The sequence below is a fragment of the Dyadobacter sp. CY351 genome (genome assembly GCF_021502625.1).
Lineage (GTDB): Bacteria > Bacteroidota > Bacteroidia > Cytophagales > Spirosomataceae > Dyadobacter > Dyadobacter chenhuakuii.
The window spans coordinates 1-57,671 of sequence record NZ_JAKFFU010000012.1; the positions used below are offsets into that span (position 1 = coordinate 1).

The following is a 57,671-nucleotide window of genomic DNA, read 5'->3' on the forward strand; positions in this document are numbered from 1 at the left end:
GAATACATCACCTACTACAACAAAGAGAGGATCAGACTTAATTTAAACGGAATGAGCCCGGCACAATACCGAGCTCATCACACTAATCGTTAATCTTTAAACCGTCCAACTTTTGGGGTTCAGTCCATTATCGTAGCAGCCGGTTTTCTTTTTGTATTAATCCAAAAATCTTAAAGCATGAATTTCAGCTTTACCACTTCTTTTTCACTTAAAAATCTCCATTTACCACGCGGAAGGTCTTTCTTGTTCAATCCTGCGAATACCGTGCGGTCGAGCTTTTGAACTTCGTAACCCAAATGTTCGAACATCCGGCGAACGATCCGGTTCCGGCCGCTGTGAATTTCCAAGCCAACCACCATCGCGTCTGGCGTTACAATGCCAACTTCATCAGGCCGAATGAAACCGTCTTCCAATTCAAGGCCGTGTTGGAGCTTTTCAAAATCTTCCGTTGTAATCGGCTTATCCAATTCCGCCTGATAGATTTTCTTGATCCCGCCGGATGGATGCGTCAGCTTTACAGCCAATTCTCCATCATTGGTCAAAAGCAATAAACCGGTTGTATTCCTATCCAAGCGACCCACCGGGTAAACACGCTCGGCACATGCACCTTGAATGAGGTCAAGCACGGTTTTGCGCTCTTCCGGATCGTCGGTTGTGGTAATGTAATCTTTTGGCTTATTGATTAGGATATAAACCATTTTCTCCGGGTTCAATGCCTTTTTGCCATATTTCACAACGTCGGTAGGCAATACTTTGTAACCCATCTCTGTAATCGTTTTACCATTTACAGAAATCTGGCCCGAAGCGATCAGGTCATCCGCCTCGCGACGCGAGCAAATGCCAGCATTTGAAATGTATCTGTTCAAACGAATGAGTGCAGATTCTTCCTTTTCCTTCCGTTTCGGTGCATTTTTCTTTTCGTAGCTTGACAAATTGTAGCGTGGAGCACTTTCAAATTTGCCCACTCTTCTGTCTAATCCGCTGCGATCTTCTGCCTGCTCTGCGTTTTCATTACGGGCAGACTTTTCGAAATCACGCTCTACATGCGCGGTCTCATCTTTTTTTTTAAATTCTGGCTTGCCGTCTCTGCTGGGACGGCCAAAAGAACGCTCAGCTGATGGCCGTGAATCACGTCTTTCGCCCTCGCGCGCAGGTCTTTCAGCACGAGGCTTGAATTCTCTGTCGCCGGTGGGTCGGTCACCTTCACGTCTTTCAAAACGTGGTTTGAATTCCCTTTCTCCGGAAGGTCTTTCTCTTGGTCCTGATTCTTCTCTTGAACGGAATGGGCGGGACTCTCCGGATTGGGCAGGACGGTCATCGCCTCTTCTCTCAAAGCGCGGCCTGTCGCCTTCGCGAGCCGGTCTTTCAAAGCGTGGTTTAAATTCTCTGTCTCCGGATGATCGTTCTCTTTGTCCAAAATCCTTTTTATCAACGGGGCTGCGGAAGCCACCTTCCTTTTTAGGAAAGCTTGGTCTGTCATTTCCAGGCTTATCAAAGCGAGGTTTGTCAAAACTAGATTTGAATGAAGGCTTGTCGAAGCGAGGCTTATCAAACCTTGGCTTATCGAAGCCCGGCTTGTCGAAGCCCGGCTTGCCGAAGCTCGGCTTATCGAAGCCCGATCTGTCGCTTGATCCTTTTTCGTGATCGAAGCTGGGACGTGCTTTTTGTCCTGCGTTATCTCCGTTCGAGGATGCAGTGCGTAAGCTTGACTTTTTGATGCTTGGTTTACTAAAACGGCTTTCTGCCTCAGGGCGAGCCTTTTTGAATGGATGGCCTGCGCCGTCACTGGATTTGCGGAAGGATTTCTGTCCGCTGGTCGAAGGCTGCGAAGCTTTTGGCGCCTTCGAGGGTGTTGATGTTCTTTTTCTCATTAGGAATGCAGTATCACTACTGGAATTTGTTTCCTCTTACTATTTGCCGTGTACTGACAGCGGTTTTTTGATCTGTATTTCAAAGATGCCACTAAAACCCGCTAATCAACGCATCTGATGATCAGAGTACTAAGTGTTTTAATTAAGTCTGCAAAGATACAGGAAATTTTTAAGTAAATATTTTCACTTCGGTTTATGCCATTTTTGGTAACCAAACGTTTATTAGTACTATTGGTTCAATGCACTGAAAAGCGCGTTTTTCCATAACCTAACCTTCACCTATAAAGATGTAAATATGCCTACTGATGTCCTGCCTCAACCGCTATGGAAACCAGGGAGAACGCTTCTGGAGCAATCCAATCTCAAAAAATACATGGATTGGCTTTTTGTCAAAAGAGGCCTTTATTTCCGCTCCTACCATGATCTTTGGGATTGGTCGGTGACGGATCTGGAAGATTTCTGGGAGAGTTTGTGGCTTTACTTCAATATAAAATCCCATGACCTTTACCTGGAAGTGTTGCAAAGGCCAAAGCATGGGATGATCGGCACAAAATGGTTTACGCGTTCCAAGCTGAACTATGCCGAGCATGTTTTCAGAAATAAAACAAAGGACCGGCCTGCCATTCTTTTTCAGTCAGAACAATCTCCTTTAACGGAAATTTCCTGGGAGACGCTTGAAATGGAAGTTGCCGCTGTGGCTGCCTGGCTCAAACAGCGCGGCGTGCGTCCGGGTGACCGGGTGGCAGCTATTTTGCCAAACATTCCGCAGGCCGTTGTGGCTTTTCTCGCGACCAATGCTGTGGGCGCTGTGTGGTCGTCCTGCTCACCTGATTTTGGTAAAACAGCCATTACAGATCGTTTTTCGCAGATTGAGCCCAAAGTGCTTTTCGTGGCGGATGGTTATGTTTATAATGGCAAAACTTACGACCTTACAGCATTCGCACAAGAGCTATCCTTCACATTACCAAGTGTTAAGGATACGGTTTTAGTGAATAACATCAATGCAGAGAACCGCCCGGAAAGATTAACTTCCTGGGAAGACATTCTGCATCTTGAAAATTTCGGGCTTGATTTCGAGCCGCTTCCCTTTGATCACCCGATCTGGATCCTTTATTCTTCGGGCACCACGGCTAAGCCAAAAGCCATCACGCATAGCGTAGGCGGCTGCCTTATCGAACATCATAAGGCATTGATCTTACATCAGAATGTAAAACCGGGCGATCGCTATTTCTGGTATTCGACCACGGGCTGGATGATGTGGAATTATGCATTAGGATCGCTGCTTTGTGGCGCAACGCTTGTGCTATATGACGGAGCGCCTGCATTTCCATCGTCACAAGTGCTCTGGACATTGGCCGAAAAAGCGAAGATCACGCATTTCGGAAGCGGCGCAGCTTACTTCAATGCGTCCATGAAAGCGGGTGTGAGCATTACTTCGGAAAGTCTTAATGCATTGGAAACCATCGGTTCCACCGGCTCGCCATTGCCGCCGGAGGCATACGAATGGATTTATAAATATGTAAAAAAAGATGTCTGGCTCATTTCGCTAAGCGGTGGAACGGACGTTTGCAGTGCATTCGTGGGCGGTTGCCCGATTTTGCCCGTTTATCCCGGAGAAATCCAGTGCCGCATGCTCGGCTGCCGGATCGAGGCTTATAGTGAGGATGGCAAACCGCTGACCGGCGAGCTGGGTGAAATGGTGATTACGCAGCCCATGCCCTCCATGCCCATTTACTTTTGGAATGATGAGGATGACGAGAAATATATCAGCAGCTATTTTGAAATGTATCCCAATATCTGGCGCCACGGCGACTGGATAAAGGTTACCGACCGCAATTCTGTCATCATCTACGGCCGCTCGGATGCAACGTTGAACCGGGGTGGGGTAAGGATCGGAACTGCCGAAATTTATCGCGCCGTCGAGAGCATTCCGGACGTGAAAGACAGTTTGGCGGTGTATCTTGAAAAGGCGAACGGTGACGGGACAATTTCGTTGTTTGTAGTTTTAAGCAAAGACAAAACTTTGACCGACGAGCTGAAACAACGCATAAAGGACGTTTTAAGAAATGAATACAGTCCACGCCACGTTCCGGATACAATAGAGCAGGTTAGCGACATTCCCTATACGATTAACGGGAAGAAAATGGAGGCGCCAATGAAGCGGATTCTGATGGGACAGGATCCTGCCAAATGCATCAATCCGGAGACAATGCGTAATCCGGAGTCTTTAAAGGCATTTGTTTGAGGGCAGAAGTTGGACTAATATCTTATAAATCACCTCTGATACACTTGCTTTAGGCAACCAAAATCGCTTACTTCACGTTAGAGAAATGTGCCTACTGCAACAGGCATGTATACAACGCTTTCAAATATTTTATTGGCATGAATCAACAAAAATCTCCTAACCCGATTCATAATTCCCGTTCAGTGGTTCGCCTGCCTATCATTATAGCCATTACACTGGCTGCTGGTGTGCTGTTGGGAAGCACTTTTTTTAGCGGGGGCCGCAAGCTTTCGGACGTAGCGAAGGGTTATGCCAAATATCGCGAAGTGCTCATGCTTGTTGAGAATAATTATGTAGATTCTGTTAATACTGAGGAGCTTGTAGATTTTTCTATCTCAAAAATGCTGGAAAAATTAGATCCCCACACAGCTTACTTCAACACGGAAGAAGCCACTGCGGCCCGTTCGCAGCTGGAATCCGGATTTGACGGCATTGGTGTGGAGTTCAACATATATAATGACACGGTTTACGTGGTGACGCCATTAAGCGGCGGTCCTTCGGAAGCGGCCGGAATTCAGAGCGGCGACCGCATTATTTCAGTTAATAAGGAGAATTTATCTGGTCCTGGCGTTACTAATGCGCAGGTTTACAAGCTGTTGCGTGGAAAAAGAGGCACTAAGGTTGATCTGGCCATTGAAAGGGTTGGTTTAGATGAAAAAATGAACTTTGCAGTGGTCCGTGACCGCATTCCGACTTACTCTGTTGACGCATCGTATATGGTAGATCAGGAGATTGGCTATATTAAGGTGAGCCGTTTCTCGGAAACCACTTACGACGAATTCAAATCAGCATTAAAAACACTGAAAGCCAGTGGCTTGAAAAACCTGATCCTTGATTTGAGAGGAAATCCGGGCGGTTATATGGAGCGTGCCACAAGCATGGCCGACGAATTCATTGCTGGCGATAAACTGTTGGTTTACACAGAAGGCAAGGATAGCCGGTTTGACAGAAAAACGCGTTCACACGTGGACGGAATGTTCGAACAAGGGCCGTTGATCGTATTGGTGGACGAAGGAAGTGCGTCTGCATCCGAAATCCTGGCGGGAGCGTTGCAGGATCACGACCGTGCATTGGTCGTTGGAAGGCGTTCTTACGGAAAGGGTTTGGTTCAAATGCCGATCAAGCTTTCGGACGCATCCGAACTTCGCCTTACTATTTCAAGATATTTTACACCAAGCGGCCGGAGCATTCAAAAACCTTATGAGCTGGGCAAAGGTGAAGATTATAGCCAGGATCTTTCGCATCGTTACGAGAGCGGCGAATTGTTCAGTGCGGACAGCATTAAATTTGATAAAACCAAAATTTACAAAACAGACGGAGGCCGCATCGTTTATGGCGGCGGCGGGATTACACCCGATATTTTTGTTCCAAAAGATACGCTGCTGAACAGCAAGTATTTATTTGAATTGTATTCCAAAAACATCATCAGAGAATACGCGCTTCGCTACGCGAATGACAATCAGAAAAAGCTTGAAAAACAGTCATTTAATGACTTCTTGACGTCGTTCCAGATATCTGACGCGATGATTGCAGAAATGGTGAAGGATGCTTCGAAGGCTGGAATTAAACCAAATGAAAAAGAGTTAACACTTTCTAAACCCATTATTGCTTCGCAAACCAAGGCGATCATCGGACGATATGTCTGGGGCAGGAAGCAGAAAAACGGGCTTAATAATGAGATTTTTCAGGTGCTGAATCCGACGGATAATGTTTATCAGCAAGCGGTCCAGCTATTCAGCCAGGCTGCGCAGCTGGAAAAAGGGAAGTTCAGCAGTTTGAACATTCCTAAAAATAAAAAGTAAGCATCCCAGGAAGCGCACATCTTTTGACGAATTTGATTTTATAATGTCTCGAATTGCATTGATTACCGGAGCCACATCCGGAATTGGAAAGGCCACTGCGGAGTTATTTGCAGGTGCCGGAATTGATCTTATCCTCTGCGGCCGCCGCCAGGAACGATTGGATGAAGTTTCTGCTGAATTATCTTCAAAAGTTAATGTTACCACGCTTGTTTTTGATGTGCGTGACAAAGGCGCGGTGATCGCTATGATCGGTTCCTTGCCAGATGATTGGAAAAACATTGATATCCTGGTTAATAATGCTGGTAATGCACACGGAATGGGTTCATTGGCCGAGGGTGATACGGAGGATTGGGATGCAATGATCGATGGAAATGTGAAAGGCTTGCTATATGTTTCGAAAGCGGTAATTCCGCTGATGCTTGAAAATGGAGCGGGGCACATTGTCAATATCAGTTCCATAGCAGGAAAGCAGACTTACGTGAATGGTGCCGTTTATTGTGCTTCCAAGGCTGCAGTCGAGGTTTTGAGTGAAGGAATGCGTCTCGATCTGACGCAGCATGGCATTAAGGTGACCAATGTCGCGCCCGGCGCAGTGGAAACAGAATTTTCGCTGGTTCGTTTCAAAGGAGATGAAAGCCGTGCCGAAAAAGTGTATCAGGGATTTGATCCTTTGCAGGCTGTTGATATTGCCGATGCCATTCTTTACGCAGTGAATGCACCTAGCAGGGTTACAATCGCTGACATTACCATTTTAGCTGCTGCGCAATCTGCCGCAACGACGATTCACAGGAAGTAAGCATGAAATCTACTGAACAAAAGCCCATTGCTGTTGACTCACCGACAGCAATAAATACTTCGCAAACAGTTTTCCCCATTTTGCTTGCGTTAAGCTTCTGTCATTTGCTGAATGACACGATGCAGTCCTTAATCCCTTCCATTTACCCGATGGTTAAGGAATCTTTTCAATTGAATTTTACCCAGATAGGGCTGATCACATTCACATTTCAAGTGAGCGCTTCTGTACTGCAACCTGTGGTAGGCGCGTACACGGACAAGCGTCCGCAACCCTTTGCATTGGCTGTGGGAATGTGCTTTACATTGCTGGGACTCATTTCATTATCTCTTGCGAACAGCTTTAATCTTGTTTTGCTTTCAGTTGGGTTGATCGGCGTTGGTTCAGCGGTTTTTCACCCTGAGGCTTCCCGCGTGGCGCGTATGGCTTCGGGCGGTAAGCATGGCATGGCGCAGTCGCTGTTTCAGGTGGGCGGTAATGCGGGGAGTTCGCTGGGGCCTTTGCTGGCAGCATTGATTCTGTTGCCTTATGGACGTTTTCAGGTGATTTGGTTTTCGCTGGTTGCGCTTCTGGCGATTGTTATTTTATCCTGGGTAGGCGGCTGGTATAAGCAAAGTCTAAGCCATGTTGCTGCGAAAAAAGTCGAAAAAGCACATCAGGAATCGCATTTGTCAAAAGGGAAAATCGTGTTTGCGATCGGTATTTTGCTGCTGCTAATCTTTTCGAAATACATTTACATGGCCAGTATTTCGAGCTATTTCACTTTTTACCTGATTGATAAATTCGGCGTCTCCATCCAGAATTCACAGATATATCTTTTCGCATTTCTATTCGCCGTTGCAGCGGGAACATTCATCGGAGGACCGGTTGGCGATAGGATTGGCCGGAAATACGTGATATGGATATCGATATTAGGTGCAGCCCCGTTCGCTTTGCTGCTTCCTTACGTCAATCTGTTCTGGACGGGCGTATTAAGCTGCATTATCGGGCTCATTCTTTCCTCAGCCTTTTCCGCGATCCTGGTCTATGCACAAGAGCTTATTCCCGGAAAGGTCGGGATGATTGCAGGGCTGTTCTTCGGCTTCGCTTTCGGCATTGCAGGAATCGGATCGGCCATTCTGGGAAGCGTCGCCGACAAAACCAGCATTGAATATGTCTTCTGGATCTGCTCCTTTTTACCGCTTATCGGGCTGCTGACAGGGTTTCTGCCGAACTTGGAGCGGAGTAAGGGTTAGTCGTTTTCGCTTAGATTATAATTTTAGAGCTAAAAACTCCTTTAAATTATAAACGGGCAATGATGGTTCTGAAAACTTCTGCAACTGTTTGTCGCGACTCACAAAATATTGAAGCTTGTGTTGAATTGCAGTATGATATTGAAGCGCGTCTTCGACGTCGTCAATTAGAGAATTTAAAGCTTTTAAGGTGGTAATATGGTTACAGTCAATAACCGTTATATCTGCCAGTAACAGAACAATTAGCTCTTTTGCTTTCGTTTTTCGGTATGCTTTGCTTACCCAATATGCTGTTATGTGAACAATTGCAGGTGTTACAAAGCCTTGGATCTGTTTATGAACGATTCTTTCGATCAGTTGTCTGGCATCTTGATAGTCATCTCGTTTAAGTAAGAAATCCAATAAAATAATGGCGTCAAGAAATACCTTAGAAGCCATATTTTGCAGATTGATCTTCGTAAAAAGCCTTCTTTAAATCTTGTTTGGTATCTATATGCGAAGGAACTTCAAGGCTATCTACTAAATCTAAAATACTTTCTTTCTTTTCAGATTTAGCGGCGATGGTTCTTAAATAGTCCTCAACAATTCGCGAAATGCTGATATGTTTTGATGCAGCATAAGCCTTAACCTGGGACAATACATTGTCCTCAATAGTGATATTTAGTCTAGCTTTCATAACATGAATATGCGCATAATTTTTTAATCGTGCGCATAAATAATTCAAAAGTTTGCCGCTATCCTCAAAATCAAATTTGGATCAGGACAGAGATTTAAATAATGTTCTCTGTCCTGAATGCTGCTTACGCCGGGGAAGTCTCCTTGATAGTTGCCCATGTCTTTGATAATCTGAAAATGCAGATGCGGTGGCCAGTCGCCGTTTTCGGGATAGGGGCCTATGGCTGCGAATTTTTCGTTGGCTAAAATATTTTTGCCGACATATAATCTTTCCAGTGAATCCAGTGACAGATGTCCGTAAAGTGTGTAGAATACGACATCGTTTAATACGTGGGCAAGAATAATTGTTGGGCCGTAATCGCCATAATGGTCGTTGAAGGCAAAACTGTGGACGGTTGCGTCTAGCGGTGCATAAATGGGTTCTCCGGCATTTGCCCAAATGTCCGTGCCGAGATGAATGCTCCTTGGTTGGTTGTCTGCGTTATTGAAATGTTTTTGCTGCCGATAGATAATGCGATTCTCTGCGTAGCCGCCAATCCCTGTGAAAGCATTATTTTCAAGCATTTCATCAAATACAAATTGAGAGAAAACCGAAGTTTCGGATAAATCCCTTTGCACAAGCGCTTCATTGGATTCAGAAAAATCCAGCTTTTTAAACGGCTTCGCGCTATGAATGACAGGCGCAAAGCCATTTTGCTTTCCCAGAATGTCTTGAAGTGTAAGCATTAATTGGCATTTTATAACTGCTAAGCCCGGACAACCTTGTTTGCGGGCTTAGCAGAGTTGGATTTATTTCGGATCCAGCGCCATCTTGATCCGTTGCAAAACATCCTGCAAATGATACTTCGTAATTTTATCCGTCGATTTCGTGATAGCAGGTTGTAATGTTGCTTTCAGGCTTTCCAAATGTGCCCTCGCAACGGAAGGCAAATCCGTTTTTTCAAGTTCAACAACCCGCGTTGAAAAACCATAAGTGATCCCAACCGGAACGGATTGCACATTGGCTTTGCCAGGTTTCAGCAGATCAACCAATTTCTCGATATACACTTTTTGAAGATTTCTGCGGTGCAGGTCAATGCTTTTGCCCGTTTTCGTTTCTGACCAAATGCCGCTTTCCAGGTCTGTAAACATATCGTCCAGCGTATAATTCTTGCTTGAAATTCCGGTTTCCATCAGCCTGACCGCCCTGTCGCCTGCGAAGAGCGTCGTTAATGCATATTCCTGCAATGCTTTGATCGCTTCGACACCGGTTTCAGGTTTGATTTTGCTTAAAATATTCTGGTCTAATAACCAGGTCGGCGTTTTGAACAACTGATTGTTAAGGAATACAACTGCTTCTTTCTGAGTCGATTTTGGCACAGTTTCAAAAGTCGATCCCTCCATGTCATATGTGGTAGGGTTATCGTAAATCCCGCCCACATTCTTCATCACGTGGCCAAGATAGCGACGATATTGCTGTATAACATTGTTGTAAATTTCATCCAGCTCCTTATAACTTTCACCGTCCTCGCGGCTCCATTCGATCAGGTTGGGAAGAATTCTTTTTAAATTTTTAATGCCATACTCAGAAGCTTTCATCGCATTATCGCTCAGATCTTCGGTTTGATAACGCGGGTCATACGGGCTGATCTCCGTTCCGAAATGCAGTCTGGAATCTTTGTAAGCCTCTTTGGTCATTTCATTCAAAAGCATTTTTTCAGTCTTCGCATCCTTGGCGTCCAAGAAGTTGCTGTAACCCCACTGAATTGCCCATTTGTCGTAATCTCCGATTCTCGGGAACAGATTGGTAATGCTGTCCTCGGGCTGGGCCACGTAATTGAAGCGGGCATAATCCATGATAGAAGCCGTATGGCCATGCTTTTCAATCCATTCTTTGTCACGCAATTTCTCGACAGGTGTAGCCGAACTCGCGCCCATATTATGCCTTAATCCCAATGTATGCCCGATCTCATGCGAAGAAACAAAGCGCACAAGCTGGCCCATAAGCTCATCATCGAACTTCTTGGTGCGGGCTTTTGGATCCACCGCGCCAGCCTGGATAATGTACCAGTTGCGCAGCAAACGCATGACATTGTGATACCAGCCAATGTGGCTTTCCAGAATCTCACCGCTTCTCGGATCATGCACATTGGGCCCGTAAGCATTCTGAATATCGGCAGCGAAGTAGCGGATCACGGAATAACGTGCATCTTCCAGGCTCATAGTCGTGTCGTTTTCGGGCCAGTATTCGCCGCGGATCGCATTTTTCCAGCCTGCTTTTTCAAATGCTTCCTGCCAGTCGTCGACGCCTGCTTTCAGATATTTGCGCCATTTTTCAGGTGTGGCAGGATCAATGTAATAAACGATTGGTTTTTTAGGCTCAATCAATTCGCCGTCGCGCTGCTTTTTAGCATCTTCTGCATTTTTAGGCTCTAAACGCCATCTTACCGCAAAAACTTCTGTATCAGAGCGCTGCGATTCTTCTCCGAAAATGGCATATTGATTTGCAAAATAACCCACCCGACTATCAAAGATCCTTTTCCGCATCGGCTTTTCAGGCAGCAGGATCAGCGAAGTGTTCATTTCCATAGTCACAACGCCGGCATCGAGCCCGGACGGTAAATACTGACCGATGGACGGGGTAGGAGAAGTAGAGAGCAGCTGCGGCGTTACAGAAAATGTTTTAACGGTCCGGATTTCTGTATTAATGGGAAACGCCCGGATTTTCTCAATGTAGGAAGCTTCCTTTTTAAATGATGTCAGTTTTAAAAGCTGCTTGCTAACCGAGCTTAGTGAAAAAACCTGATTATCAGCATTAAAGAAGTCCGTCACATCAATGACAGACGACTTTGCACCAGGCTCTTTTTTAACGGCTTTTATTTCAAAAACCCCAATAATAGGATCTGAGTTTGAGTTTTTAACAGCCTGGAAAATTGGCTTGGTGCTGTCGGGACTCGCAACGACCACTGTTACGGAACGCAATAATAGATTATGGTCCATCCCTTTTTCCCAGCGGATCATTTGCCGGTTGACCTCTTCTCCTCCAAAAATCCCCCCGCCGGCAGCTGTTTTGGCATAGCGCGTTACAGCCATAATGTCTTTGTCCAGCAGTGAATCAGGGATTTCGAAATACCATTTCTCGTCCATTTTGTGAACAGAAATCATGCCTTTCTGGCTCACCGCGCTGGTGTCAATGAGGTCTTTAAAAGCCTTGGGGCCCTTCTTTTTGTCGTCTTTGAGTTTCTCTTTTACTGCGGTGGCCACGGCGTCCACGGCTTTTTCGATCTTGACGTCTTCCTGCTTTTCTTTCTTTTTCTTCTTTTGTGCGTAGGTGGTTGTGGTAAACAGAAATGTGATTCCTACAAAGAGGAAATAACGAATTAATCTCATAGAGTTGGTTTATGTTTTTGCTTGCTTACAAAAATATAAGTTTGCCGGATAGGACGTGCAAATAATTCAGGGGAGGTTACAAAAATATTAAGCTGTCTTTTCGGCCAGCACTTCGGCAAGAACGCCTTCTTTTAATGCATAGCTTGAAACTTGTATCTTCTTGATTCCGTAGCTTTTGAGTACATAGTCTATCAGGCAAACTGCAACCACGATCATGTCCACACGCAGTTCGATCATGCCCGGGATCTGCATTCTTTCGTCATGATTTCCGGTGAGAATGAGTGCATATGCACGGTAAAATTCTTCCAGTGCCAATGAGAAATCAGTTTGGTTTTTCGGAGGCCTTTCATTGGTGCGGAAATGGAAATCAATGTCCACCAACGTGTCGAATGTCCCGGAAGACCCCACCAGCTTATCCGGGGAATACTGGTGGACGGCATTGGCAAGCGGGATCAGTTTTTCTTCAAAATAATTGTAAAGATTTTTGCTGTCACCCTGCGAAAGCGGATCATTGCGCATGAATCTTTCCATCAGTCGCTGCCCGCCAATCTCGAAACTTTGCTTCCAGAAAATCTGCGACCTGTTGCCGATGATGAACTCTACGCTTCCACCGCCAATATCCATGATCAGTGAAGGTGAATCGCCAAGGTCTGCACCGCGTCGGACTCCTTTATAAATGTATTCGGCTTCGCGGTTGCCGTCGATCACAGTGATCGTAATGCCTGTTTTGGAAAGGATTTCAGCACAAAAGTCCTGCTGATTCTCTGCATTCCGGATGGCACTGGTGCCGAAAGCGAAAGTTTTCTCATCGGGAACATTGAACTCGTCCAGCTTTTGCCGGAAATAAGTCAGGACGGTCAGTGCACGCTGCAAGGCTTCCTCCGTAATGATCTTTTTGTTGATTCCTCCCAATCCGATCCTTGCCGGTCTGCTATCATGAAATATATTGGTGACAGCATCTCCGTTTTTATCGACAATGAGCAGGTGAAAAGTGTTTGTTCCTAAGTCAATAATTCCCAGTCGCGAGCTCATATAGGGCATTTAATCTGTTAAAAGCTTTTTCCTCAATGCAATGATCACAAAAATAACCTAATAATAATGACTTATTTCTTGATTTTCTGTTTGATAAAGCTTTTCTTTGCAGTCCGATTTCAGAAACCAATTCAAAGAACATTACAATTTATAAGCATGCTTATTATAAACATTAAAGACAACGAATCGATTGACCGCGCTCTTAAGCGTTACAAGAAGAAATTTGAAAGAACTGGTACTATGCGCCAGCTTCGTGCTCGTACTGCTTTCGAAAAACCATCTGTAAGACGTCGTTTCGAAGTTTTGCGTGCCGTATACAAAGAAAAAACTTACGGTCATTTAGAAGACTAGTTCCCAGGAATGGTGTTCTGAAAGATTTCGACAGGATTATTATATCCATATCATAAGGAGAAGGGCTGCTTGTTAAAGGCGGCCCTTTTTTGTATGTTGCTGATATGATAACCTCATTTATTGATTTTCTGAAATTTGAAAAACGCGCCAGTGTTCATACTGTAAAGTCTTATCAGACGGATTTGGACCAGTTTCAGAAATATCTTTTATTTCAATACGAGCTGGATAAGCCGGAAGAGGCAAAGGCACCCATGCTGCGGTCCTGGATAGTGAGTTTGATGGAAGAAGGCATGAATCCATCTTCTATTAATCGCAAAATTGCGTCACTCAGAACATTTTATGGATTTTTGAAACGTAAAAAGGCGGTTTCCCAAGATCCCACTAAAATTCTCTCAGCGCTGAAAACGCGCAAAAAACTGCCTGCTTTTGTTGAAGAAAAATCCATGGAAACGCTTTTCATGCCGGATACTTTTACTGACGACTTTGAGGGAGTCCGCGACCGCGCCATTATGGAGCTGTTATATGGAAGCGGGATCCGGCTTTCGGAACTGGTTTCGCTTGAAATAAAAGATCTGAATCTTCCCGCCAGGACGATCCGAGTGTTTGGGAAAAGGTCAAAGGAGCGTGTCGTTCCTATTTCTACATCTCTGGCAAATTTACTTTTTCAATATCTGACATTGCGTGCGCCTGAGGAGGATACGGAATGCTTGATATTAACCAATTCAGGCAAAGCAGTTTATCCCGTCTTTATACAGCGAACGGTTGAAAAATATTTGTCGGCCGTCACCACATTGTCGCAAAAAAGCCCGCACGTATTGCGTCATACCTATGCCACACATTTGCTCAATCGGGGCGCGGATCTTAATGCAATTAAGGAGCTTCTGGGTCATGCTAACCTGGCTGCGACGCAGATTTACACGCATAACTCTATCGAAAAGCTCAAAAAAACGCATCAGCAAGCCCATCCAAAAGCCTGAAACCCATTTTTTAGAAGTATATTTGCCTTAATTGCAGTTTCCAGAATATAATTTTGTCACTCCAGTATGAATAACAGTTTCCAGGACGCGGTTGTAACGAAGTACAATATATTTAATAGTCTTTTTCTGAGTTTGCCCTATCGTGGTATTTTTCAGACGGGATCATTGCTCCCCATACTAACGCAGCAGAGTGAGATCGGATTTCAGGAGGGAAAGACGCCACGGGAGATCATAGAGCACTTTTTTTCAGAATTACTGGAAACTGCTACACCAAAAGAAAGGACAGATCTGCTCTTTGCTTTTATCCAATATATAGAAAGGCAAGTTGTACTTTTCGACTCTGTGGAGGATGCTGCATTTGACCAGACCCACGATCTGACCGGCAAAGGATCGGTTAATTATCTGACAGATCGCCTGGATAATGATGAGCTCAAAAAGAAGCTGCTTACCAAGCTCGAAGATTTCAGTGTGCGGATTGTCCTTACTGCGCACCCGACACAGTTTTATTCGGGTAAAGTGCTGGGAATCATTAATGATCTCGAAGATGCAATCAAGGAAAACGACTTTACGGAAGTAAACCAGCTGCTCCTGCAATTGGGTAAAACCGCATTCATTAACCACGAAAAACCCACGCCTTTTGATGAAGCGGTGAGCCTTTGCTGGTTTTTGGAAAATGTATATTACGACGCCATTCCATCGATTCTTGAAAAACTGATCAATGGCCTGGGAATGAGCGTCCACGACTGGCCTTACCCGAATGTTTATCGGCTAGGCTTCTGGCCGGGCGGTGACCGGGATGGTAACCCGTTCGTGAATCCGGAAATTACGCTGCAAGTTGCGGCAAGATTGCGGGAAACGCTTTTGAGAGGTTATTATCGTGATTTGAGACAATTGAAGCGCCGCCTGACTTTCAAAGGTGTGGACGAAGCGATCAGTCTGGCAGAACGCAAGATGAACAGCACCATTTTCGGGCCGTTTGAAGAGGGTTATGCCAATGCGCAGGAATTAATTGATGAATTTCTGAAAGCCCGTGAGGTTTTGGTTTCCAAACATCAGGGGCTGTTTGTGGAATTGCTAGACAACTTCATCCTTAAACTAAACATTTTTGGGTTCTTCTTTGCTAGCCTGGACGTGCGCCAGGACAGTCGTAAACATGCAAAAGCGTGGGAAGATATCCTTAAAAGGCTGGAAAAGAAGATCCCGTTGCTGAAATACAGTGACTATGAAGGCTGGGATGAGGCGAAGAAAATAGACCTTTTGCTTTCTCTGAACATTCCGTTGCGGGATGAAGATTATGAAGACGAGCTGACCAAGGACATTCTGGGTTCTATCCGCGCTATCAAAACGATTCAGGCACAGAATGGTGAAAAAGGCGCTCACCGTTATGTGATCAGCAACAACACCTCTGCATTGAATGTAATGCAGGTCGTTGCGCTTGCTAAAAACCTGATTGCGGATGAAAGCGGAAGGCTTGCGCTGGACGTGGTTCCGCTTTTTGAAACCGTTGATGACCTTGCGAATGCACCAGAGATCATGCGGACATTGTATCAAAACGAGTTTTACCGCAACCATTTGCAAAACCGCGAAAACCACCAAACTATAATGGTAGGGTTTTCTGATGGAACAAAAGATGGCGGTTACTTGCGGGCAAACTGGTCAATTTACCGCGCAAAAGAAGAATTAACGAAAGTATCGCGTGAATTTGGAATCAAGGTTACATTCTTTGATGGCCGCGGAGGTCCTCCTGCGCGCGGTGGTGGCAACAACCATAATTTTTACTCTTCGCTCGGAACAGACATTGAGGATAAAGAAATCCAGCTTACTGTTCAGGGACAGACGATCAGCTCAAATTACGGAACAGTAACGACGGCTATGTACAATTTGGAAAGATTGTTCACGGCAGGGCTTGAAAACCACTTGTTTAGAGGAAATCGTGTTGAAGACGAGCTGAATGAAGAGGATAAAGTCCTTATTGAAGAGATGGCGGCATTAGCCTATGACTCCTATCTGGATCTGAAAAATCATCCGATGTTTGTCAAATATCTGGACAAAAAGACGCCGTTGCGCTTTTATGGACAAACCAACATTGGCAGTCGCCCTACAAAGCGTGGGAACGATGATGAAGGTCTGAAATTTGAAGATTTACGTGCTATCCCGTTCGTGGGATCCTGGGCGCAGATGAAGCAGAATGTACCAGGCTTTTACGGATTCGGAACAGCGATCGAACAGATGTCGAAAGACGGTAAGAAGGAGACTATTTCGCAATTGTATAAAAAATCATTGTTTTTCAGGACATTGATCGAGAATTCGATGCAGTCATTGTCCAAAGCATTTTTCCCGGCAACCAAATATCTGCGCGATGAGCCTGATTATAAGGAGTTCTGGGATAAAATGTACGATGAGTTCTTACTGACAAGAGACCAACTGCTTGAAGTTTCCGGGCAAAAAGAACTTCTGGATAGCAACAATGTCACTAAGGTTTCCATTAAAACCCGTGAGCGGATCGTTTTACCATTGATCACAATCCAGCAGTATGCATTGCAAATGCTGGCAGAAGATCCCAAGAATCTTCCGGTGGACGTGGAAACATACAACCAGCTCATTATGCGGGCCATGTTTGGTATCATCAACGCGGCGAGGAATTCGGCGTAGTAAGTTTCTAAATATTTAGATCTCCTGAACATGCTCGAATGTTCAGGAGATTTTTTTTGCTATCAACATTATATTTTCGCGATTTATTGGACATAGACGAATTAGAGTTGTCGGTTTCTTTTCCTTCGCTCCAATATTTTAGTATGGAATCTACCATTTGTAAAACACAGCGTGTCGGACAGCGAGCTATCGTCTTTTATTCCATACACCACCATTGTAAACTTAAACTCTCCAGAAATTTCGCCAGTGGTCATATTTAACGAATTGATTTGCAAATAGCTATCACTTTTAGGAAGTATTCTGAAAGAGTCCCCAGGCTGATCGTCGTAAATTTGAGAATAGAGCAGGGCACGTACATGATCATTGTCTATGCAGTATTTATTTTCTTCCGATGTCAGCAAAAATCTTCCTTTTCGAAGTGGAATCTGGTCAAAATATAAAACCTGCTGTCTAAATCCATTTGAATCGAATGAATTCGAAAACATATATGCGCTTTTAATGGAACATAGCGAATCCGTATTTTCCGAGATTCCCGCGTAGACAGACTGGTAAGCATTATCATATAATTTACTCCATTCCGTTCCACTCATATCCGCTTCAAAATATCCCCATGATATTCCCGCGTTTCTGTACGGAGTATAAATCTCACAAGCACTGCTTCCGATCATTAGAATAAAGAAAGTTAAACTTTTGAATGGTTTCATGAGGCAATTATCTTAATATAAGCACTCGCTTTGTTTCAATATTTTTGCCCACCATCAGCCTGATGAAATAAATCCCGGCTGGAAACTTCCTCGCGTCCCACTTTCTACTGGTAACCCCATTTGGTTTGCGCGTTAAATAGCTATCAGAAAGTGTTTGGATTACGGAGCCGGATTGATCCAATATGTCAAGTTTGATCTCGGCATCTGATGTTGTTTTGTAATTTATGCGAACCTCATCTGAGGCTGGATTTGGAGTTGCTTCAAGATGTAAAAGACTTTGAGAAAGAGAATCCGTTTCAACCACGCCAGTCTTGTAGGGATTGGGCATCTGTGATGTAACAGCAATAAATGCAGAAACAGATTTACCATTTCCCGTAACCGTTATTTTAAACCATACTTTCTGAGTCTGATAGAAATTCCATGTAAAAATGTCCGTGGTAGTATTGGAAGTGAGATAATTAATCCCATCATAGCTATAATGCCAGACAATCGAATATGGCGCAGATCCACAACTATATGTCACCTCATAGTTTTTGCCACCGGGTGCTGTTACAAAAGTTGGCCCGTCAACGTAAGCAACGAAAGGCGGATTGGGATTAGGTCTGAAAGCGCTTACAACCGAATGGGATTGGGTGACTCGCAGCGCGTTGTTTTCATTATTTGTTCCGGAAGGCTTACCTCCTACATTTATATTAGGATTGGAAAAATTTAAAAGTCGATTTTTGGCTTGTTGATCAGATATTGCTTTGCCAACCATCACTGTTCGGTCCGTAACTATCCCAAGGCCATTTTTGATACAATATGCTTGTGCATATGCAGGTGACCCGGCCGTATCTTCGTGTCGACAGCCATATAAGTGGCCAACCTCATGTGCAAATGTTTTTCTTGATGTACATGACCAGATTTCTACAATTGCATATGATCGGTCGTTTTGAAGAGTAACTGTGCCCGCGCCGCCTCGCGTATTACCGTTTGAATAAACTGCATCCGAGAACAATACGACTATGTCCGCCTGATATTGATTTCGGAGGTTTTGAGCAACAGGATTTATGATTAGCTTTTCGAGATCATCATTTAAATTTTGGCTTTCATTAACGTCTAATGGTGCTACACCGGCCAAGGTTAGCACAGCATTACTTGTTATTCCACTATTGTATATTGTACTATTAAATTGAGCGACTGACAAATCTGCCCAATTAACTATTGCAGCAGCACTACCCACCAACGCCAGCGCCTTCGGTGTGTACAACACAAGCACCCGGGGGCTAATCAGCGGCTGACAGGGATTCATCTTTGCATTTGAATGGACCGGCGGGGCATGCTCGGGCTGTTGCGTGCTTATTCTTTCGGTGGAGTGATGCTCATCGGGTGCGATACAGCCGACGTCGTCGCCTTTTGACGTGTCAACTTCCTGCAAGCAATACAAACCGCCTGGCGCCGGGAAAATTTCGTAGATGCCGTCGGGCGTGGAGAAATGCGCGGAAACTCTTCCTGCTTTGGACAGAATGATGATGGTTCCGCGGTTCTCATCTGTTTTGCCTATCCATTCATAATCAGCACTTGAATAATACCTGACCTCGCTTGCTTCGGCAATTTTGGGCTTGGCTTTTCCCGGAATTTCTAATGTGAGAATGCCTTCTTTCTGAGTAGTGGCAATCGGGTTGAGATGGATGAAGTGGTGATTTGAAATGTTTGGGTTCTTTTTTAAGCGGGTAATGTAAGCACTCATTTCTGGATTGTCCGGGATGGCATTACCGGGGATTACTTCAATAAATTTTTGCGACTGGCCCAGTGCCGGATCGCAGCATAAAAATGAGATCAGAAAGTACGTTAGAGAGCTCCTTATCAGTAGGATAAATAATTTATGCATAGTGTATGGGATTAGTTTGGACAACTGAACCGCCGAATGTTGGTTTATTTTCAGGTATAACAAAGTATTTCTAGCCATGACTTTCCCAGTAGCAGGGTTGAATTATTTGCCGGTCATTTTGGGCATTGAGATAAAATCGAATAATTTCCCTGCAATTATTAGTAGACGAATAGTTGAAGGGACTTATAATTGGGATACTCAATTGCCCAAAGCTTCAACGTGACCAATCATGACGCATCATTCTGATCAGCGTGCCTATTTTTTTAAAATAGATACGACTATCAAAAAAATCCGAAATGCTTTACAAAAACAGCTGACGGAGGCCGGTTTTGACCTTACAGTGGATCAGTGGGTGCTAATAGATCATATTTTCAGACGGCAGGGAATCAGTCAGAACGAGCTTGCTGAGCTTACGTTTAAAGATCCGCCAACGGTCACACGCATCATTGATCTGCTGGAAAAAAAGGGGTTGGTGGAACGCGGACCGGCTGCCGGGGACAGAAGAAAATTCAATTTGTTCCTGACCAAAACAGGCGAATCAACCTATAATGAGGCTTTTCCTATTGTTGCAGACATTCGCCGAAAGGGTTGGGGAAGTTTGAATGATTCCGATTATCAGCACTTTGTCCGAATTATGGACTCGATTTATCAGAATTTTACCTGAAAAGGCAGAAAAATAAAATTTTTTTAGTGGTAAGTGGGAGAATAACAGCTGATTGCGTTATGCTCCCATTTTTGTTTTAAACCTTTGGCAAATCATTGCATCTAAACTACGTTGACGGCAATAATTCCGACGCATTACAACGTTAAGCCTGCCGACTGCATCTGTATTTTATATTCAATATTTACTAATGAAAGCCATGAAAAAAATTGTTTTGAGTTCCCTGCTTGCTATGACCGCTTTGTTCCCTGCTTTTTCGCAAATCAAATATGAACAACAGGTCGTTGCACCTAAGATTGAAGTAGCAGGTTTTGCCGAATTGGAAATTGTGCCGGACGAAATTTACTTCAATATTTCACTGCAGGAATATTTTGAAGATGAAAAAAACCAAAAGAACAAGGTCATCATCAGCACTTTGGAAAAACAGCTTTTGAAAGCAGTTGAAGAGGCCGGGTTGCCCAAAGATGCGCTTTCTATCAGTGGATTAGGGGGTTATCAAAATTACACAGATAAGAAAAAGAAGCCTGCTACATTCCTTGAGAGCAAGCAGTATGAGCTGAAAGTGAGCAGTCCTGAGAAGTTGGACGGCATTTTGTCAAAAGTTGAAAGCCGCGGTGTGCAGTATGCGAATGTGAGCCGGGTGGACCATTCAAAAAGAGAAGAATTAAAGAAGCAGGTTAAAATCGACGCATTGAAAGCAGCCAAAGTAAAAGCGGAATATCTGGTTGCTTCGCTGGACGAAAAGCTTGGTAAAGTGCTTGAAATTAAAGAACTGGACGAAAACCTGTACTTTCCTCAGCCTGTTTTTGCGAAGGCCAATATGAGAACATTGGCGCAAGCAGAATCAGCAGATATGGTGGCGGATAGCCAGGTTCAATATCAGAAAATCAAGATAAGCTATCGTATGCAGGCCGCATTTGAGATTAAGTAAGCAGGTGATAGTAAATGTGGGCACAGTTTTTTGTGCAAATGTTCGGTGACTTTAAGTATTCCTTTTGTACAAGACATAATTTCATAAATTTAATCTTAAACTAAGTAACTGGAAATCATGAGCATAAACTCAAAACACCTTGCCACATTTATTCTTGGAGCAGCCGCCGGCGTGGCCGCACATAAGTATCTTCAAAGCGAAGAGGGCGAAAAGCTTTTGGAAGACCTGAAAACGAAGGCTAATAATTTGAAAGCCGAAGCAGAAGGTGCAATCGATAAAGCTCCGGAGTATTTTGATGAGCTCAAAACGAAAGGTGCAGATACGCTTAAAAGCAGCTTCCCGGATGCTGAGAGCTTCTTCAAAGATCTTTATGAGAAATTCGTAGGCGGAAAGAGCAGCCCCGAAACGGCGACACCTCAAAACACGCCTACGCCTGATCCCATATCATAGCTAATAGAAAATAAATTTAAATGGCCGAAGAGAGTTGATTTGACTCTGTTTGGCCATTTTTTGTGACTAATTGGGTGAGTTGCGCATGTTGCAGCAGCATAATGGTTTTGGCATCCTTAATTTCCCCGGACTTAACCATATCCAGCGCTTTTCCGAATGGTAATTCCAGCACCTCAATGTTCTCCTGTTCCTGCGCGCTGCCGCCTCCATCACTCACTTTCATATCCTCGCTATATTCTGCCACAAAAAAGTAGAGGATCTCGGTAACCGACCCAGGTGACATATAAGCTTCAAATATTTTCTCAACAGAATTGATTTTATAGCCCGTTTCTTCTTCCGTTTCCCGCCTGATGCAATCTTCTGGATTATCACGATCCAGCAGTCCGGCGCAAGCCTCTATCAGCATGCCGGTGTCATTTCCATTGACATAAGTTGGGATTCTGAATTGCCGGGTTAAGAGAATCGTTTGCTTTTCGCCGTTATAAAGCAGGATAACGGCGCCATTGCCACGGTCGTAGGCTTCTCTGGATTGCTTTTCCCATTGCCCGTCAGCGCGCTGATAGTCGAATGTGTATTTTTTTAATGTATACCAATTGTTTGACAGCACCTCGTCAGATGTGATACGAACCCGGTCATTTTTCATATTGACTAATATTGATCGTTTATGATTAATTATGATCAAAATTAAGCAAATGATTGAATATGCCAAAACCTGGATTGTATTTTGAAGAATAAAAAGCCTGAGTTCCGGCGTGATTTATTAAATGGGCATGCTAAATTGTCTGCATGATAGAAAACCTGAAACCAGCGCATTATTGGATTGAGAAATATGCATTAAGTCCCCATCCTGAGGGCGGTTATTATACGGAGACTTACCGGGCAGCAGAAAGCATTCCCAGGGAAGCATTACCTGAACGATTCAATGGCGACAGGGCATTTTCAACCGGCATCTATTTTTTGCTGGAAAGCCATAATTTCTCAGCATTCCACAGGATTCAGGCCGATGAAATGTGGCATTTCTATGCGGGCGAAGCGTTGGATGTTTTTGTAATCGATGAGAAAAAAAGGGAAATGCAGGTGATCAGGCTAGGCAATAACCCCGACAACGGAGAAACATTTCAGGCAGTGGTGCCCGCAGGAGCGTGGTTTGCTTCGCGACCTGCAAAAGGAAGTGCCTATGCACTGGTTGGGTGCACGGTTGCTCCGGGATTTGATTTTGCAGATTTTGAAATGGCCGAAAGAGCTGCATTACAAATGCAGTTTCCTGAACTTAAACAAACTATCCAGGAACTGACAAGAGTTTAAAGCTTGCTGAAACGATTAATTGACGCGTAGTTTCGCCCAATATGGCTTGCTAACGGTCTTATCCGGAAACACAGCATAGACTTCATACTGACCGGCTGCAAGGTTCGCAGGAACAACATATCGGCCAACCGGATAACTCACACCGGCAGTGGCCCAGTTCACAACCGCCAGGGCAGGTTTCAGATCCACCGTTGTTGCACCGCTTTTCAAACGCAATGCGGGCAATTTGGCAACGTCAAAGCTTGTATTTGATGAGCCGTATTCCACCGGCGACGGTTTTGCATAAAATGTGTCCCCTTTTTTGAATGTCAATGGTTCCACATTTCTCGTAAGCGCTAATGTAAGGTCTCCCTTCCAGATCGATTCTATGCCTTTGGTTGTGGCCACATTGGAAACGTAGATGGCACCTTTGCCAATCTGCTTCTCTCCTTCATGAAAGGTAAGCAGGTAAGAACCGTCAGGTATATTGGCCGGGAATTTTTCCAGATTCAGGTTTGTGGCGCTTACATATTTCAATGCTGCTGTTGCAGGCGTCTTCACGAAATCGTTGGTGAATTTGACCGTATATTTGGTCGACGGAAGGAAATATCCACCGCTTATAAACACCGAATCTTTGGTAGAGTAAACAAATTTAGAGTCAGAGATCCTGGAAATAGGCTCGCCACGCGTAAACGTAACACCTTCGAATTTGATCGGATTTTTATCCGCAAAAAGGACTTCCATCGTAACAGGGTCCGGGCCCACAAGCTTATCTATCGATTCAAAAACGATATTATCCTGATTCTGGTTATAAGTTGTTTGGTCGGTGAAGCCGGTTTTGGGATTGGTCAGCTTAATGATCGGTGCGGCCTGCCCGGGACGCGCAGGAATGGTCCCAACGCCGGACACAAATTTGAATGGTGTCTTGAAGCCGTTTGTATTGACAGTAATAGTCTTCGTCAGCAGCTCAACCTTAGGTTCGCCGCCGATTTCGAAATACACTGTGAATGTACCGGCAAACTTGTCTTCCTTATCACGTAATGTAAATGACAGCGGCGGGTTTCCTTTAAAATTATAGGTAATTGTGCTGTCTGTTGTGGCTTTTCCGAGGCTGTCTATCAGCACCACATTTTTGTTTAAAGACATTTTTAACTCTGCCGAATTGCTCTGATATGATTCGGGCATGCTGATCTGATAGTTCTTCGTTACCGAATCAAATGTGACTTTTTCAGAGTCAGTAACGTCAAATGATCTTAAAAACTGTATCGGTGCGAATGGCTTGCCGGTATCCGGATCCGGCCCGAGTTCGTTTGAATCTTTTTTACAGTTTGATAAGCAGGCAGCAGATATAAATAGTAACAGGAATGTAAGTTTTTTCATAACAGGATAAAGCAATGCTTAAGAGTAACGCTCAAAAGCGCTGAAATATTAGTATCCCAAACTCGTGTCATCACCCCTCGGATCCGAGCCTCCTTCAAGCGAACCATCCGGGCGTACCAGTATACAATCCATACGCCCTATTGTATTGCGTTGCTGTTCAAGGTTATAACCTTTGTTCTGCAACCTTTTTATAGTGTTTTCCGAAAATGCATTTGATTCAAAAGTGGTTATGTCTGGTAACCATTGATGGTGAAATTTTAATGCGTTAACCGACTGCTGCATGGTCATACCGTGTTCCAGGACGTTCAGGATGGTTTGGTAAACGGATGTAATAATGGTCGATCCGCCCGGTGTTCCAACGACCATCAAGAGCTTTCCGTCCTTTTCTATAATGGTTGGCGTCATGGACGAAAGCATTCTTTTACCCGGCGCAATGGCATTTGCCTTGTTACCGATCAGCCCGTACATGTTAGGCGCGCCAGCCTTTATACTGAAATCGTCCATTTCATTATTCATCAGAAATCCGCCGCCTTTGATCACAACCCGGCTTCCATATCCGCCATTCAGCGTTGTAGTGAGGGAAACAGCATTGCCTTCTTTGTCAACGATAGAAAAATGTGTTGTTTCAAGACTTTCATAACCTGGGAAAACGCCGCCGCTGATGTCCTTGCTATCCCTTGCTTTATCCCAATTGAAGTCATTCCACCGCTTACTCAGGTAATTTTTACTGATCAATGTTTCTACAGGCACATTAACGAAGTCAGGATCGCCCAGGAACTTGGCACGGTCAGCATAAACCCTGCGTTCCGCTTCGATCATCACCTGAATGGTGGAATCGCTGTGCCAGCCCCATTTCCGCAATGGATGCTGCTCGGTCAGGCGCATGAGTTGCAGCAATGCCACGCCACCGCTGGAAGGAGGCGCCATGGTGATCACCTTATATTCTTTATAGCTTTCTGTAATCGTTTCCCGCCATTGGGCTTTGTAATCGGCAAGGTCTTTTTTACTAATAATCCCTTCTTTATTTTTATTAATATCCTTTACCAAAAGCCTCGCGGTCTTGCCCTTATAGAACCCATCGTGGCCCTTTTTCTGAATGCGGCGTAAAACTTTTCCCAGATCTTTCTGCACCAGCACATCGCCGGCGACCCAGTCATTCCCGGTTGGATTAATAAAATATTTTGTGCCCGGATTCAATGATAGCAAGTCTTTTTTGATTGCATTAAGCCCGCGTGCTTCTCTTTCTGTTTGTATTACGCCATTCTCCGCAAGGTCGATAGCCGGCTGAATAAGTTGTTTCCAGGGCAGTTTTCCATGTTTTGCATGTGCTTCGGCCATGCCAGCCACTGAGCCGGGAACACCCGACGCAAGTCTGCCAAGAATGCTGGATTGGGGGATAACATTGCCGTCTTTATCGAGATACATGTCTGCATGACCTTTTGCAGGCGCTTTTTCGCGGAAATCAATGCTATAACTCTTGCCGGTCTTATCTCTCAACACCAAAAATCCGCCACCGCCCAGATTCCCCGCAGACGGATGCACAACAGCCAAGGCAAATTGCACCGCAACCGCCGCGTCAACCGCATTGCCTCCTGCCTTTAATATCTCGACTCCTACTTTTGAGGCTTCCGGATGGGCAGAGGCAACCATGCCATTTTTCGAAATTACCCCCGGCCTGTCGCTGAAAAATGGTTTCTGATTCGGGTCGTCAGAAAGAAACTGATAGAATCCGGTGGACTCCTTAACTGGTGCTTGCGCAATAAGAAATCCCGGGAAAATACAGCAAGCAAGTGCAAGAGTGTAGCGTAATGTCATTGTCAGCGCGTTATTATTCAGTTTGTAATTTATTAAATCAATCACTTTATCTTGCCTTTTGTAACAATTTATTTCTGCTCCTGCTACTTTACAGTTAACTTTTGGTTTGAAAGGATTTTGAAAAAAACTTTATATCCGACGGCGCTATGAAATTTTTACGGCAGGTTTTAGAAAGTTTCCGTTTTGCCTGGCAGGCGCTCAAATCCAACATTACCCGGACCATTTTATCATTGCTGGGCGTAACGGTGGGCATTTTTGCAATTGTAGCCGTTTTTACCATTGTCGATTCCCTCGAACGCAGCATTAAGGACAGCATGAGCTTCATCGGCGATAAGGTTATATATGTTCAAAAATGGCCCTGGGGTTTCGGAGGAGAATATCAATGGTGGAAATACTTTCAATGGCCAGAGCCTACTTTCGCTGAATATAAATTTCTTTACGACAACCTGGAAAGTGCCAGCGCCGTGGCAGTTATGGATTTCCGGGGCAGCACTACATTGAAGAACGGCTCCAACAGCATTGTAGCGCAGATTCAAGGTGTTTCCTATGAATACAATCAGATTTCAGATATTCCCATTCAGGACGGGCGCTATTTTATCCCGCTTGAAACAAATAATGCACGAAATGTGGCCATAGTAGGCGCAGACATAGCCGCCGCGCTTTTTCCCGGGCAAGATGCGGTCGGGAAGGCATTTAAACTGGCCGGAAATAAGTTTACAATCGTCGGCGTTCAGGTCCGGAAGGGCGAAAGCCTTGTGGATTTCGGCGGAAGTCCTGATAAAAACTGTATAATTCCGTTTGCCTCATTTTCAAAGCTTTTTCAATCGGGGCGCCGCAGTGCTGACATTGTTGTAAAAGGTTTTCCCGAAGATGAAGGAATGAAGGAAGTGGAAGCCGAAATTACGGGCTTAATGCGAACCAAAAGGGGCATTAAGCCGCGGGATGGCAGTAATTTTTCCCTGAACCGTCCCGAAGCCGCTGCGGAAGCAATTGGTCAGCTCTTTGCCGTGCTAACCATTGCCGGCTGGGTAATCGGAAGCTTTTCGATCTTGGTAGGAGGCTTTGGGATCGCCAACATTATGTTTGTTTCTGTTAAAGAACGAACGAACCTCATAGGCATTCAGAAATCCCTGGGCGCTAAAAACTATTCGATCCTGTTCCAATTTCTATTCGAAGCGGTTATGTTGAGTTTAGTGGGCGGACTGGTTGGCATATTTTTGGTATTTCTTCTATCGTTCATGCCAATGGGCTCATTGCAGATCCTGCTTACGCCGGGTAACATTATACTCGGGCTCGGCGTTTCAAGTATCATTGGTGTGTTGTCGGGAATTGTGCCCGCAATGCTCGCCGCGCGCATGGACCCGGTTATTGCCATTCGGGCAAAATAATAACTAGGAATAGTCAAACCGTTTTGCGAAGTTCGCTTATATCAATAAACTCAGAAAATTACTATTATGCGTAAATGGGTCATATTTGCCATATTTCTGGCCGTCATTTTTGGAATCCTCTATTACCTGACATTCGGCTATTACAGCGAAGGAAAACGCGGAGGTTTCATTACCAAGCTGAGCAACAAAGGATATTTATTTAAAACATACGAAGGCGAGCTGAGAATGGGCGGCCTGTACGAAGGCGACGGCACCATGAATTCTTCGGAATGGGTGTTTTCTGTAAGCGCAAAAAATAAAGACGCGATCGCTAAGCTTGAAGAGGCTATCAAAAACGGGCAGCGCGTTTCACTTACCTACGAAGAAAAGTTCTTTACACTGCCCTGGAATGGTGATACCAAATATTTCGTAACCAATGTGGAAGTGCTGGAAAATGTGCGCTCAAACCAGTTGCCGCAGCCACCCCCATCCAATTTGCCTGCTCCCACGGAGATAGACACGAATAAGGTTCTTTAGCCCCTAAATCCCCTAAAGGGGACTTTACATACGAGATGAGAAAGTCCCCTTCAGGGGATTGAGGGGTCACCCTCCCGCTTTCTTAGCTTTATAACCCTTCCCAACCAGCCAGTTGATCACCTTATCGCGGTGATCGCCCTGGATCTGGACTTCCTGGTCTTTGACAGTTCCGCCGCTTCCGCAAAGGGCTTTTAGTTGTTTGCCCAAGGCTTCCATGTCGGCATTGGTGCCGATGAATCCTTTTATAATCGTAATTACTTTTCCGCCGCCTTTGCGATCCAGCCAGATCCTCAGGTCCTGCTGTGCAGCGGGTAATGTATCCGGTTCGTCGGCTCCGGAATCATTGTATTCGAAGTCAGGGTTTGTGGAATATATGACTCCTGTGCGGTTCTTTTTTGACATCAGACAATTACTCGCAGGCTCTGCGGTTTAATTTTAACTTCAATTCTCGTTGTATCAAGCTGAAACGGCTCTCCGTCGTAATGTATCATTGGCGGCACATCCGTCTCTACCACAGCCTCAGTCATATGTGCGTAATCAATGTAACGCGAAGCCTTCATTTGTTTGGTAAAAAGCTGATATGCCAGGGATGTACCATACCATTTCGGGAATGGCTTAATGGTGCAAATGTCGAGTAAACCGTCCTGCAAACTGGCCTGAGGAGCGACCCAGGCATTATTTCCAAACTGACCTGCATTGGCAAATGACAGGGAAAAAGCATGGGTCTCCACACCATTCAACCGGAAACTCTGGGGCTTATAACTCCAATACGACTGAAACGAAACATTAATGTATGTAGACAGTCCACGCTGGTGCTGCTGGCTGAACAAATGTCCTACATAAGCGTCAAAACCCATTCCGGCGGTGCAGAAAAAGGGAATTTGATTAATTTGCGCACTGTCGATGGTGATTATTTTATTCTCAAAAAGTCTTTTAAGAGAAGCTTCCAATGTAAGCGGAATGCCCAGGTGACGCGCGAGGCCATTGCCCGAGCCAAGTGGAATGATACCGATCGGCTGCTCCGTATGCACAAGCGGCTGCGCAATTTCATTCACAGTCCCATCGCCTCCTACGGCAACAATGGCGTTCCAGGGCTGTAAACCCAGGTTTTCTTTTACTAATGTTGTTGCATGCGCCCTTTCTTCTGTAAAAAGTATTTTAGCCTCCGCTCCGTTTTTTTGCGCAAAAGTTTCAATAGCCCGTTTCACCTCACCGGCGTTCTTGCCAATCGAAGTGCCGGAGTTGGGATTCAGAATAAACAGATAGGAAGGCTTGTTCACAGGTCAGGCGAAGAATAGGAACAAAATGAGCAGAAAAACGACAATGAATAAGTAATAAAGCCCATCGATAAACGGATATTTCTGACGGTCAAGCTTTTTAAATATATCGTCAAACTTACTCATTCTGATATTTCTGATTTGGATTTTTTGTCTTGCAAACGCTTCCCTTGTTTCTTTCGTGTATATTTAAAATCAGGAAACGATTTACAAAAATCCGCAAAAATTATGAGAAACCGGCTCTTCACCCTCATCCTGATCACGATTTCAATGTTTGCAAAAGCACAGACTTCGAAAGACAAGGAAACCATTTACGGAACCATGAACCGCCAGATGGCCGACTGGAACCGCGGCGACATTGATTCGTTCATGAACGGTTACTGGGAATCGGACTCGCTGATGTTCGTTGGAAAGGCCGGCATAACTTATGGCTACAAAGCCACGCACGAAGGTTATTTGAAGCGCTACCCGGATCGTGCGACGATGGGAACATTAAAATTTACTTACCTGAACCTCACATTTCCAGGCAAGGACGTGGCATTTCTGGTTGGGAAGTTCCACCTAACCCGGCCCGAAAAAGGCGACATCGAAGGACATTACACATTACTCTGGAAAAAGATCAATGGCAAATGGCTTGTAGTATGCGACCACACCAGCGGATAAAAAAATTGCCCTGGCTTTTAAGCCAGGGCAATAGTAAGAATTGGAATGATATTAAAGTCTTTTGAAGATCAGCAGCGCATTAACAGCCGGCTTGGTTGCATCTGACTGCGTGTTAACGACAACTGTAAGGTTCGTAGCCGTTTGTGTGATCTTAAATTCCTGGCTGGTTGTGCCTCTGCTTAATGTTAGTTTGTCACCGGCTACTTTCCATTTAGCATCAGTTCCAACGGGAACAAAAGGATCAATTGCAGAAACGGCCGTAGGGCAATCTGCGGCGGTGACAGTGTTATTGGGATTAAAAGTCAGTTTCAATTCCAGGAAACAAGGGGCAGCAGTTTGGATAAATGCCAATGCCGGAATCGTCGTTCCGGGAGTTTCAGGTGTTACAGCTGTTAATTGCCATCTTCCCACTATCGGATTTGTATCTTCCACTGGATCTGGCTCTTTTTCATCGTCTTTGCAGGCTGTCATAACAAAAGCCATTAGCAGGAATGTCAGGAGGGTTAATTTGCTTAATGCGGTGTAGATCTTCATAATCGGGAAGTAATGGTTGGTTTAGTTTAGTAACGCTAAGATTAACGTCCAAACATACTTTAAAAATGCTTTTGCGTAAAGTTTTTATGATTTAACGTTCCTGAATGTCCTGAGCAGATCTTCCGCGGCTGAATCCGGCAGTTCCCTTCCATCACGAACGGCCTCTTCCAATGATGTCAGCTTTGCTTTTACAGCGGCATCACTGAAAAACTGATTTTCCAATGATTGCCTGATAAGGTCGTGCATCCAATTCAGATTTTGGTTTTGTCTGTTTTGGTCAAAAAAACCATTGGCCCTCGTCGTTTTCTCAAATTCCCGGATCAGTTTCCAGATCGCTTCCATTCCATTTTCCTGTAATGCAGAGCATGTGAGCACTTCTGTGGGAAAACCGGAATCCGCTTTTGGGAACAAATGCAATGCATTCTGATAAGCCGAAACCGCCAGAGCCGCCGCTTGCGCATTATCCCCATCCGCCTTGTTGATGGCGATCGCATCTGCCATTTCCATGATCCCTTTTTTGATTCCCTGCAATTCATCACCCGCACCAGCCAGCATAAGGAGCAGGAAAAAGTCCGTTATGCCTTTGACCAATGTTTCAGATTGCCCAACGCCCACGGTTTCGATCAGAATAATATCATGACCCGCCGCTTCACAAAGCAGCATAATCTCGCGCGTGCTCCGGGCGATTCCCCCCAGAAACAAGCCCGTTGCCGAAGGGCGAATGTAGGCCAGAGGATTATGAGAGAGCCTTTCCATGCGCGTTTTGTCGCCCAGAATGCTGCCCCGGGACTTCTGGCTGCTGGGATCAACTGCCAAAACGGCCACCCGCTTTCCTAAGGAGGTCAGATAGGTGCCGAAAGATTCGATAAATGTGCTTTTCCCAACGCCCGGAACGCCCGTTATCCCGATCCGAAATGCATTGCCGGAATGTGGCAGCGTCTCTTTCAGAATAGCAGCAGCAAGTTCCTTGTCTGCCGGTAACCTGCTTTCCGTGACCGTAATGGCCTGGCTCAGCATGATCCGATCTCCGGCGAGGATTCCGGCTGTGTAGTCTTCAACGGAGAGACGCTTGCGCATGGCCTTTTTTACGATGTAACCGGTAATATTTCAAAGTAACTACCGGTTAGCAAAAATGAAACTTTTTATATTAAAAAAGGCGAAAAGCCGTATATTGCTCGTTTACAAACACATATTTTTCAAATTTTATCAATAGAATGAAAATATCCATATTTCGTCTGAGCTTGTTCTTGATGGCAGGTCTTGGATTTTTTAACGCCCACGCACAAGAGCAGGAAAAAGTGAAATACGATTCACACGTGCTTTTTCACCCCTTATTTAATTTTCAGCCTGGTAATGAATACCGGACGGGCAGCGGCTCTCCCGGTCCGAAATACTGGCAAAACCGTGCCGATTACAAGATCAATGTTGCGCTTGACGAGGCAAAGGGAATGGTTAGCGGCGATGTTGAGCTTACTTATAAGAACAATAGCCCGGAATCACTTGAATTCATCTGGCTTCAACTGGACCAGAATGCATTCAATGATCAATCGCGAGGGGGAAAAACGACTCCCGTAACCGGGGGCAGGTTTGGTAACACCGGTTTCAGCGGAGGAGATTCGATTAGAGCCGTTACTATTCAGCAGGGGAAAGGCGGTTTTGTGGAAGCCACTTATAAAATCACCGATACCCGCATGCAGATCAGGCTGGCAACGCCTGTAAAGCCGAATGGTGATGTGATCAAAATCAAGATCGCTTATTCTTTCAAAATCCCTGAGTACGGCTCAGACCGGATGGGAACATTGGAGACGAAAAACGGGATTGTTTATGAAATGGCGCAGTGGTATCCACGCGTGGCGGTGTTTGACGACATTGAAGGCTGGAATTTGCTTCCCTACCTGGGCGCAGGCGAGTTTTACCTGGAATATGGTGATTTTGAATACAATGTTACTGTGCCCTGGGACCACATTGTGGTTGGATCAGGCGAATTGCTGAACCCGAATGATGTGCTTACAGCAGAACAACGGAAAAGACTGGCTGATGCGGCAAAAAGCGATCAGACTGTTATGATCCGCAGCGCAGAAGAAGTTACCAACCCTGCGTCAAGGCCGAGACAGTCGGGAACCCTTACCTGGCGTTTCCGTTGCTTGCAGGCGCGTGATATTGCCTGGGCAACTTCCAAAGCATTTGTTTGGGATGCAGCAAAAATGAACTTGCCAAAAGGTAAAACAGCCCTTGCACAGTCGGTCTATCCGGCAGAAGACGGCGGATTGGACGGCTGGGGCCGCTCGACGGAATACGTGAAAGGCTGCATTGAATTTTACTCAGGTTATGTGCATGAATACACTTACCCGGTTGCAACCAATGTGGCGGGGATTGTAGGCGGAATGGAGTATCCGGGAATTGTCTTTTGCAGCAGCAAAAGCCGTAAGGACGATCTTTGGGGCGTAACGGACCACGAGTTTGGCCATAACTGGTTCCCGATGATCGTGGGTAACAATGAGCGTAAATATGCGTGGATGGATGAAGGATTTAACACATTTATCAACTTCCTGTCCGCGGACAATTTTAATAATGGTGAGTATAAAAGCGCGCAGATGAATGATATGCAGCGTCTAGCGCCTATCATTTTCCGCCAGAAAGCCGACCCGATCATGACGATCCCGGATGTAGTGCAGGCGGTGAACCTGGGTTGGGAAGCTTATTACAAACCTGCCCTTGGTCTGAAAATGTTGCGTGAGCAGGTTTTGGGCAAAGAGCGCTTCGATTATGCATTCAAAGTATATGTGCAGCGCTGGGCTTTCAAGCATCCGACTCCCTACGATTTCTTCCGTACGATGGAAGATGCAGCCGGTGAGGATCTGGGCTGGTTCTGGAAAGGATGGTTCTTTGAAAATTATAAGCTCGACCAAGGTGTCAAAGGCGTAACTTATGTTGAGCAAAACCCGCAAAAAGGTTCTTTCATCACCATTGAAAACCTGGATCAATGGGCAATGCCGGCTAAAATCGACATTGAAGAAATAAGCGGTAAAAAAACGCGCATCGAATTGCCGGTTGAGATCTGGCAGCGCGGAGGAAGCTGGACGTTTAAGGCAGCTACACAGCAGCCGATCCGGTCAGTTACTATTGACCCTGAGCACAGTCTTCCTGACATTAATCCTGAAAACAATGTCTGGAAGCCAGCCATGTTCTCGGAACCGGAAGTGAATTAAGGATTTGAATAAACACGAAAAATGCCCGCATCTCATCAATGCGGGCATTTTTTTGTTTTAATAAATATCAGACTGTAATCAGCATGGCCCCGTAAGAATAGCCACCGCCGAAAACGGTAATCACAATGTTATCGCCTTTTTTAAATTTATCCTTATTCTCCGACAATGCTATCGCACAACCCGCGCAGCCTGTGTTTCCTAAATATTGAATGTTGGAAATCAGCTTCTCCACGGGAATGCCTAATGTATTGATCACATTAAGGCTGATGCGGTGGTTTGCCTGATGCGGAATCAGGTAATCCAGGTCGTCGATCGTTAGTCCGCAAGCCTGTAAAACCTGCTGACTGACCTTTGGCATATACTGGCAGGCATTCTGGAATACGTCCCGACCGTAAGGCATGATCACACCGCGATCATTAGGCCGCAAAACAACTGCTTCAATCGCTTTTCCGCTCGTAGCAGCGCCACCAGTGATCAGTTTCTTGATCTCCATGTCGGAATCCGTCTGGCGTTCTTTTGAAATCAGCAGGGCCGAAGCGCCGTCTCCCCACAAATGCCCTGAAACCGTGTCCATTTCATTATAGTAAGCCGTGTTGTGATCAGACACCACCACCACTGCTTTGGAAGCTTTGCCTAATGCAAAATAGCCTTCTACGATCTCGATCGCATTCAATAACGACGAACATGCAGAAGAGATGCTGACAACCGGGATGTCGGGGATTTGAAGCTGATGCTGGACCGCATGCGCTAATGTAACGATGGTGTCATATGGCGTATAAGTAGCGCCTATAATCAGGTCAATTTCGTTTTTGCTGTAAGGGATATTTTCAAGTAAGGCCTCAACCGCTTTCATAGCCATTGTGGAAGTATTTTCTTCCGGAGAACACTTACGTCTTTCAGAAATTCCTGTGCGTTCTACAATCCACTCGTGGGACAGATTGTTGATATTTGTAAAATATTCATTACCAATAACTTCGCTTGGTAAATAATGACTAACTGTATTAATATACATGATTGAGAAGTTGACTTCGCAAGCTACGATTCTTTTTAATTCCGAAAGTTAAATATTTCGTAGAAATCGTAGTACTTAATATTTGAACAATTCAATAATAAGTTTATAAAATTATACTAAATGGTAAACGCTGAAGAATAAATGCTGGTTTCTATGCAAAGCGCTGTAAAATGTCAGCAATGTACTTTCTTCCGATGCCCAGTTATACATTCTTTCCACCGATTTGCGACCGTTACTTCCCATTTGCCTGCCTTGATCCGGATTTTCAATAAACCACTGCAGCTTTTCACACAACAGCAGGGCGTTATATGGTGAAATACAAAAACCGCATCCCGATTGTTCGACGACATCCTGGTATAACGGAAAATCGGACGTAATTACCGGCAATTTTAAAGACATATATTCAAACAGCTTTGTCGTGTAAGAATCCGGGTAATCCGCAACAGGCTTCAACAATGCAATTCCGGCCACCGCCCGGCGTGCATATGGAAACATTGTCTTCTGATCGGCATATCCGTGAAAAATAAGATTGTCTGCAATCTCCCTATAGCCTGGCAGTTTTTCAATTTCGTTTTGAGAAATCCGAATGCTGCCGAATAAATGCATTTTGAAGTCAGGATAAACTTTCTTCAATGCTGCCAAAGCTGTTACAATTATATCAAAAGATCGTTCCAGCGAAATGACACCCATGTAAATGATCTCCGGACCTTTGCTTTCAACAAATGCTTCGGTTGCGTATTGATCTGTAAATGAGAGTAATGCGTAATTGCGGACTATGGCTGCGGGATAAGTCAGTTTGTCATATTCGTTCAAATAGGCGTCTTCGGTCAGGACAAGGGCAAAATGCTTTCGGGCATAATGATCGAAGTTTCGAAATAGCTTTTGGAACAGGAAGCTGTTGTTGAAGGTTTTGATGCTAAACTTTTTGTAAAGATTTTCCTGCACCTCATAAATGACATTGGCCCCCAGCCATTTGAATAACACCGCAACCGGGATCAGTTCCGGAACGAAAATATGCACGAGCTGCGGCCGCAGACGCAGGCATTTCCATAAAAGTAATGTGTGCGAGAAAAGCAGCCGCATGTAAAGACGCTGAAATGCAGGAAGCCACAGCATGGTGATGGCGTCACCGGCAACATTTGGCAGGGCATGCGGCAGCGCGCAAAACACCTCGTATTCTTTTGCAAGCGAAGGCGCGATCTTATATACAATCCTGGGATCTGTGGCCGGATGGACGGTGCTTAACAACAAAACGCGTCGCCTCGTCATGCGCTTACAATGGCAATACCCGATGAGGTTCCGATACGTTCGGCTCCGGCTTCAATCATGGCAATGGCCTGCCCTTTTGTCTTTATCCCGCCGGAAGCCTTGATTTTGACATGTGCAGGAAGGATTGAACGCATTTTTTTAACCACTTCCACATCAGCACCTTGCGCGGCAAAACCGCTTGATGTTTTTACGAAATCAGCATTGGCTTCGGCACATATTTCACAAGCCGTGTAAAGATCAAAGGAATCCAGGTAAGCCGTTTCAATGATTACTTTAATGATAGTATTTTGCGCGTGTGCAATTTCCGCAATCTGGGTGAGTTCCTCCCGCACACTGAGATACGCCATGGATTTGAACTGTGAAATGTTCATCACCACATCCAGCTCCGTAGCGCCGTTTTGCAAGGCATTGGTTGCTTCAAAAACTTTGGTCGCCGTTGTTGAATAGCCGAAAGGAAACCCGATCACCGTGGCTATCTCTATTTTAACAGGACAAAATTCCAGCATTTCCGTTGTATAGGCCACATAAGCAGGAGCCACGCAAACGGCCTTAAACTGATGTATCCACGCCTCCTCACACAATTTCCGAATGTCCGTCTCACTTGCATTGGCAGTGAGCAAAGTATGGTCAATGTAAGCAGAAAGCGATGTCATAAGGTGGGCCGGCGGTAATGTAAAAAGTAAAAACCCCGTCGGATCGACAGGGTTCAAACAATGATTTATACAACGAAATTATTTTTTGCTTTTCTTTTCCTGCTCAGGAGCGTCTTCCGCAACCACTTCCGAAGTTTCTTCTACCTGCGCTTCTTCGCCAGGTTCCTCAGTGGAAGCAACGAACAGTTCAGGTGTATATTTTGACAATAAATTATACCATGAAATGATTTTCTTAATGTCTGAAACATAAACTTTTGACCGGTCAAAATCAGGAAGGATTTTGTTCAAAAATTCGATCAGTTCTTTGTCAGATGCAGTTTTAGGCTGCAATGTCACTTCTTCGCCATGCTCTTCACGGATTTTCAAAAAAACGTCTGCCAATGGAGCTGATTCTTCTTCACCGTCCGTAAAAATAGAAACGTCTTTCAAAACAGAAACACGTGCAGTTGGCCCGATCAGCGTTTTTTCACGCTTCTCATCCAAGCTTTCCACGATCACACCTGCACGGCTAGGCTTAAGAATACGGAACAATCCGCCTTTTCCTGAAACATTTGCTATTTCTTTCAACAAATCCATTCCTGTTGACTCTACTTTTTCACTCATCCTTTCTTACTAATTAGTTATATCTTAATAATGATTATGTTGAATGCGATGACCACCTCAATTTTGCGCAAAATAACGGAAAGATTGAGCGCGAAACAACCTCTGGCTTACTTTGTCCTTTCAAACGACTGATTATAAGTTTCTATTGCCTCCAGAATCGGGTCGCGGCCTTCGTTTTTTTCTGCCGATGTAATGAACGTAGGTGGCACTTCTTCCCATACTTCGGCCAGTTTCTGCCTGTAAGCCTCCATTTGATTTATCGCCTGGTTGGGTTTCAGTTTGTCGGCTTTTGTAAAAATAATGTGGAACGGAATTCCGGCTTCGCCCAGCCCCGCCATAAATTCAAGGTCCACCGCCAGCGCGCTATGCCGGATATCGATCAGGACGAATGTGCAGATCAGATTTTGGCGGTTGTGCAGGTAATCGCCGATCATTTTCTCCCATTTCTCACGCTCAACTTTGCTCACTTTGGCATAACCATAACCCGGCAAATCCACCAGATACCAGGATTCGTTGATAAAATAATGGTTAATAAGCTGCGTCTTACCTGGTTGCTGAGAAGTTTTCGCAAGCGATTTCTTCCCGGTCAGCATATTAATAAGCGAGGATTTTCCAACATTTGAGCGCCCTATGAAAGCATATTCGGGCAAAACGGGATCAGGACATTTCTCATAATCCGAATTGCTCATTACGTATCTTGCTTCCTGAACTTTCATGCTTTTTTGACGTTAATATTAATGCGAAGTTACTTTTTCTTTTTTTACCAACCTCAAATGTCCTGGTGGCATGTTCGCGGGAGGATAATTGGATAAAATAAAACAATAGGGTATTTTCGTTTAAGAGGAATTGAAACCATAACTAAATCAAAAGATGAAAGGTCTTAAAAAATTGTCTCTTCTCGTTGCCATCGTGACTATGACATTTGCAGTTACTATTGCGGCAGAAGCAAATAAAGCGGATAAGAATGGCAAGGAAGTAAAGGCGGAGGAAAAAGGGATCCAGTTTACAGAAGCCAAATGGGCTGAAATCCTGAAAAAAGCCAAAGCTGAGAACAAAATCATATTCTTCGACGCTTACACCACCTGGTGCGGCCCATGCAAAATGATGCAAAAGAATGTCTTCACACGCGACGATGTTGCAGCTGTTTTTAATAAAGATTTTATCAATGTAAAATATGATATGGAAAGCGGTGAAGGCTTGAAACTGGCCAGCAAATACCCGTTAGAAGCTTATCCTACATTGTTTTTTATTGATGCAAAAGGAAAAGTCATTAAGCAGGTGATCGGGTATCAAACTCCTGAGAAACTAATTGATCTTGGAAAATCTGTTCAGAAAAAGTCTCCTAAGGCGATCTGATCCTGAACATTGCTATAAGATAAAACCCCCGGAGGATGTCCTTCGGGGGTTTTATCTTATAGCAATGCTATCAAAAACAAGGCTTAATTTTATTCGTAATAATTAGGAACGCGGTGTCCGCTGCTTTCCAGGAGCCTGTCTTTCTTGAAGAGCAGGAGGTCGGCTGTTACCATATCATTAACCAATGCTTTCAAATCATATTTTGGTTTCCAGCCCAGTTTTGTCATTGATTTGGTAGGATCACCGATCAAAAGCTCAACTTCCGTCGGGCGGAAATATCTTGGATCAACGGCTACAACTTCTTTTCCAATCTCAATCTGGAAGTCAGAGTTGTTGCATTTTGTCACCTTAGCGATCTCGGCGGCACCTTCCCCGCTGAATTCAAGCTCGATGCCAACTTCTGCAAAGGCCATTCTCACGAAATCACGAATGCGCGTTGTGATTCCTGTTGCGATCACGAAATCCTCTGCAACTTCCTGCTGGAGGATCAGCCACATTGCTTCCACGAAATCTTTCGCATGGCCCCAGTCGCGCTGCGCGTCCAGGTTACCCAGGTAAACTTTATCCTGCAATCCCAAAGCAATGCGTGCCACTGCGCGGGTGATCTTGCGGGTTACGAAAGTTTCGCCCCTTAATGGTGATTCATGGTTGAAAAGAATCCCGTTCACCGCAAACATGTCGTAAGCTTCGCGGTAGTTGACCGTGATCCAATAACCATAAAGCTTTGCAACCGCGTAAGGCGAGCGCGGATAAAATGGCGTCGTCTCAGACTGAGGAACCTGCTGCACCAAACCGTAAAGTTCCGATGTAGAGGCCTGATAAATTTTTGTTTTTTTAGTCAAACCCAAAAGACGAACCGCTTCCAGGATGCGCAATGTGCCTATTCCGTCTACATTGGCAGTGTACTCGGGCTCTTCGAAGCTCACCTGCACGTGGGACATTGCGCCCAGGTTATATATTTCGTCAGGCTGTACTTCCTGGATGATCCGGATAATGTTGGTGGAGTCGCTCAGGTCGCCGTAATGCAGTTTGAACCTTATATTTTTCTCGTGCGGATCTTCGTAAATATGGTCGATCCGCTGCGTATTGAATAGTGAGCTGCGACGCTTGATCCCGTGCACTTCATATCCCTTGCTCAAAAGAAGCTCAGCTAAATAAGCACCATCCTGCCCGGTAATACCGGTAATTAAGGCTATTTTCATTATCTATGGGTATGTATAAGTGGATAAAATAATATCCTGCTAAAAATTGAAAATATTGATCCTAGTTGCTCTCGGCAGTAGGGTTAATCATCAGGCTTCGTTTGATATCCACGCGGTCGGACAGGATTACTGCGGAAGAATATCGTTCCCTGATCAGTTCCAGATATTGCTCTGCGTCTGCACGATACATGAAATCGCCCACTTTCACGCGATATGTCGGCTGTGTGTAAGAAACATACGGGATAAGGTCCGGAAAAGCCTGATATACATAACTTTTGGCGTCGTCCGCCTCTTGTCTCACATTACCCACATACATCTGGATCCGAAATCCGTTTACATAACGGATGGACTTGTTGTGCTTTGCCAGCGTGTCCAGCACCGTTTCCAATCGCTTGTTGACATACAATGGCTTGTCGACATCCGGCTTTGGCGCCGTACTGGCTTTGGGTGTGGTTACCGGTGTTGCTTTTGGAGTAACTGACGGTTCAACATACTCGAAACGAGGCCTTACCGACGACAGATCTTCCCTGTATTCCGAGCTGGAAGAGCTGACAACAGTCTTTTTGCTGCAACCCGAAAGGATGATAATGAAGAGCTGAATCGCCCATAAAAAATTCTTTTTCAGCATCATATCCTTAGCCGTTATTACTGAGCCTGCAAACTTAATCAAAAATGGATGAATCACCATAACATGCTATTTTGAATCTAATAGCTAACTTTACCCGGACTTATTTATTAGTTCAATGCAAATCCAATCAAACTTTTCGCTTCGCAATTTCAATACTTTCGGCCTCGAATCCACGGCTTCCTTTTTCGCCGAAGTAAGTTCGGTTGAAGAACTAACTGAAATATTGCTCGATCCCGTATGGCAGCAAAAGCCTAAATTTATTCTCGGCGGCGGAAGCAACGTGCTTTTCACGCAGAATGTCAATGCATTGGTAATTCATCCTGTCATTAAAGGAATTGAGAAAATAAAGGAAGATGAGGACCATGTGTGGCTGAAAGCAGGCGCGGGGGAAGGTTGGCATGAGTTCGTAATGCATTGTGTCTCGCACAACTTCGGAGGCGTGGAAAATCTGTCACTTATTCCCGGCACAGTAGGGGCGGCGCCTATGCAAAATATCGGTGCTTATGGGGTGGAAATCAAGGATGTGGTTGAATCTGTGGAGGCAGTTTCCATTGAAAGCGGTATGAAAAGGATTTTCTCGAAGGAAGAATGTGAGTTTGGTTACCGGGAAAGTGTTTTTAAAAAAGCGCTCAAAAATCAATATGTGGTAACGGGGGTAACATTCGTTTTGGACAAAAAACCTGTGTTGAACATTGGTTACGGTGATGTTCAGAAAACATTGCTGGAAATGAATGTGACAAGCCCCACGATCCAGGACGTCAGCCAGGCTGTGATTGCCATACGACGCAGTAAACTGCCGGATCCTGCTCAAATCGGGAACGCCGGCAGCTTCTTCAAAAATCCGGAAATCCCATCGGAACAATACAATTCGCTCAAAAACATCTTCCCCGAAATGCCGGGTTATGTTATAAGTGAGACAATGGTAAAAGTACCTGCCGGCTGGCTCATTGAACAAGCTGGTTGGAAAGGATATCGCCAGGGTGCGATTGGCGTGCACCATAAACAAGCATTGGTGCTCGTGAATTACGGCGGCGGCAATGGCAACGAAATTCGTGCGCTGGCAGGCACCATTCAGGATTCTGTGGAAGCCAAATACGGCATTCGCTTATCGCCGGAAGTAAATTTCATTTAGTTCGGAGAAATTCATTTCAAAACAAACCTTCGCTTACCGCACAAGGACCATTTTACGGGTGCTGATTTTATCACCATAATGAACCCGGAGAATGTACTGCCCGCTGCTGAGATCATTCACCGAGATCGTTGCCCAATCCTTGTTCTCGTAGGAAACATTTTTCACCTTCATACCATTCACGGTATACAATTCCACCAGACTGATAGCAGAAGTAGTTGAGGCAATGTTGATTACGTCCGTAACAGGGTTCGGATACACATTAATGCTCAGTTCCTGAACCGGCTCCTCGCCCAGTACAACGTCAATGTCCTCTCCCTGCTTGGTGATTGTTGTGGAGGCGAGCTTTGATTCAGACTGGTCGGTGTAACCTCTGATCCGGTATATATAGGTAACGCCTTTTTTTGCGGACGGGTCCGTATATTCGAGCTGACTTGCGGGGAAGCGCATCGTTTCGTGGGAGGCCAGCGTGTCATTGGCTTCCAAACGTTCCAGCAGATAGCCGGTAACATTTGGTAATTTGTTCCAGCTCAGCACCACTTGTTTGTCCTTTTCGGCAGCGGCAAGGGCTATGGTGCCCAGGTTTGTATACGGGAAAATCTTGTTGTGATGGAAAGCGAAGGCGCGCAATCCTTTCGTATTCTTTAAAAACGGCCCTATATAAACCCAGGCAGCACTCAAAAGCCCCGAATAATGGTATTTTGAAGGCAAATATTTGATCGTGGAATCATTACCAACCTCTTTCAGCTTGACAATGATCTTATTAGCCTCAGCCCGGCCCGAAGCAAGTTTTTTCCATTCTGCATTCAGGTAGAAAAAGTCTTTTACTGAAAAGACCGAAGTTGGTTCCAGGCTTCCTTCAATGTTAACAGCTACGGTGTCTTTGGGATAAACCATTTGCTGATAATCCTCGAATACCATTGTTATTTCATCCTTTTCGGGCGTAGAATAGAATGCTTTTTGCAAGCTGGGAGAAGAGATTTTTTCTTTTTCGCCATAGTGGTTATAACCCGCCAGATCCGCCAGGTCCCTGCCCAGTTGCAGATAACCCTCCAACCCATAATGAAACCCGTTCCATCCTGTGGCACCCAATGCTGCATAGGGTTGGATAATCGGATATTTCCGGTCCAATGTTCTTTGCTGCTCGCGTACAACGCCAATCCGGTCGTCATAAGCCCCACCACCAAAAAGGGGAAGCTGGAAAACGTAGATCTTTTCAACCATTGGATAATCTTCCTTCCACATTTGCACGAGTTTATCGAAACGTGGCGCCCAGGTTAAAGGATCATTGGAAGAAGATTCTGTTTCACCCTGCCAGAAAAATATCGCTCTCAATGAGGGCAGCAACCCTGTTGTTTTGGCAGCATTGAGCAAAAAGCCGTAAAAACTGGATCTGTCTGTCAGGTCAATCAGGGAAGCGCCGGCGGCGGCACCATTAAGAATGCAGGTCGGAACCTGATATCTTTCCGCTATGACTCTTTGGAATTCAATTCCAAATATGCCCACGCGCTGACCTATGGCATTAGCAAGTCCCCATTCGGCCGCGCCTCCTGATGATCCGTATGTCCGGGCATATTCGTTCCGGTAAGCATAGTCAACTTCCCAGGCAACCGCATTCGACTGTCCGTAAATGAGATAGAAATCACCAGCCACAACATTATCGCTTTTCGAAATAAGTGTGGAATCGGACTTGGATTTGCAGGCGTAAACTTCATATCCATATTCAGCAAGCTCTGCCTTGATCCTGAATGTGAAGTTGAAAGGAGCTTGTGAGCCGTTGTATTCTAGGTTTTTCCGCTGGTAAGCATTTGGCGTTTTATTCCTGGTTTGCACCACGGAAATGTAAGCGTATCCGGCCGTCTGGACCCTTCCTAAAAACTCCACATTAGCCATTCCGGTGCTGTCCCTTGCAAACAGCTGCATATTCGCCGGAGATTTGTCCAGGATGGCAATGCCGGATTGCTGCGCATGAACATTAGAAATAAAGGCTCCTACAAATGATATGAAAACCAGAAGTATAAATTTTTTCATGCAATAAGTTTGCGTTTACCAGCGGCCCGAACCATATCCTAAAATACAAAAAATCGCTGAACAATCATTGACTAGTAAGGACTGTTCAGCGAGAAGCGTATGATTCTATTTAATCAAAAAATATAAAGATTAATCAAAACACAAAGAAGCCGCGCCGAGCAGACCTGCGTCGTTCGCCAATGTGGCTCTCTTTATGATAATCGTTTTCAGGTAATAAGGCGTTAACCAGTATTCAAAACGCTCGTTAATGGCGGGCAGAATGTATTCAAACGAAGCAGAAATCCCACCCCCGATCAGAATCGTCGTAATGTCCAGAATGCGGACCATCGAAACCAGCCCTTCGCCCAGCAGATAACCCATTTCCTGGAACACTTGCTTGGCAAGCTCGTCGCCTTTGGAAGCAGCAGCAACAAGTCCGGTTGTGGAAATGGTCCCGTCGGATGGAAGTTGTGTTTGACCGGTGTAATTGGCACGCATGGTGATTGCAAGGTCCAGAAGCTCTTTTTTACCAATGTTCCTTTCCAGCACCTTACCGTTTTTGGAAGGCACGTGGCCTGGCTCCATGGCATTTCCGCCGCCGCCTTTGAAAACTTTCTTGTCAATAATGGCCGCACCGCCAATGCCTGTGCCTAATGTTACAAAAATATAGTCTTCGGGAAGCTTGTCTTCTCCAAAGTAATATTCGCCCAATGCAGCAGCATTAGCGTCATTTTCAAGATAAAAATCGTGTTCAGGAAAGCGGGCTTTCAAATCGGGGACAATGGCGATTCCATCGATCTCAGGAATGGCCGTGATCTCAATTAATGTAGTTCTGTCGCGGGTTGTGAGCCCCGGAACGCCGATTCCTACTCTTTTAACCTCGGGATATTCAACAAGCTGGAGCGCTATTGCATCACCTAAACGTTCGATAAAATGCCCTGAACTGCGCCAGCTGGCGGTATCGTGACTGTAAAAATTTGAAATTCTGCCATCCGTAGCGTCAACGATCCCCATTTTTACGTTAGTACCGCCCACGTCTATACCGAGGTATTGTTCCATGAAATGAAATATGGGTTTAATAAATAATTTTAAAAATGCGGCAATTTAGTAAAATTGCTCTATTGTACATCAATCAATCTAAATCTCCCAGCTGCGGCCTGATCAATATCTCTTCCATAACCGCTCTCGGCGACAGTGTATACGCCGCCCAAATCGTATCCGCAATGTCTTTGGACTCCATAAACCGCTCTTCGGGCAGGCCTGAGCCTTTCCAGCTGTCCGTATAAGTTGCTCCCGGCAAAACGGCGGTTACTTTTATCTGATGCGGCTTCATCTCTTCCCGCAATACTTTGGTCATTCCGTAAAGCGCAAATTTTGAAATACAATAGGAGCCGCCATTGGGATAGGCCATAATGCTGGCTGTGGAGCACATGGTGAAAATATGTCCTTTCTGATTTTCAATCATTCCCGGAAGGATTCCGCGGGTAAGGTGATAGGCGCTGTAAAGATTTGTCTCCATTGTTTTTTCCAATGTCCCCTCCGTTTCGTTGTGGATCTGGCCTGGAATAAATGTGCCTGTGTTGTTGATCAGGACCGTTACAAATCTGGTTTTTGAAACAATAAAATCTATAAATGCAAGAAGGTCATCTTTTACGGAGAGGTCCGAAGTTTGGCAATATAATTTTGCGCTGCCGAACCGGTCGCTCATTTCCTTTTCCAGCGCTTGCAGGTCGCTAGCGTTTCTTGCACAGGTAATTACATCAAACCCCTCTTCCAAAAACCGCTCAACGCACGCTTTTCCGATCCCTTTCGTCCCTCCGGTGATAACCGCTATTGGATTCATTTTTCTGATTGCTTCTTTTTTTGCCTAATTTTCCCGAAAATATTGAATACAATTAAGATATCATGTCTGTAATCGGGAAATACTTCATTTTTTTAGGAACACTATTCGGAAAGGGTGAAAAACTATCGGTGTACTGGCGGCGGCTCATGGAGGAATGTGTGGGGATAGGAGTGAGCTCTATATTCATTGTTGCCATTGTTTCCACGTTCATTGGCGCCGTTTCCTGCATTCAAACGGCCTATAACCTCGTTAGTCCTATCATTCCCATTTCAACCGTTGCGCTCATCGTGCGGGACATGGAAATTCTTGAACTCGCGCCTACGATCACTTGCATTGTGCTTGCCGGTAAGGTCGGTTCCAACATTGCCAGCGAGCTCGGCACCATGCGCATTACCGAGCAGATTGACGCCCTGGAAGTGATGGGGATCAATTCATCGTCTTATCTCGTTTTGCCCAAGGTCGTGGCAGCCATGCTGACTTTCCCTATGCTGGTTATTTTTTCTGCATTTTTGGGGATTTTGGGCGGTTACCTGGCCGGCACATTAACAGGCGTTATTACCGAGCGGGATTATTTATACGGGATCAGGGATTCGTTTGTGCCGTACAACATTTTCTTCATGTGTATAAAACCTTTTGTTTTTGGCTTCCTGATTGCAACAATATCTTCTTTTAAGGGGTTTTTCACAACAGGCGGCGCATTGGAAGTAGGAAAGTCGAGCACAGAAGCCGTGACCAACAGCTGTATTTCGATCCTGGTGGCCGATTATCTTTTAGCCCAGCTTTTATTGTAAAAGCGCATTAGCCATGAATTAAGAATAACTGAATCAGCAAATGATTGAAGTAAGCAATATCTACAAAGCATTTAATGGCAAGGAGGTTTTAACAGGCATTAGTGCATCGTTTAAAAAAGGGGAGACCAATCTCATCATCGGCGGCAGCGGAACCGGAAAAAGTGTTTTGCTGAAATGTATGATCGGACTGGTGAAGCCCGACCAGGGCAATGTGCTTTACAATGGCCGCGATTTTTACCATTGTGATAAGGAAACGCAGCAGTCGATCCGGCGTGAAATGGGCGTGCTATTCCAGGGTGGGGCACTTTTTGATTCCAAAACAGTGGAAGAAAATGTGCGGTTTCCGTTGGATATGCTTACAGACCAGTCTGTTCAGGAAAAGCAGGAGCGTGTTGCGTTTTGTTTGCAGCGCGTGGGACTGGAAGCGGCGGCTAAAAGAATGCCTTCGGAAATCAGTGGCGGGATGAAAAAGCGTGTTGGGATTGCCAGGGCCATTGTAATGAACCCGATGTATCTTTTCTGCGATGAACCCAATTCAGGACTGGACCCGCTTACTTCCGTCAAAATTGATGAGTTGATCAAGGAAATCACAGAAGAATTTCAGATCACAACGATCATCATTACACACGATATGAATTCCGTCATGGAGATCGGACAGAACATTATGTTCCTCTACGAAGGCTCCAAACTTTGGGAAGGCGTTAGTTCTGAGATCATCAGAACAGATGTTCCGGAGTTAAAGGAATTCCTTTTTTCTAATAAGCTGCTCCGCGAAATGGAAAAATAGCTTTCCTACCTTTTATTTAAGAAGGGAATATTCTTCCGCTCAATTAAAAATACAGCCACAGCAAAAATCGCAAGGATAAGCATATGCACCGGAACTGCAATGTACAGATTCGGGATCTTGACGAATGTGGATGCGATGATTACCAGCCCGCCCACGCCAATGTAACCTACGGCAGAAAGGACGTCATAAGGAACAGGATAATACTTTTGACCAAAATAATAACACAATGCGACCATGATAAAAGACGAGGTCGCAAATGCAATGGCAAAGCCCAGATAGCCGATCTGCGGCACCAGAATGAAGCTGGTTGCAATGGTTATGGCCGCGCCCATTAATGTGAGCCAGGTTCCGTATTCTGTTTTATCTGTAAGTTTAAACCACGTAGCGAGGTTATAGTAAACGCCCAGGAACAGATAGCCAGCCAGTAACCAGGGCACCACAGGTAATCCTTCGTGATAGATCTTTTGTTTCAAAAACAACTCCGCCAGCAGATCCAGGTTCAGGCATATGCCCACCCACATGAGCACGCAAATAATGATGAAATACTTGGTGACCTTGGCAAATACCGGCGGCGCATTCTTGTCTTCTCCTTTTGAAAAGAAAAACGGCTCAGCAGCGTATTTGAACGATTGGATCGCCAGATTCATAAAGATTGACAGTTTGTAACACTGCACATAAATCCCGATTGCCTGCTTGGAGGTTCGTCCGGGATAGAAATTTTCGGGCAATAAAAACTGGATAAAAGCCCTGTCAAACAGCATGTTCAGCACGCCGCCCGCATTCATGATCATGATCGGGTAGGCATAAATCCATACCGGGCGGAACAGGGTTTTGTTGAACACAAATTTGAAATCGGCAAATTCTCTTCTCAACATCCAGAAAAACAGCAGGTTAGCGACTAAATTGGCGGTAACAATGTAATCCGGTGCACGTAATGGATCGTAAATCGCATCAACAGCCGGTTGGAGGAAAAGCAGATACTTTCCGGCATGAATATCGCGGCAAAGGATCAGGAAAAAGAGGTTTAAAAAAATATTGATCGCAATATTGGTCACGCGCAGGATTACGAATTTCTTCCCTTTCCCTTCCAGCCGCAGCCTTGCAAACGGGATCGAAACAATGCCGTCAATCGCCATAATCACAGCGAACATTCTGACGAGCGAAACGCTTTCCGGGTATTTAATAAACTCTGCAGCGTGGTCGGCGAAGATAAACAGCAGGCCGGAAAAAAATACGCTGATAATGATAACCGCGCTGAGAATCAGGTTGTAGTAAGCCTTCCGGTCGGTTTCCTGTCGTGCGAAACGGAAAAAAGCGGTTTCCATTCCAAAGGTGTAAAGCACCATCGCAAGGCCTGCATAGGCATAAAGCTGGCCTTGGGCGGCAATTTGTTCGGGTTCAAATAACTTGGTGTGGAGGGCAACCAGCAGGTAATTTAAGAACCGCCCCAGCATTGTGCTGATACCATAAATAGCGGTTTCGCTAGCTAATTTTTTTAGAACGCTCATTGCATGTTAACCTGCGGCAAGTCTTTGCAGGGAACCGCAAATATAGAACAAGGAGTGTACAATATTTCAAATGAAATAGCTGCACACTCCCTGGCAGGCTTCTGATTGAGCCTTCAAATTTTTTTAGCAGGTTAAATTCTGATCAGCAGGTTAATTTCTGATGTCTGTGATGATGCGTTCAATCACTTTTTCAATTCGTTTCCAGCCTTCGTCGGAATGGAGGTCTACGTCGATCATTTTCTCACGGTAGTCCGTAGAAATGGTCATGAAATAGATGCCGGCCGAAAGGAATGATACAAGCGCGCTGGTGTCGCTGTAATTAGGGAGGTTGCCGATCTTGTCCAGGATCCGCGTTGCAACTTGGTTACGGGCATCGGAAAGCATGGATTTGCCCGTTCCGATTTCCCAGCGGAGCAGATCGCGCGTAGCCTTTCTTTCCCGCAAGTCATTCATAAAAGTGTGCATCAGGCTTGTAAGCGCTTTGCTGCGTTCCTCTGGGGCCAGCGTAGGAATATTGTCAATGTATTCCGTTGCCGTGGTGGAAGTGTACTCACCGGATCTGACATATTGCTCCATCAATCCATCAACACTTTCAAAATAGCGATAGATCAAAACCTTGTTCACGCCTGCTGTGCGCGCAATGAGGTTAACGCCTACCTTTTCTGTTCCGTGTTGTTCGATAACTTCTCCTACTGCTTTGAGGATCTTGCTTTTTGTCCGCTCTCGGTCGCGCTTTTTAACTTTCTCAATTTTCATGTGGGTGCCATTTAGGTTAAATCATAGTAAATTTAATATTTCATATGGAAATATTATATGGTCAAAATGTGCGAAGTCACCAATATTGAAAATTTGTTGATAAAAGGGGTGTTTATCGATAAAATCGCCCAATTCATAGATAATAAAGGCCAGTTCGTCGACTAATTTGTACAGATTCTTAAAAAGGAAGGAAAAGAGAAAGGCACAAAAAAAGAGCTCACCGGAATGAGCTCTTTAACTTTACTGTTGGCCGACAAGGACTCGAACCCTGAATAAGACAACCAAAATGTCCTGTGTTACCATTACACCATCGGCCAAAACCGTAAACAGTGGTGCAAAAGTAATGCGGCTAATTCATGTTGTCAAGCTTTTCTGGAAAAAAATTAAATGCTTTTTATTTCAACACCCGATGCGATTTTCTTCACAAGGCCTTGAAGCACCTTTCCAGGGCCACATTCGATAAACGTTTCTGCGCCGTCATTTACCATCTGCTCAATGGTTTGCGTCCATCTTACGGGTGCGGTAAGCTGTGAAATGAGGTTTTCTTTAATGACGTTTACTTCGGTTGCCGGCATGGCATTTACATTTTGATAAATCGCACAAATAGGCGCTTCAAATTCTGCTGCATGGATGGCTGAGGCCAATTCTTCCCGCGCAGGCTCCATCAAAGGCGAGTGAAATGCACCGCCGACTGGCAAAATCAATGCTCTTTTGGCCCCAGCCGCCTTCAAAAGCTCACATGCTTTCTCAACGCCTTCAAACGTGCCTGAAATCACGACTTGTCCTGGACAGTTATAATTGGCCGGAACTACAATTTCGTCAGTAATGCCTGCACAAACCTCCTCAATAATGTTATCTGCCAGTCCCAGGATTGCCGCCATGGTCGAAGGGCGTATTTCACAGGCTTTCTGCATGGCATCTGCCCGCTTTGCTACCAGTTTTAATCCATCTTCAAATGACAGTGCGCCTGCGGCAACCAGTGCGGAAAATTCGCCGAGTGAATGGCCAGCCACCATATTGGGAGTAAAATCGGGGCTGATCTTCGCCAGGATCACGGAATGTATAAAGATGGCAGGCTGCGTCACATTTGTCTGTTTCAGCTCCTCGTCAGAACCTTCGAACATGATTTTGGTTATATCAAAACCAAGAATGCTATTGGCCTGATCAAATAGTGTTTTAGCCGAATCTGACGATTGATATAGATCGAGTCCCATTCCTTTGAACTGAGAACCCTGTCCCGGGAAAATGTATGCACTTTTCATAATGATCGTTTCGTTTGGGGATTTGATAAAAAAAGCCCGGTCGTTCAGACCGGGCTACAAAGGAAATACTTCGATGGCAAAGAAAAAAGACGTGCCTATCTGATGATCTGCACCCAGCCTTTAAGCGTTGTGGGCGTGCTTTCTCTTTTTGAGGATTCAAAGAAGATGGTTACTTCATAATAATATTGTCCGGCAGCCAGGTCTTTTCCGCCATTGGTTTTTCCATTCCAGTTGATGTTGACGTCCTTGGTTGTAAACACCTGTGCACCCCATCTGTTGAATGCTTTGAATTCAAGGGACTGTACAAAAGCCGGGCATTCGTAAGGCTCAAAAACGTCATTTTTGCCATCTGCATTTGGGGTAAACACATTGGGCAGCACGTACATCGGGCAGTTGTCCTTGCATACAATGTTGCTGGGGGCGCTTTCGGCACCAAACCGGTTTACAGCAGTCACATAGTAACATCCTGCGAAGGAAGTAAGGCCCTCATGCGCAAATGTGGTTGCCAGAGGAGATGGCGGCGTGGTAACGGTCGCGATCAATGTGGGCGTCTCGCCTTCGTAGCGGGCATAATAAATGCGGTAAGCTGAAACATTCGGGTCACAGTCTTTTCCATTCACTGATTGCGGGTAAGTCCAGGACAGGTGATTGGTCAGGCCGGTTGGGCTGCAGAATGCTTCCGGATGTGCCTGCAACGAATCACAATTCAGCAGATCTATGGCCAGAACAGGCGGACAAGGCTTGGTTGTATCGGATGAAGAAACACACAGGATCTGTGAGAAGTTGTATAGCAAAGCAGGTTTGATCTGCCGGTTGTTATACGAGCCAACGGTTTCCACTTTGTAACAATAAGTTGAATCACTGACGATGGTGGTGTTAACGGTTCCATCTGCCGCATATTTATCCGAACCATCGTCTGTAAAAGTGAACGTTTGCGGACCTTGCACGGTCACATCAGCAATGCGGTTGAATGTTCCGGGCCGCCTTTTGTCTTCGCGGTAAACCCGGTGCGTCTGGTTGCCATTTTCCCAGGGAACAAGCGCCGACCAGTTCAGACGGATGCGGTTAGGCTCAGCGGCACCTTGTTCCAACCTGACAGAACTGGCTGTTTTAATATCATCCATTTTAACCAGCTGCCCGCCTTGTGTAGCGTAATATTCGAGCTTGTAGTTATAGGCATTCGCCAATGTGTTCAGGTTTCTGTCCACGAAAATGGTGTCAGCAGCGCCTGGGGTAAGGTTAGTGTTAATGGTCGCGATCTGAGTAAATGCCGTTCCGTTTTGTCCTACTGCCCTGAACAGGCGATATTGTGCAGGAAGTCCGGACGAAGCCGCAGGTTTTGTCCATTTTACTGTAATAACCCCTTTTGTTTCACTCGTAGAATCAACCGTAACATTTGTAATAACAGGAGCCAGCATCGGCAAATTCAAGCAGAACTCATCAGATGCAATACTTTCGCCGCCGCCGATCAGGCTTCCGGGCTCATTCACATTGGTGCCCGGACGGGGGAATTCAACAACGATCCTGTAACTGTAAGAAATGCCTGCACGAAGTCCTTCACCATTGTTGTTGTCCAGGAACGTAGTTTGGTTCACTGCAACCCTGCCCACTTCTTCATAGCCTGATCCCGCCGGAATGCCGGTTATACAAACATCTTCCGGAATATCGGCGCAGCCTTCTCTCCTGTAAACAACAATTCTGGCGCCTGCCACCTGGCATTTATAGGAAGTCCAGTTGAGGCGATAAGCGGTTCCGGCCGGGTCTGTTGTTGCTACGGCTCTCAGTCCGAGCGGTTTCGGGCCGTAGACTTTAATGCTAAGCGTGGTCATATCCACGAGTTTTCGGAACAAATTCGGATTGGTGTTGGCCCCTGGCGCGTCTTCTACTTTAAATAATACATCATAGGGCTCCAAACGAATGTGGTTACACGAGGTTTGCCACGTGAATTGTCCGGTAATGTTGCCTATGCCCGATTGCTGCGGCACTGTAAAGCGGGCCAGTTCCGGGCTTACCAATGTTCTTTCGTACACACCGCCGGTAGACGTAAGGTTCAGTTTATCGCCGTTTTTATCCGTCGCCTTGATTTGCTGGTTAATAAGCGTTCCGGCTTCCACACAAATATCCGGGAGCGGTTCTGCGCGCGGCCTGTCGTTTCGTGCATCTTCCACAATGATCTGCATATCGCGCACGATCTCGCCTATGAGCACGCCATCGCGCCATTCTTCCACTACAAAGGCAACATTATAATATCCTTTTGTAACCGGGGCATCCCAGGTTAAATCACCCGTAAGCCGGTTAATGCCAAAGGTTGCCGGGGAAGCACCATTTTCAGTTTGTCCCGGAGCACCGATCTGGTTTGGGTTAACATATTGCAAATTAACGCCTGCACCATTGGAAGTTCCTCTTTGCGGCGTGTACAGGCGATATGCAAGACTGTCGCCATCCGCGTCAAATGCATTCGGGTTGTGAATATAACGCTGTCCTACGGCAGCCAGGTCAATGGGCGCATTAAGGAGCACGGGCGTCTGGTTTAAACCGAAACTTGCGTTGATTTCCAGAATGGTGCTCACGTAAAAGTTAAGATTTTGCGTAGGCGGCGGACCAATGTTCAGGATGCCGTTGTTCCGGTTGTCTTCTTCAAATGATATCCGGAATTTCCCCGCCGAAGGAAAGGTGTACCGGACAATGTAGACGTTCTGGGTTGTGTTGTTTCCAATGTTGATGATGGGCAAAATCCGCGGCGCTTCTATCGGACCGTTGCTGCCCACATAAAACTGCACGAAGTTCTGCGCATTGGCAGCGCCTTCTCCGTTTTGCATATCGAAATATGCCGTTAGTTTGATTTCGTAAGTCAGGGAAGTTGCAGAAACCCGTTTTGCCGTAATCTCGCCCGCGCGAATGTGTGTCGCATTGGCCTCAAAGCCAATTCCCAGCAAAATCAGAAAAAAAGAGAATAATAATAACCGTAAAGCAGATCGCATAAATATATCAGAGTCGAACTTTTTAAGATAGAGGTCCAGGCAGAAATACATCTGCCAAGCTATTGATTCAACGAAATTTTAAATAAAAATGTGTGCAGCCGAAGTTAATAAAACAGGCGTTATTGTAAACTTACAAAACAAGTTTATAAAACATATATGTATTGCCATAAACTAGCGCTATGGCAATACAATGGGAAGAAGTAAGGATTTCGGCCTATCTGATGATCTGCACCCAGCCTTTGAGTGTTGTGGGCGCGCTTTCTCTTTTTGAGGATTCAAAGAAGATGGTTACTTCATAATAATATTGTCCTGCGGCGAGGTCTTTTCCGCCATTGGTTTTACCATTCCAATTAATGTTCACGTCCTTGGTTGTAAACACCTGTGCACCCCATCTGTTGAATGCTTTGAATTCAAGTGACTGCACAAAAGCCGGGCATTCGTAGGGCTCAAAAACGTCATTTTTGCCGTCTGCATTCGGCGTAAACACATTGGGCAGCACATACATCGGGCAATTGTCTTTGCAAACAATGTTGCTGGGGGCACTTTCCGCACCAAACCGGTTCACGGCAGTCACATAGTAACATCCTGCAAAAGAAGTAAGGCCCTCATGCGCAAATGTGGTTGCCAATGGCGATGGCGGCGTGGTAACGGTTGCGATCAATGTGGGCGCATCGCCTTCGTAGCGGGCATAGTAAATGCGGTAAGCCGAAACGTTCGGGTCACAGTCTTTTCCATTCACTGATTGCGGGTAAGTCCAGGACAGGTGATTGGTCAGGCCGGTTGGGCTGCAGAATGCTTCCGGATGTGCTTGCAACGAATCACAATTCAGCAGATCTATGGCCAGAACAGGTGGACAAGGCTTGGTTGTATCAGATGAAGAAACACACAGGATCTGTGAGAAGTTGTATAGCAAAGCAGGTTTGATCTGCCTGTTGTTATACGATCCAACGGTTTCCACTTTGTAACAATAAGTTGAATCACTGACAATGGTGGTGTTAACCGTTCCATCTGCTGCATATTTATCCGAACCATCGTCTGTAAAATTGAACGTTTGCGGACCTTGCACGGTCACATCGGCAATGCGGTTGAATGTTCCCGGCCGCCTTTTGTCTTCGCGGTAAACGCGGTGCGTCTGGTTGCCATTTTCCCAGGGAACGAGAGCCGACCAATTCAGACGGATGCGGTTGGGCTCGGCAGCGCCTTGTTCCAACCTTACAGAACTGGCTGTTTTAATGTCGTCCATTTTAACCAGCTGCCCGCCTTGTGTGGCGTAATATTCGAGCTTGTAGTTATAGGCATTCGCCAATGTGTTCAGGTTTCTGTCCACGAAGATTGTGTCGGCAGCACCTGGGGTAAGGTTTGTGTTGATGGAAGCAATTTGTGTAAATGCCGTTCCGTTTTGTCCTACTGCCCTAAGCAGGCGATATTGTGCAGGAAGTCCGGATGAAGCCGCAGGTTTTGTCCATTTTACTGTAATAACCCCTTTTGTTTCACTGGTAGAGTCAACAGTAACATTTGTAATAACGGGAGCCAGCATAGGCAAATTCAAGCAGAACTCATCAGACGCAATGCTTTCGCCGCCGCCTACCAAGCTGCCCGGCTCATTAATGTTCGTTCCGGGGCGGGGGAATTCAACAACGATCCTGTAACTGTAAGAAATGCCGGCACGAAGTCCTTCACCATTGTTGTTGTCCAGGAATGTCGTCTGATCCACCGCAACCCTGCCCACTTCTTCATAACCCGATCCCGCCGGAATGCCGGTCAAACAAGGTTGAACAGGAATATCCGAACATCCTTCCCGCCTGTAAATAACGATCCTTGCACCTGGAACCGGGCATTTATAGGAAGTCCAGTTGAGCCGGTAAGCAGTTCCGGCCGGGTCTGTGGCTGCTACAGCTCTTAGTCCGAGCGGTTTCGGTCCGTAAACTTTAATGCTGAGCGTGGTCATATCCACCAGCTTGCGGAAAAGGCTCGGATTCGTTCCGGGGGATGGCGCGTCCTCCACTTTGAAAAGCACGTCATAAGGCTCCAATCGAATGTGATCGCAGCCGGTCTGCCACACAAATTGCCCGGTCACCTGACCAGCCGTATTTTGTCCCGGCACATTAAACGAAGCCAATGCCGGTTTGATCAGAGAACCCTGGTATACACCTCCTGTACTGGTCAGAATCAACGGGTTCCCGTCTTTGTCAACTGCTTTTATCTGCTGATTAATTCGTGTTCCCGCCTCCACGCAAATCACAGGAAGGGGATCAATGGTCGGTCTTGCATTGCGGGCATCTTCCACCAGGATCTGCATATCGCGCACAATCTGGCCGATCCGCACCCCATCGCGCCATTCCTCCACCACGAAAGCAACATTATACTGGCCTTTGGTCACAGGCGCATCCCAGACCAGATCGCCCGTTATGGCATCGATACTGAATGTGGCAGGAGAACCCCCGGCTTCCGTTCTGCCCGGAGGGGTTACCATATTGGGATCTTTGTAAGGAATGTTCAGGCCGTTTCCTCTTCCGTCGCCACTTTGGGGAGTGAATAATTTGAAAGACAAGCTGTCCCCATCAGCGTCAAATGCATTGGGATTGTGAATATATCGCTGCCCTACTGCCGCAAGGTCAATGGGTGCATTTAACAGAATCGGTGTTTGGTTTGTGCCGATGGCGGTGTTAATTTCCAGTGTTGTATGCACGTAGAAATTAATTCCGTCGGTCTGCACGCCATCTCTTAAATTAAGGGTGTTGGCGTTTCTGTTATCCATTTCCGCCGAGATCTCGTAGGTTCCGGCAGCGGGGAATGTGAATATGGTAACATACTCATTGAAAGTGGTGTTATTTCCAATGTTGCGTATCGTAGCCCTGATCCGGTCCACTTTTCTGGGTCCTTCGCTTCCGAAATAGAAATTGATGTCGTTGGCTGATTCCGCGGCTTGCCTTCCACGGTCAGAAACGTCAAAATAAGCTGACAGGCGTATTTCGTAAGTGAGTGACGAGATCCTTCTGGCCGTAATCTCTCCCGCCCGGAAGTGCGTCGCATGCGCATTGAAAGTGGCAAATAGCAAGAGTAATAAACAAAGTATCGGGAGGAATCGTAGAGAAGGACGCATACGAGTAAATTAATGGATCGCCGTTATAGAAAGGTGAACGAAAAATATCGTCAAAAATGTGTATGATTTTGGCATACTAAGTAATTCTTAATAATGATTATAAATAATCGGCTGCTATACAAAAATGGAAAGGTTTTTTTGCCTTGCTTAGGTTTGTGATATACCTTTGAAAGGTTCTAAATATACCTAATTTTTTTGCACTAAAACGATTCGTTTTTCATATGTCGTGGTTTTCACAAACGTTAACGAGCTCTATTGGTAAGAAACTTCTGATGGCTCTTACCGGATTATTTTTGATAAGCTTTCTGGTGATTCATGCCACAATAAATGCTATGATTTTTTACAATGACGGAGGGGAAACCTTTACGCATTGGGGGCATTTTATGGGTACAAACCCCATCGTACGGACGCTTGAGATCGGCCTGGTTGCCGGGTTCCTGATCCACATTGTGGATGGACTTATTCTCTGGAAAAACAATGCATCGGCCCGTCCGGTTAAGTATGCTGTAAACAATCCATCTGCGAACAGCACCTGGTATTCCAGAAGCATGGGTTTGCTAGGCACATTGCTGTTGATATTTCTGGTGATCCATACTGCACATTTCTGGATCCCTAACCGTACCAACCAGTTCACCACAGGCGAGGAGCTGAATCTTTACCAAATGATGCTGGATATCTTCCAAAATCCGCTTGTTGTACTTATTTATGTCCTGGGCTGCATTTCGCTGTTCTGGCATTTGCTCCACGGCTTTAAAAGTGCATTTCAGACTTTGGGACTGAACCACATCAAGTATAATGGTGCGATCAACTTTCTGGGAACGGCTTTTTCTATTGTTGTCCCGATCCTGTTTGCTTTGATGCCGATTTCCATTTACCTGGGATGGGTTTATTAATAGGCTGCCGACGATGCAGCTGTTTTCAATTAACTTTTTGATTAAATAACATTCAATATATGGCAACTTCATCTAGTCTGGATGCCAAAATACCACAGGGGCCGATTGAAACGAAATGGAGTAAATACAAGTCTTCGGTTCCTCTCGTAAACCCTGCCAATAAGC

At 45.4% G+C, this 57,671-nt stretch carries 52 protein-coding genes and 1 tRNA gene (1 of these 53 running past the window's edge); 22 read left to right on the forward strand and 31 right to left on the reverse strand.

Annotation, left to right across the window (positions count from 1 at the left end; all coding sequences use genetic code 11):
• Positions 1 to 6 precede the first annotated feature (6 nt).
• Positions 7 to 93 (forward strand): IS3 family transposase, encoded by an 87-nt coding sequence (locus tag L0660_RS26400; RefSeq protein ID WP_409013419.1) that lies wholly within the window; start codon positions 7 to 9, stop codon positions 91 to 93.
• A gap of 77 nt (positions 94 to 170) precedes the next feature.
• On the opposite strand, the gene L0660_RS20585 is transcribed toward L0660_RS26400, so the two are convergent.
• The gene (locus L0660_RS20585) at positions 171 to 1,871 is read right to left on the reverse strand and encodes a pseudouridine synthase (protein WP_235161142.1); all 1,701 of its coding nucleotides are present in this window, start codon (positions 1,869 to 1,871) and stop codon (positions 171 to 173) included.
• A gap of 295 nt (positions 1,872 to 2,166) precedes the next feature.
• Here L0660_RS20585 and L0660_RS20590 point away from each other — a divergent pair, with 295 nt between their 5' ends.
• From L0660_RS20590 to L0660_RS20605, 4 genes are all read left to right on the forward strand, one after another.
• Positions 2,167 to 4,116 carry an acetoacetate--CoA ligase gene (locus tag L0660_RS20590; RefSeq protein WP_235161143.1) on the forward strand — a complete coding sequence of 650 codons (1,950 nt, stop codon included), beginning with the start codon at positions 2,167 to 2,169 and terminating at the stop codon, positions 4,114 to 4,116.
• A 137-nt stretch (positions 4,117 to 4,253) separates the two neighbouring features.
• Positions 4,254 to 5,957 (forward strand): S41 family peptidase, encoded by a 1,704-nt coding sequence (locus L0660_RS20595; protein ID WP_235161144.1) that lies wholly within the window; start codon positions 4,254 to 4,256, stop codon positions 5,955 to 5,957.
• A gap of 43 nt (positions 5,958 to 6,000) precedes the next feature.
• Positions 6,001 to 6,753 (forward strand): SDR family NAD(P)-dependent oxidoreductase, encoded by a 753-nt coding sequence (locus L0660_RS20600; protein WP_235161145.1) that lies wholly within the window; start codon positions 6,001 to 6,003, stop codon positions 6,751 to 6,753.
• A 2-nt stretch (positions 6,754 to 6,755) separates the two neighbouring features.
• Positions 6,756 to 7,985 carry an MFS transporter gene (locus tag L0660_RS20605; protein WP_235161146.1) on the forward strand — a complete coding sequence of 410 codons (1,230 nt, stop codon included), beginning with the start codon at positions 6,756 to 6,758 and terminating at the stop codon, positions 7,983 to 7,985.
• Between the two features lie 15 nt (positions 7,986 to 8,000).
• On the opposite strand, the gene L0660_RS20610 is transcribed toward L0660_RS20605, so the two are convergent.
• From L0660_RS20610 to L0660_RS20630, 5 genes are all read right to left on the reverse strand, one after another.
• Positions 8,001 to 8,420, reverse strand: a complete 420-nt coding sequence (locus tag L0660_RS20610) for a PIN domain-containing protein (RefSeq protein ID WP_235161147.1) — start codon at positions 8,418 to 8,420, stop codon at positions 8,001 to 8,003.
• Positions 8,410 to 8,658, reverse strand: coding sequence for a DUF6364 family protein (locus tag L0660_RS20615; RefSeq protein ID WP_235161148.1), 249 nt, complete (start codon positions 8,656 to 8,658; stop codon positions 8,410 to 8,412). Before L0660_RS20615 ends, L0660_RS20610 begins: the two co-directional genes overlap by 11 nt.
• Positions 8,659 to 8,702: 44 nt before the next feature.
• Entirely contained in the window at positions 8,703 to 9,383 is a 681-nt protein-coding gene (locus tag L0660_RS20620) for a peptidoglycan DD-metalloendopeptidase family protein (RefSeq protein WP_235161149.1), read from the reverse strand.
• A 63-nt stretch (positions 9,384 to 9,446) separates the two neighbouring features.
• A complete protein-coding gene (locus L0660_RS20625) occupies positions 9,447 to 12,026 on the reverse strand; it encodes a zinc-dependent metalloprotease (protein WP_235161150.1) in 2,580 nt (859 codons plus the stop codon).
• An 87-nt stretch (positions 12,027 to 12,113) separates the two neighbouring features.
• Positions 12,114 to 13,058: a phosphatase gene (locus L0660_RS20630; RefSeq protein WP_235161151.1), complete on the reverse strand. Its 945-nt coding sequence runs from the start codon at positions 13,056 to 13,058 to the stop codon at positions 12,114 to 12,116.
• A 156-nt stretch (positions 13,059 to 13,214) separates the two neighbouring features.
• On the opposite strand from L0660_RS20630, the gene rpsU reads away from it, so the two are divergent.
• The 3 genes from rpsU (at position 13,215) to L0660_RS20645 (ending at position 17,038) form a co-directional block, all read left to right on the forward strand.
• On the forward strand, positions 13,215 to 13,409 hold the full coding sequence (rpsU, locus tag L0660_RS20635; RefSeq protein ID WP_026629542.1) for a 30S ribosomal protein S21: 195 nt from the start codon (positions 13,215 to 13,217) through the stop codon (positions 13,407 to 13,409).
• Between the two features lie 104 nt (positions 13,410 to 13,513).
• On the forward strand, positions 13,514 to 14,386 hold the full coding sequence (locus L0660_RS20640; protein ID WP_235161152.1) for a tyrosine-type recombinase/integrase: 873 nt from the start codon (positions 13,514 to 13,516) through the stop codon (positions 14,384 to 14,386).
• A 66-nt stretch (positions 14,387 to 14,452) separates the two neighbouring features.
• Positions 14,453 to 17,038 (forward strand): phosphoenolpyruvate carboxylase, encoded by a 2,586-nt coding sequence (locus tag L0660_RS20645; protein ID WP_235161153.1) that lies wholly within the window; start codon positions 14,453 to 14,455, stop codon positions 17,036 to 17,038.
• A gap of 101 nt (positions 17,039 to 17,139) precedes the next feature.
• Here L0660_RS20645 and L0660_RS20650 read toward each other — a convergent pair whose 3' ends face one another.
• Complete coding sequence (locus tag L0660_RS20650) at positions 17,140 to 17,742, reverse strand: hypothetical protein (protein ID WP_235161154.1); 603 nt, start codon at positions 17,740 to 17,742, stop codon at positions 17,140 to 17,142.
• Between the two features lie 7 nt (positions 17,743 to 17,749).
• A complete protein-coding gene (locus L0660_RS20655) occupies positions 17,750 to 19,612 on the reverse strand; it encodes a M12 family metallo-peptidase (protein ID WP_235161155.1) in 1,863 nt (620 codons plus the stop codon).
• Between the two features lie 229 nt (positions 19,613 to 19,841).
• Here L0660_RS20655 and L0660_RS20660 point away from each other — a divergent pair, with 229 nt between their 5' ends.
• From L0660_RS20660 to L0660_RS20670, 3 genes are all read left to right on the forward strand, one after another.
• On the forward strand, positions 19,842 to 20,276 hold the full coding sequence (locus L0660_RS20660; RefSeq protein ID WP_082217549.1) for a MarR family winged helix-turn-helix transcriptional regulator: 435 nt from the start codon (positions 19,842 to 19,844) through the stop codon (positions 20,274 to 20,276).
• Positions 20,277 to 20,472: 196 nt separating this feature from the next.
• On the forward strand, positions 20,473 to 21,204 hold the full coding sequence (locus L0660_RS20665; protein ID WP_235161156.1) for an SIMPL domain-containing protein: 732 nt from the start codon (positions 20,473 to 20,475) through the stop codon (positions 21,202 to 21,204).
• A 117-nt stretch (positions 21,205 to 21,321) separates the two neighbouring features.
• Positions 21,322 to 21,654, forward strand: a complete 333-nt coding sequence (locus L0660_RS20670) for a YtxH domain-containing protein (RefSeq protein ID WP_026629535.1) — start codon at positions 21,322 to 21,324, stop codon at positions 21,652 to 21,654.
• 16 nt (positions 21,655 to 21,670) lie between these two features.
• On the opposite strand, the gene nudK is transcribed toward L0660_RS20670, so the two are convergent.
• On the reverse strand, positions 21,671 to 22,297 hold the full coding sequence (nudK, locus tag L0660_RS20675; RefSeq protein WP_235161157.1) for a GDP-mannose pyrophosphatase NudK: 627 nt from the start codon (positions 22,295 to 22,297) through the stop codon (positions 21,671 to 21,673).
• Positions 22,298 to 22,440: 143 nt separating this feature from the next.
• Between nudK and L0660_RS20680 the strand changes: the two genes are divergently transcribed.
• Positions 22,441 to 22,959: a cupin domain-containing protein gene (locus tag L0660_RS20680; RefSeq protein WP_235161158.1), complete on the forward strand. Its 519-nt coding sequence runs from the start codon at positions 22,441 to 22,443 to the stop codon at positions 22,957 to 22,959.
• A 15-nt stretch (positions 22,960 to 22,974) separates the two neighbouring features.
• On the opposite strand, the gene L0660_RS20685 is transcribed toward L0660_RS20680, so the two are convergent.
• Together L0660_RS20685 and ggt are read right to left on the reverse strand one after the other, a co-directional pair.
• Positions 22,975 to 24,318: a hypothetical protein gene (locus L0660_RS20685; RefSeq protein WP_235161159.1), complete on the reverse strand. Its 1,344-nt coding sequence runs from the start codon at positions 24,316 to 24,318 to the stop codon at positions 22,975 to 22,977.
• Between the two features lie 48 nt (positions 24,319 to 24,366).
• Complete coding sequence (ggt, locus tag L0660_RS20690; protein WP_235161160.1) at positions 24,367 to 26,133, reverse strand: gamma-glutamyltransferase; 1,767 nt, start codon at positions 26,131 to 26,133, stop codon at positions 24,367 to 24,369.
• Positions 26,134 to 26,279: 146 nt separating this feature from the next.
• Between ggt and L0660_RS20695 the strand changes: the two genes are divergently transcribed.
• Both L0660_RS20695 and L0660_RS20700 read left to right on the forward strand, forming a co-directional pair.
• Complete coding sequence (locus L0660_RS20695) at positions 26,280 to 27,521, forward strand: ABC transporter permease (RefSeq protein WP_026629530.1); 1,242 nt, start codon at positions 26,280 to 26,282, stop codon at positions 27,519 to 27,521.
• Positions 27,522 to 27,587: 66 nt separating this feature from the next.
• Positions 27,588 to 28,037 (forward strand): hypothetical protein, encoded by a 450-nt coding sequence (locus tag L0660_RS20700; protein WP_233794745.1) that lies wholly within the window; start codon positions 27,588 to 27,590, stop codon positions 28,035 to 28,037.
• A 66-nt stretch (positions 28,038 to 28,103) separates the two neighbouring features.
• Here the strand turns inward: L0660_RS20700 and L0660_RS20705 are convergent, their stop codons facing one another.
• Both L0660_RS20705 and L0660_RS20710 read right to left on the reverse strand, forming a co-directional pair.
• Positions 28,104 to 28,439, reverse strand: a complete 336-nt coding sequence (locus L0660_RS20705) for a translation initiation factor (RefSeq protein ID WP_233794746.1) — start codon at positions 28,437 to 28,439, stop codon at positions 28,104 to 28,106.
• Positions 28,439 to 29,317: a diacylglycerol kinase family protein gene (locus L0660_RS20710; protein ID WP_235161161.1), complete on the reverse strand. Its 879-nt coding sequence runs from the start codon at positions 29,315 to 29,317 to the stop codon at positions 28,439 to 28,441. Before L0660_RS20710 ends, L0660_RS20705 begins: the two co-directional genes overlap by 1 nt.
• A gap of 225 nt (positions 29,318 to 29,542) precedes the next feature.
• On the opposite strand from L0660_RS20710, the gene L0660_RS20715 reads away from it, so the two are divergent.
• A complete protein-coding gene (locus L0660_RS20715) occupies positions 29,543 to 29,977 on the forward strand; it encodes a DUF4440 domain-containing protein (protein WP_235161162.1) in 435 nt (144 codons plus the stop codon).
• A 51-nt stretch (positions 29,978 to 30,028) separates the two neighbouring features.
• Here the strand turns inward: L0660_RS20715 and L0660_RS20720 are convergent, their stop codons facing one another.
• Together L0660_RS20720 and meaB are read right to left on the reverse strand one after the other, a co-directional pair.
• The gene (locus L0660_RS20720; RefSeq protein WP_235161163.1) at positions 30,029 to 30,511 is read right to left on the reverse strand and encodes a lipocalin family protein; all 483 of its coding nucleotides are present in this window, start codon (positions 30,509 to 30,511) and stop codon (positions 30,029 to 30,031) included.
• 84 nt (positions 30,512 to 30,595) lie between these two features.
• Positions 30,596 to 31,588: a methylmalonyl Co-A mutase-associated GTPase MeaB gene (gene meaB / locus L0660_RS20725; protein ID WP_235161164.1), complete on the reverse strand. Its 993-nt coding sequence runs from the start codon at positions 31,586 to 31,588 to the stop codon at positions 30,596 to 30,598.
• 137 nt (positions 31,589 to 31,725) lie between these two features.
• Between meaB and L0660_RS20730 the strand changes: the two genes are divergently transcribed.
• On the forward strand, positions 31,726 to 33,720 hold the full coding sequence (locus L0660_RS20730) for a M1 family metallopeptidase (protein WP_235161165.1): 1,995 nt from the start codon (positions 31,726 to 31,728) through the stop codon (positions 33,718 to 33,720).
• Positions 33,721 to 33,787: 67 nt separating this feature from the next.
• Here the strand turns inward: L0660_RS20730 and L0660_RS20735 are convergent, their stop codons facing one another.
• The 5 genes from L0660_RS20735 to yihA form a co-directional block, all read right to left on the reverse strand.
• On the reverse strand, positions 33,788 to 34,732 hold the full coding sequence (locus L0660_RS20735) for a 3-oxoacyl-ACP synthase III family protein (RefSeq protein WP_026629522.1): 945 nt from the start codon (positions 34,730 to 34,732) through the stop codon (positions 33,788 to 33,790).
• A 111-nt stretch (positions 34,733 to 34,843) separates the two neighbouring features.
• Positions 34,844 to 36,001: a glycosyltransferase gene (locus tag L0660_RS20740; protein ID WP_235161166.1), complete on the reverse strand. Its 1,158-nt coding sequence runs from the start codon at positions 35,999 to 36,001 to the stop codon at positions 34,844 to 34,846.
• Positions 35,998 to 36,654, reverse strand: a complete 657-nt coding sequence (gene deoC / locus L0660_RS20745; protein WP_235161167.1) for a deoxyribose-phosphate aldolase — start codon at positions 36,652 to 36,654, stop codon at positions 35,998 to 36,000. Before deoC ends, L0660_RS20740 begins: the two co-directional genes overlap by 4 nt.
• A gap of 78 nt (positions 36,655 to 36,732) precedes the next feature.
• On the reverse strand, positions 36,733 to 37,257 hold the full coding sequence (locus tag L0660_RS20750) for a DUF5606 domain-containing protein (protein ID WP_026629519.1): 525 nt from the start codon (positions 37,255 to 37,257) through the stop codon (positions 36,733 to 36,735).
• A 107-nt stretch (positions 37,258 to 37,364) separates the two neighbouring features.
• The gene (yihA, locus tag L0660_RS20755; protein WP_235161168.1) at positions 37,365 to 37,973 is read right to left on the reverse strand and encodes a ribosome biogenesis GTP-binding protein YihA/YsxC; all 609 of its coding nucleotides are present in this window, start codon (positions 37,971 to 37,973) and stop codon (positions 37,365 to 37,367) included.
• Positions 37,974 to 38,127: 154 nt separating this feature from the next.
• Between yihA and L0660_RS20760 the strand changes: the two genes are divergently transcribed.
• Positions 38,128 to 38,613 carry a thioredoxin fold domain-containing protein gene (locus L0660_RS20760; RefSeq protein ID WP_235161169.1) on the forward strand — a complete coding sequence of 162 codons (486 nt, stop codon included), beginning with the start codon at positions 38,128 to 38,130 and terminating at the stop codon, positions 38,611 to 38,613.
• An 89-nt stretch (positions 38,614 to 38,702) separates the two neighbouring features.
• Here the strand turns inward: L0660_RS20760 and gmd are convergent, their stop codons facing one another.
• Together gmd and L0660_RS20770 are read right to left on the reverse strand one after the other, a co-directional pair.
• Positions 38,703 to 39,815, reverse strand: a complete 1,113-nt coding sequence (gmd, locus tag L0660_RS20765; protein ID WP_235161170.1) for a GDP-mannose 4,6-dehydratase — start codon at positions 39,813 to 39,815, stop codon at positions 38,703 to 38,705.
• A gap of 61 nt (positions 39,816 to 39,876) precedes the next feature.
• Positions 39,877 to 40,503, reverse strand: a complete 627-nt coding sequence (locus L0660_RS20770; RefSeq protein ID WP_235161171.1) for an SPOR domain-containing protein — start codon at positions 40,501 to 40,503, stop codon at positions 39,877 to 39,879.
• 55 nt (positions 40,504 to 40,558) lie between these two features.
• On the opposite strand from L0660_RS20770, the gene murB reads away from it, so the two are divergent.
• Positions 40,559 to 41,575: a UDP-N-acetylmuramate dehydrogenase gene (gene murB, locus L0660_RS20775; RefSeq protein WP_235161172.1), complete on the forward strand. Its 1,017-nt coding sequence runs from the start codon at positions 40,559 to 40,561 to the stop codon at positions 41,573 to 41,575.
• 33 nt (positions 41,576 to 41,608) lie between these two features.
• Here the strand turns inward: murB and L0660_RS20780 are convergent, their stop codons facing one another.
• The 3 genes from L0660_RS20780 to L0660_RS20790 form a co-directional block, all read right to left on the reverse strand.
• Positions 41,609 to 43,603 (reverse strand): T9SS type A sorting domain-containing protein, encoded by a 1,995-nt coding sequence (locus L0660_RS20780; RefSeq protein WP_235161173.1) that lies wholly within the window; start codon positions 43,601 to 43,603, stop codon positions 41,609 to 41,611.
• Positions 43,604 to 43,732: 129 nt separating this feature from the next.
• The gene (locus L0660_RS20785) at positions 43,733 to 44,641 is read right to left on the reverse strand and encodes an ROK family protein (protein ID WP_233794760.1); all 909 of its coding nucleotides are present in this window, start codon (positions 44,639 to 44,641) and stop codon (positions 43,733 to 43,735) included.
• 73 nt (positions 44,642 to 44,714) lie between these two features.
• On the reverse strand, positions 44,715 to 45,425 hold the full coding sequence (locus L0660_RS20790; RefSeq protein WP_235161174.1) for an SDR family oxidoreductase: 711 nt from the start codon (positions 45,423 to 45,425) through the stop codon (positions 44,715 to 44,717).
• Between the two features lie 62 nt (positions 45,426 to 45,487).
• Between L0660_RS20790 and L0660_RS20795 the strand changes: the two genes are divergently transcribed.
• Together L0660_RS20795 and L0660_RS20800 are read left to right on the forward strand one after the other, a co-directional pair.
• Positions 45,488 to 46,216, forward strand: coding sequence for an ABC transporter permease (locus L0660_RS20795; protein ID WP_026629510.1), 729 nt, complete (start codon positions 45,488 to 45,490; stop codon positions 46,214 to 46,216).
• Positions 46,217 to 46,256: 40 nt separating this feature from the next.
• Complete coding sequence (locus L0660_RS20800) at positions 46,257 to 47,003, forward strand: ABC transporter ATP-binding protein (RefSeq protein WP_235161175.1); 747 nt, start codon at positions 46,257 to 46,259, stop codon at positions 47,001 to 47,003.
• Between the two features lie 5 nt (positions 47,004 to 47,008).
• On the opposite strand, the gene L0660_RS20805 is transcribed toward L0660_RS20800, so the two are convergent.
• From L0660_RS20805 to L0660_RS20830, 6 genes are all read right to left on the reverse strand, one after another.
• On the reverse strand, positions 47,009 to 48,511 hold the full coding sequence (locus L0660_RS20805) for a lipopolysaccharide biosynthesis protein (protein ID WP_235161176.1): 1,503 nt from the start codon (positions 48,509 to 48,511) through the stop codon (positions 47,009 to 47,011).
• A 150-nt stretch (positions 48,512 to 48,661) separates the two neighbouring features.
• Entirely contained in the window at positions 48,662 to 49,267 is a 606-nt protein-coding gene (locus L0660_RS20810; protein WP_235161177.1) for a TetR/AcrR family transcriptional regulator, read from the reverse strand.
• Between the two features lie 246 nt (positions 49,268 to 49,513).
• Positions 49,514 to 49,584, reverse strand: a tRNA-Gln gene (locus L0660_RS20815).
• 66 nt (positions 49,585 to 49,650) lie between these two features.
• The gene (gene fabD, locus L0660_RS20820) at positions 49,651 to 50,529 is read right to left on the reverse strand and encodes an ACP S-malonyltransferase (protein WP_233794765.1); all 879 of its coding nucleotides are present in this window, start codon (positions 50,527 to 50,529) and stop codon (positions 49,651 to 49,653) included.
• Between the two features lie 95 nt (positions 50,530 to 50,624).
• Positions 50,625 to 53,510, reverse strand: coding sequence for a gliding motility-associated C-terminal domain-containing protein (locus L0660_RS20825; RefSeq protein WP_235161178.1), 2,886 nt, complete (start codon positions 53,508 to 53,510; stop codon positions 50,625 to 50,627).
• A gap of 214 nt (positions 53,511 to 53,724) precedes the next feature.
• Positions 53,725 to 56,568: a gliding motility-associated C-terminal domain-containing protein gene (locus tag L0660_RS20830; RefSeq protein WP_235161179.1), complete on the reverse strand. Its 2,844-nt coding sequence runs from the start codon at positions 56,566 to 56,568 to the stop codon at positions 53,725 to 53,727.
• A gap of 266 nt (positions 56,569 to 56,834) precedes the next feature.
• On the opposite strand from L0660_RS20830, the gene L0660_RS20835 reads away from it, so the two are divergent.
• Both L0660_RS20835 and L0660_RS20840 read left to right on the forward strand, forming a co-directional pair.
• Positions 56,835 to 57,506: a succinate dehydrogenase cytochrome b subunit gene (locus L0660_RS20835; RefSeq protein WP_026629476.1), complete on the forward strand. Its 672-nt coding sequence runs from the start codon at positions 56,835 to 56,837 to the stop codon at positions 57,504 to 57,506.
• A 59-nt stretch (positions 57,507 to 57,565) separates the two neighbouring features.
• A protein-coding gene (locus L0660_RS20840; RefSeq protein WP_235161180.1) for a fumarate reductase/succinate dehydrogenase flavoprotein subunit crosses the window boundary here: on the forward strand, positions 57,566 to 57,671 show its start. Its footprint extends 1,883 nt past the window's final position; 106 of the gene's 1,989 nt are visible here — the first part of the coding sequence; its start codon is at positions 57,566 to 57,568; the stop codon falls past the right edge of the window.

Excerpts from the sequence above, each read along its gene's own strand:
- L0660_RS20680 (WP_235161158.1), top strand. The coding sequence starts at position 22,441 with ATGATAGAAAACCTGAAACCAGCGCATTATTGGATTGAGAAATATGCA.
- nudK (WP_235161157.1), bottom strand. The coding sequence starts at position 22,297 with ATGAAAAATGACCGGGTTCGTATCACATCTGACGAGGTGCTGTCAAAC.
- L0660_RS20735 (WP_026629522.1), bottom strand. The coding sequence starts at position 34,732 with ATGTATATTAATACAGTTAGTCATTATTTACCAAGCGAAGTTATTGGT.
- L0660_RS20750 (WP_026629519.1), bottom strand. The coding sequence starts at position 37,257 with ATGAGTGAAAAAGTAGAGTCAACAGGAATGGATTTGTTGAAAGAAATA.
- L0660_RS20605 (WP_235161146.1), top strand. The coding sequence starts at position 6,756 with ATGAAATCTACTGAACAAAAGCCCATTGCTGTTGACTCACCGACAGCA.
- L0660_RS20615 (WP_235161148.1), bottom strand. The coding sequence starts at position 8,658 with ATGAAAGCTAGACTAAATATCACTATTGAGGACAATGTATTGTCCCAG.
- L0660_RS20645 (WP_235161153.1), top strand. The coding sequence starts at position 14,453 with ATGAATAACAGTTTCCAGGACGCGGTTGTAACGAAGTACAATATATTT.
- L0660_RS20660 (WP_082217549.1), top strand. The coding sequence starts at position 19,842 with ATGACGCATCATTCTGATCAGCGTGCCTATTTTTTTAAAATAGATACG.
- murB (WP_235161172.1), top strand. The coding sequence starts at position 40,559 with ATGCAAATCCAATCAAACTTTTCGCTTCGCAATTTCAATACTTTCGGC.
- L0660_RS20740 (WP_235161166.1), bottom strand. The coding sequence starts at position 36,001 with ATGACGAGGCGACGCGTTTTGTTGTTAAGCACCGTCCATCCGGCCACA.
- L0660_RS20590 (WP_235161143.1), top strand. The coding sequence starts at position 2,167 with ATGCCTACTGATGTCCTGCCTCAACCGCTATGGAAACCAGGGAGAACG.
- L0660_RS20585 (WP_235161142.1), bottom strand. The coding sequence starts at position 1,871 with ATGAGAAAAAGAACATCAACACCCTCGAAGGCGCCAAAAGCTTCGCAG.
- L0660_RS20685 (WP_235161159.1), bottom strand. The coding sequence starts at position 24,318 with ATGAAAAAACTTACATTCCTGTTACTATTTATATCTGCTGCCTGCTTA.
- L0660_RS20805 (WP_235161176.1), bottom strand. The coding sequence starts at position 48,511 with ATGAGCGTTCTAAAAAAATTAGCTAGCGAAACCGCTATTTATGGTATC.
- L0660_RS20640 (WP_235161152.1), top strand. The coding sequence starts at position 13,514 with ATGATAACCTCATTTATTGATTTTCTGAAATTTGAAAAACGCGCCAGT.
- L0660_RS20760 (WP_235161169.1), top strand. The coding sequence starts at position 38,128 with ATGAAAGGTCTTAAAAAATTGTCTCTTCTCGTTGCCATCGTGACTATG.
- L0660_RS20655 (WP_235161155.1), bottom strand. The coding sequence starts at position 19,612 with ATGCATAAATTATTTATCCTACTGATAAGGAGCTCTCTAACGTACTTT.
- L0660_RS20800 (WP_235161175.1), top strand. The coding sequence starts at position 46,257 with ATGATTGAAGTAAGCAATATCTACAAAGCATTTAATGGCAAGGAGGTT.
- L0660_RS20700 (WP_233794745.1), top strand. The coding sequence starts at position 27,588 with ATGCGTAAATGGGTCATATTTGCCATATTTCTGGCCGTCATTTTTGGA.
- L0660_RS20620 (WP_235161149.1), bottom strand. The coding sequence starts at position 9,383 with ATGCTTACACTTCAAGACATTCTGGGAAAGCAAAATGGCTTTGCGCCT.
- L0660_RS20705 (WP_233794746.1), bottom strand. The coding sequence starts at position 28,439 with ATGTCAAAAAAGAACCGCACAGGAGTCATATATTCCACAAACCCTGAC.
- L0660_RS20825 (WP_235161178.1), bottom strand. The coding sequence starts at position 53,510 with ATGCGATCTGCTTTACGGTTATTATTATTCTCTTTTTTTCTGATTTTG.
- L0660_RS20625 (WP_235161150.1), bottom strand. The coding sequence starts at position 12,026 with ATGAGATTAATTCGTTATTTCCTCTTTGTAGGAATCACATTTCTGTTT.
- yihA (WP_235161168.1), bottom strand. The coding sequence starts at position 37,973 with ATGAAAGTTCAGGAAGCAAGATACGTAATGAGCAATTCGGATTATGAG.
- L0660_RS20715 (WP_235161162.1), top strand. The coding sequence starts at position 29,543 with ATGAGAAACCGGCTCTTCACCCTCATCCTGATCACGATTTCAATGTTT.
- L0660_RS20630 (WP_235161151.1), bottom strand. The coding sequence starts at position 13,058 with ATGAGCTCGCGACTGGGAATTATTGACTTAGGAACAAACACTTTTCAC.
- L0660_RS20665 (WP_235161156.1), top strand. The coding sequence starts at position 20,473 with ATGAAAAAAATTGTTTTGAGTTCCCTGCTTGCTATGACCGCTTTGTTC.
- L0660_RS20795 (WP_026629510.1), top strand. The coding sequence starts at position 45,488 with ATGTCTGTAATCGGGAAATACTTCATTTTTTTAGGAACACTATTCGGA.
- L0660_RS20730 (WP_235161165.1), top strand. The coding sequence starts at position 31,726 with ATGAAAATATCCATATTTCGTCTGAGCTTGTTCTTGATGGCAGGTCTT.
- L0660_RS20780 (WP_235161173.1), bottom strand. The coding sequence starts at position 43,603 with ATGAAAAAATTTATACTTCTGGTTTTCATATCATTTGTAGGAGCCTTT.
- deoC (WP_235161167.1), bottom strand. The coding sequence starts at position 36,654 with ATGACATCGCTTTCTGCTTACATTGACCATACTTTGCTCACTGCCAAT.
- L0660_RS20785 (WP_233794760.1), bottom strand. The coding sequence starts at position 44,641 with ATGGAACAATACCTCGGTATAGACGTGGGCGGTACTAACGTAAAAATG.
- gmd (WP_235161170.1), bottom strand. The coding sequence starts at position 39,815 with ATGAAAATAGCCTTAATTACCGGTATTACCGGGCAGGATGGTGCTTAT.
- L0660_RS20770 (WP_235161171.1), bottom strand. The coding sequence starts at position 40,503 with ATGGTGATTCATCCATTTTTGATTAAGTTTGCAGGCTCAGTAATAACG.
- L0660_RS20810 (WP_235161177.1), bottom strand. The coding sequence starts at position 49,267 with ATGAAAATTGAGAAAGTTAAAAAGCGCGACCGAGAGCGGACAAAAAGC.
- L0660_RS20790 (WP_235161174.1), bottom strand. The coding sequence starts at position 45,425 with ATGAATCCAATAGCGGTTATCACCGGAGGGACGAAAGGGATCGGAAAA.
- meaB (WP_235161164.1), bottom strand. The coding sequence starts at position 31,588 with ATGCGCAAGCGTCTCTCCGTTGAAGACTACACAGCCGGAATCCTCGCC.
- L0660_RS20670 (WP_026629535.1), top strand. The coding sequence starts at position 21,322 with ATGAGCATAAACTCAAAACACCTTGCCACATTTATTCTTGGAGCAGCC.
- rpsU (WP_026629542.1), top strand. The coding sequence starts at position 13,215 with ATGCTTATTATAAACATTAAAGACAACGAATCGATTGACCGCGCTCTT.
- L0660_RS20610 (WP_235161147.1), bottom strand. The coding sequence starts at position 8,420 with ATGGCTTCTAAGGTATTTCTTGACGCCATTATTTTATTGGATTTCTTA.
- fabD (WP_233794765.1), bottom strand. The coding sequence starts at position 50,529 with ATGAAAAGTGCATACATTTTCCCGGGACAGGGTTCTCAGTTCAAAGGA.
- ggt (WP_235161160.1), bottom strand. The coding sequence starts at position 26,133 with ATGACATTACGCTACACTCTTGCACTTGCTTGCTGTATTTTCCCGGGA.
- L0660_RS20720 (WP_235161163.1), bottom strand. The coding sequence starts at position 30,511 with ATGAAGATCTACACCGCATTAAGCAAATTAACCCTCCTGACATTCCTG.
- L0660_RS20835 (WP_026629476.1), top strand. The coding sequence starts at position 56,835 with ATGTCGTGGTTTTCACAAACGTTAACGAGCTCTATTGGTAAGAAACTT.
- L0660_RS20600 (WP_235161145.1), top strand. The coding sequence starts at position 6,001 with ATGTCTCGAATTGCATTGATTACCGGAGCCACATCCGGAATTGGAAAG.
- L0660_RS20695 (WP_026629530.1), top strand. The coding sequence starts at position 26,280 with ATGAAATTTTTACGGCAGGTTTTAGAAAGTTTCCGTTTTGCCTGGCAG.
- L0660_RS20595 (WP_235161144.1), top strand. The coding sequence starts at position 4,254 with ATGAATCAACAAAAATCTCCTAACCCGATTCATAATTCCCGTTCAGTG.
- L0660_RS20650 (WP_235161154.1), bottom strand. The coding sequence starts at position 17,742 with ATGAAACCATTCAAAAGTTTAACTTTCTTTATTCTAATGATCGGAAGC.